Below are 57,386 nucleotides of genomic sequence, written 5' to 3'. Positions count from 1 at the left end.
CGCAAATACGGCCTTGAAGGACAAATAAAACTGAATCTGGAACAGGGTCATGCGATTCTGGCCGGGCATTCGTTTGAACACGAAATTGCGGTTGCAACCTCCGAGGGGATGCTGGGATCTATCGATATGAACCGCAACGACTATCAATCAGGCTGGGATACGGACCAATTCCCGAACAATTTGCCAGAAGTGGCGCTGGCCTATTATTACATCCTGAAAGCCGGCGGTCTAACGACAGGTGGAACCAATTTTGACGCGAAACTTAGACGTCAGTCGCTCGATCCCGTGGACCTCATCGCCGCTCATATTGGAGGTATGGATGTTTGCGCCCGAGGTTTAAAGGCCGCTGCTGCAATGATTGAAGATGGTAGTTTGGACACGAATTTGGCCGCGCGTTATCAGGGCTGGAATACGCCGTCCTCACAAGCGATGTTGGAAAGCGATCTTGAGTCCATCACCGCGCGGGTCGTTTCTGAAGATATCAATCCCATGCCGCGTTCCGGCCGACAGGAGGTTTTGGAAAACATTGTCAATCGATTCGTCTGATGGGGCGTTCGGATTGTCGCTCAGATCACAAAGAGTATGAGCGACCATTGTCTTCTCGGTGGCCCAGATCAGATGGTGATAGTAGACTAAACACTGGTGCCCCAGCTTGTTCTTTGCGAACAAGCTTTCATGAAAGCGCCTTGCGTCCAAAGCGAAATGCGTTTGCATTGGGCGCTTGGGCTTCTATCATATTGTTTCTGGGTTCCCGAATACACCGCCGAACACCGTTGAAACACTTTTCACTGTTTCGCGTGCTCACGGGTCTGTAGGTTGAGATTTCTCGTTCCCCGTCCGACTTGTTTCACATTCATTTGGCAACCGGAGAAGAATTCAATGTCAGAAACCACAGCACATACCATCCGCACTGGCATCATGCCGACAATCTCAGTCGATACCTTGATGCTGGTTTTGATCGGCGGTGCCGCTGGAACCATCGCGTTCGATCTTTTCGGTCGTGCGATATCGCCTATTCTAGGATTTGCCTCTTTAAATCCCATCGGTCTTGCGCGTGGTTTTCTGGGAACGCTTGGTCTACCCAATAGCGGGGCCTACGGCCATTTGATGCATCTGCTATTTGTGGGGCTTCTGGCATATCCGATTGGCTGGCTTTTTGTCGCGCGTCCCGTTTTTTCACGTGTGTTGGTGGGACTGCACTGGGCGTTCGCTTCGGCTGCCTACGGGGTTGGATTGTGGGTCTTTGCCATTGGCGGAATCGCATGGTTTGCTGGCAACCCCGCATTTTTAGGTTTTGCACCCATCGCCTGGGTTGCTCTGGTTGCACATGTTCTTTATTCGGTCGTTACTGCTGCGACGATTAATTACATCGAGCGTTTGCAGCACGCGCGCTGAGTGTTGGTATTTACCCTCGAGGTCAATTCGATCGCCCGACCCAAAAAAGGAGCCGGGCGTTTTCGATCCTCGTGCCTTTTACGATGTGCGGAAAGGCGGCGAAGTCGTTTACACCCACCATTATCCGCGCTTGAATGGAGCGATGGCTTTGGGACTTGCGCTTTATTCCTTTTGTAATTCCGACCTGGATCGGTCGAAAACACTAAGGGCCATCACCAACCCTCTTCTAGCAAGGTGTGACCTCAGCGGAAGCTTGTTGATCACTTATGCGAACCGGACGCCAAGTGCGCAGTTCCTCAGGTTTTGTGTTTCACCTCTGTTAAACGAGGTCGATTACGATAAATTTCCCTTTCCTACTTACTTGGCCCGCCTTAGATGTTGTTTTCGAACTAGCCTTTGCTGCGATCAGAAAGCCGAGTAGTCGGACCGATCAACGCCCGTTCAAATATATCGTTCCGACCAACTGGAAATGAGCTGACCTGCATACTCGGCATCAGCTTTTTTGGACAGGAGATGGTCGGCATCATCCAGCGAAACATAGCTCTTGGGATGTTTCGCCCAACCGAAAATCTTTTGTGCGTTTTCAATTCCTACTGTGGCGTCAAGAGGAGCGTGCATCACCATCAAGGCTTTGCCCAGAGATTCCACGGAGGATTGAATACAAGCCCCTTCAATGTCCTCAATAAACTGCTTTCGAATTTTGAACGGTCGCCCCACCAAGCAGACCTCAGCTTCACCAGTGTCGATGATTTCTTCCCGGCTGCTGTCAAAATGATGCGCGACGTGGGCCACATCTGCTGGAGATCCAAGGGTCACGACGGCCTTTGCGGCTGGAATTCGAGCTGCGGCGGCAAGGATGGCCGACCCGCCCAAAGAATGGCCAATTATTAGGGCAGGGGCTTGCAGGTTGTCGCGCATGTAGTCTGCCGCTGAAACAAGATCATCGGTGTTGGAAGTGAAGTTTGTGTTTGCAAAGTCCCCTTCACTTTCGCCAAGACCTGTGAAGTCAAAACGTAGGACTGATATGCCGTGTTCCTGAAGCACTTTGGCGATCCGTGAAGCGGCAAAAATATCTTTGGTGCAAGTGAAACAATGGGCAAACAGGGCATAGGCGCGAGGGTCTCCCTCGGCTTCGTCGAGGCGAGCACTGAGGCTTTCGCCTTTGGCATTCGGGAACGTCAATTTGGGCATGAGGTCTCACCTTGTTTGGGGACTAAGCAGAATTGCTGTGTTGCTGATCTTCCACGAGTAATTCTGGTTGGGGATACAACTCGTCCATCGGTATCGATTTACCATCGCTTTGAACGATGCGAACATGTTTGCGCCCCATCAGTCTTGGACGTGCGACACCGCAGGAATGAGAGATTACCTCTACTTCATGGATCATATTCTGGCAGAAACTAGCGACTTTGAGGGCTTTATCTGCGGGATCCAGCCCTCTCTGAAGACGTTTGTTGTGGGTGGTGATGCCGGTTGGGCAGGTGTTCTTGTTGCACTTCATTGCCTGAATGCAGCCAAGTGAGAACATGAACCCCCGTGCGGACACGACAAAGTCGGCGCCGGAGGCGATGGCCCAACCGACCTCGGACGGGGTGACCAGCTTGCCCGAGGCAATCAGTCGAATCCGATCGCGCAGCCCATACTTGTGCAGTATGTCCGCCACAAGAGGTAGCGATTCACGGAGCGGTAGGCCAACATTGTCCATCAACGGCATAGGCGCGGCCCCGGTACCGCCATCACCACCGTCGATCGTTATGAAATCGGGGGCGCGATCCAGCCCGCTTTTTCGCACTTCTTCACACATCTCTTCAAGCCAACCATAGGCACCCACCACGGCTTTGAACCCGACAGGTTTACCAGTCACCTCGCGGATATGATGTATCATATCCAGCATCTCGGTTGTGCTGTTGATTTCAGGGTGTCGGTTGGGAGATATGGAATCCTTACCTTCTGGTATGCCGCGAATCTTTGCGATTTGTGAGGTGACTTTGACGCCAGGCAGAATACCACCCTTGCCGGGCTTGGCGCCCTGGCTCATTTTCAGTTCAAACATGCGTACTTGTTTGTGGGCGGCAACTTCCCGCAGTTTGTCGTCGCACAGGTTGCCTTCCAGATCACGTACGCCGTATTTCGCGGTCCCGATCTGGAACACGATGTCCGCGCCCCCCTCCAAGTGATAGGGTGAAAGGCCTCCTTCGCCCGTGTTCATCCAGCATTTGGCCATCCGGGCCCCGTTCGACAGTGCCATAACCGCCGGTGTCGAGAGAGCGCCATAACTCATACCGGAGATGTTAAAAAAAGAGGGTGCGTCATAGGGCAAGCGACAATGTGGGCCGATCACCAGCGATTGGACGGCGGCGCTATCTTCGTCCAGGGTCGGAAACGGGCAATTCACAAAGATTACGCTGCCCGTTGGTGTCAGGTTCTTACTGGACCCAAACGCGACAGTATTATCTTCTCCTCTTGCTGCACGGTCGACCCACTCGCGCTCGGCCCGGTTGAAGGGCATTTCCTCACGGTCCATGGCAAAGAAGTACTGACGAAAAAACTCACCCAATGTACTAAAAAGATAGCGAAATCGCCCAAGAACCGGGTAGTTGCGACGTACCGCGTCTTTAGTCTGCGTTATGTCGATGACGAACAAGACGACAATGGCCAGAAGAAAAAAGCCAACGAAGAGGATGAATAAGACGGCAAGAAAGCCCAGTCCGGTCATGGGGTTTTCCAATACAGTGGTTCCTTTTGTTCTGGTTTTGCGTTGCGCGCCGACTCGTTCCTTGAGGTCTTTTGCAAGACCGTATGGTTCAATTCAGAATAAAACGACATGATTTTGGAAAGAACACGAAGATGTTTGATCCTGTTACCTTTGACAGAAAGAGTTGGTGCGGGCTTGTTCGGATGAAGAGGTAGAACCAGCCACTCCAATTGCAGTATGAAAAAGGCAATGCACAAAAAAAATGCCACCCAGGTGTTCGGGTGGCAGAGTCGGGGAGAGAGTGCGGGTTAACTTGCTGCTTTCAGGTGCGCGTAGCTGTTTGAGAACCGCCCAAACTTATGCGCACCACATGTCACCGGGTGATATCGCTGTGGATTGCTGGCACTGACACACGAGGGCAGTGGCGCGAATTCAGCACTATAATCGGCGTCGATAAAGAACGGGATCGAGTATCTTTCACGCCCTGACGTGTTGATGACCCGGTGCATGTTGGCCAGATACACATCGTTGGTCAGGCGCTGGATCAGGTCACCGATATTGATTACGAAGGTGCCGGGGATGGGCGAACCTTCGACCCACGCGCCTTCGCGGTTCATCACCTGCAAACCACCTACGTCATCTTGCGCCAGAATAGTCAGGTTGCCGTAATCGGTATGAGCACCAATACCGATGATCGTTTCATCGATCTGACCGTTTTGCGGTGGATAGTGCAATAGGCGCTGAATGCTGATTGGATTCTGCATGAAGCATTCGAAATGCGTTTCAGGCAGGTCGAGGCTGATGGCAATGCCTTGCAGCAACTGCCTGGACAGCGTGACCATTTTTTGATGGTAGTCATAGACCAGGTCCTGAAATTCGGGCAGAGCGCCGGGCCACTGGTTGGGGCCGAAGAACGGGCCTTCCAGCGCCGCGCGTTCCGGACCTATGTCAAAACACTCTTTCAAATCTTTGGTCTTGGTCGGGTCGGTGTTTTCGCCAAATGGCTCGATGTAACCGCGCAGGGCGACGTCTGAGTTGCTGACATGCAGTTTCATCTTGTCTTCCATCGGAAGATCGAAGAAGCGGCGGGTAACATCAAAAACCTTTTCTACAAAGTCCTGCGCGACATTGTGGTTTTTGACATACATGAACCCGGCATTGGACAGGGCCCAGCGGATTTTTTTTGCGACCTTTTGCTTGTCCGAACCATCCAGCAATGGCGCAATGTCAATCACCGGGATCTTGTCGAAGGATTCACGCTTGGCGCGGAGTTTGTCGTCGAGTTGAGCTATGAGGTTTTGTGTCATGGCGTGTTCGCTTGCGTTTAGGAGAGGCGGAATAACGACACCAGTTTCCCTACAAACTAGCTGCTGACAATAGTACTAATATTCGTTTATGAGTGACTTGTATTCATGTTAAATACAATCGCTCTCGTGAAACACGTATAAATTATGATAGTTACCTTTCCCGGGATCATTGTCTACGTTAGTATACATAAACGCAAAATTGAAAAACCGGTCCCTCGGGACCGGTTTATGCTATTTTCAGCCACCCACCTTGGCTTATCCGCGCAGGATCTTGCCCGGAGCGTCAAAGGGCGGTTCTTGCAAAATAATCGCTTTGTGAGGACGTCCCAACACCATCACTTGGACCTCATCGCCGGGCTGAGCATTCCTGACGTATCCCAGCGCCAGCGACATGCCGACGGTGTAGCCATAGGTCCCCGAGGTGACGCGCCCGATACCTTCGCCATTCTTGAAGATCGGCTCGCCGCCGGTTGCGTCGGCGTTCGAGGCGGTGACGTCGGACTCGTCCAGATGCAGTAGCACCAATTGTTCGCGCGCAGGAGTGTCCAGCACCTTCAGCGCGGCCTCTTTGTTCAGGAAGTCTTTCTCGAATTTGCACAGTCGGTCCAGACCCACCTCATGCGGCCAGTATTCGGGGCTGTATTCGCGGCTCCACGAACCATAGCCTTTTTCCATCCGCATCGACATCAACGCGCGGCTTCCAACCGGGCCTGCGTCGAATTCTTTGCCTGCTTCCAGCAACGCTTCAAACAGACGCGCCTGATCTTCGGTCTTGCAGTACAGTTCCCAGCCCAGATCACCTGTGAAGGACACGCGCAGGGCCAGAACCTCGACCCCCGCCAGTTCGATCTTCGCAGAACGCATGAAGGGGAAGTCTTCGGTTGCCAGCGAGGTGTTGGTCAGGCGCTGCAGGATCTCGCGCGATTTGGGACCCGCGACGTTGAAGCCGCACATCGCCTCGGTATGGCTTTCGAACGTGGTGCCGTCGGGCAGCGGAACCTGTTTGAAGAACCGCTTGTGATAGCGCTCGGCCATGCCCGAACCGATAATCCAAAACTCATCCTCGGCCACGCGGGTGACGGTGAAGTCCCCGGCAATACCGCCGCGTTTCGAGATCAGCGGCGTCAGGCAGGACCGGCCAACCGCCTTGGGCATGTTGTTGGCAAAGACCGCGTTCAGCCAATCGGCGGCCCCTGGGCCGTTGCAGATGTATTTGGCAAAGTTCGAGATATCGATGATGCCCGCACGGTCGCGCAGCATCTTGCATTCCTCGCCCACAGGGCCCCACCAGTTCTGGCGGGTGAAACCGTTGGTATCCACGGTGCCCGGTTCATCCGCGAACCACAGCGGGTGTTCCCAGCCGACGTTCAGGCCAAAGACTGCGCCCATGGCTTTCTGTGTCTCATAGATCGGACGCACACGGGCCGGGCGGCCTGCGCTGCGTTCCTCGTTCGGGAAGTGGATCGCAAAGCGGTGGGCATATTGGTCCTGCACTTTTGCTTTGGTGAACTCTTTCGTGGCCCAAGTGTCGAACCGCGCCATGTCCCAGGCAAACATGTCGTATTCGGTTTCCCCTTCGATGATCCACTGCGCCGCCATCAGCCCCATGCCGCCCGATTGTGAAAAGCCAGGGATAATACCGTTGCAGCAGAAATAGCCGTCAACCTCAGGCACCGGCCCCATTAGGACGTTCGAATCCGGTGACCAGATCATCGGCCCGTTGATAACCCGCTTGATCCCGGCCTCACCCACGGCGGGCAGACGTTCGATGGCGTTCATCATGTTCTCTTCGATCCGCTCCAGATCGTCGGGGAACAGGTCATGGGCAAAATCCAGCGGCGTATCTTCTTCGGCCCAGAACTTCATGTCTTTTTCATAAGCGCCGACCAACAGGCCGTTGCCTTCCTGACGCAGGTAATATTCGCCATCCCGGTCCGAGACTGAGGGCAGGCGGGTGCCGTGGGCCTGCACATCCGACATGGCTTCAGTCACGAAATACTGGTGTTCGGTCGGCTGCAGCGGCAGCTCGATCCCGGCCAGCTTGGCGACTTCTCGCCCCCACAATCCGGCAGCGTTCACTACCCAAGGGGTGCGGATGTCACCCTTGGGCGTTCGGACGGTCCAGGTGCCGTCCTCTTGCTGCTCGGTCGCCGTCACGGGGGTAAAGCGGTGAATCTCGGCCCCGCGCTGCCGCGCGCCAACCGCGTAAGCGTTTGTTACGCCGGACGGGTCCACATTGCCGCCATCGGGTTCGAACATCACGCAGCGGATGCCGTCATAATTGACCAGCGGGTTCAGCTTTTGCGCCTCTTCAACGCTGATTTCGTAGAAGTTCATGCCATAGAGCTTGGCTTTGGCGGCCTGCAGCTTGAGCTGATGCTCGCGCTCTTCGGTCTGTGCCAGATACAGCGAGCCGGGCTGGAACACGCCACAGCTTTGGCCGGTTTCCTCTTCCAGCGAGTTATACAGGTTCATCGTATAGTGCTGGATGCGGCTGATATTGGTGCTGTCATGCAGCCCGTGGATGTTCGCGGCGGCGTGCCATGTCGAGCCTGAGGTCAGCTCATCCCGTTCCAGCAGCACCACATCGGACCACCCCAGTTTTGTCAGATGATAAAGGATCGAGCACCCGATCACCCCACCACCGATCACTACCGCCTGTGCTTCTGTACGCATTTCATCTCCCTGATTTGCTGTGTCGCGTCAGACCTTGCCTGCTTTTCGTCATATGTCGAATAAGGTCCGTAACTGTTTCGAACACGTCAACAGAGCCCCGTTCCGACCAGAGGTTCAGCCTGGCGTTCATATCTTCGGGATCGGAAACCGCAGGGCACCGCGCATGTTGTTAGGTCTGCCGGGCCTCCATCACCTCGCGCCAGTTGCCCGGCTGGACGGCATAGAAAATCCGGGCTTTCCTGCCTCCATATTCAAGCCTCGTCCCTTTCGGAACCCAGACCACATCACCCGACTTGGCATCGATCACCCCATCATCGGTGGTCAGCGTAAACTCGCCTTCGATGACATAAACGATTTCGTCATAGTGGACGGTCCACGCGATCGCACATTCATCAAACTCGGCAAATCCCGCCGCCATGGTTGGGCTCAGGTCAGACGAAACTGCGCGGCCCACCCGGCCAATCCCCGGGGGGCCGCCGCGATGGGTCATCTCAATCTGGTCGCCCTTGATAAGCTGCGCTGGCATCGCTCAGAACTCCAGCCTGTGCGCCCGGCCACGCTCAGCCAGACGCTGGTTCAGATTGTCGGCTTCCGGTGCGCCGGCTTCCAGCGCAAAGACAAAAGCGTGGGTCAAATAAAAACAAGCGGCATCAATGTCTTGCGCCAGTTCCCGCTCGTCCGCGGCAATCGTGTAGAGGCGCACCAGCGCCTCCTGATCATATCTTTCATGCGCATCCAGCAAGTCGCGGTCCAGTACATCGCGGTCCATGGCTATCCCTTCAGAGAAATGGCTATGTTTTTGGTACGGACATAATTGTAGAGCGCCTCAAGCCCCTTTTCGCGGCCAAAGCCGGATTTGCCCACACCTCCAAATGGGGTGGAAATCCCGCCTGCAAACCACTCGTTTACAAAGACCTGACCGGCCCGCAGTTTGCGTGCGACGCGATGCGCGCGCGCTAGATCGCGTGTAAAGATACCGGCAACCAGACCGAACTCGGTCCCGTTTGCCATGGCGATGGCTTCAGCCTCGGTTTCGAATGGCGAAAAGCAGGTGACTGGGCCAAAGATTTCCTGCTGCGCGACGCGGCTTGCCGGGTCGACATCGGCCAGAATAGTAGGGGCCATGAAATACCCCTTGCGCTCCAGCCGGGCACCGCCTGCGGCGATCCGTGCGCCATCCTGGCGCGCGGTCGAGGTGATCTCCTCGATGCGCGACAGTTGTAGCGCTGAGATGACCGGCGTGTGCTCGGGGTTGTTCAAACCGTGATCAACGCTCAACCCATTGGACAGCTCAGCCGCACGTTCCACGGCCTGATCATAGATTGACCGGTGCACCAGCACGCGTGCCATAGCCGAGCAGACCTGACCGGCATTGTAGAAGATGCCGCTTTGCAGGCTGGTTAGGAACGTTTTCAGATCGGCGTCGTCAAACACAACGGCAGCCGACTTGCCGCCCAACTCCATCAGCGACGGTGTCACGGTATCTGCAGCAGAGCGCAATATAGCCTGACCGGTCGGCACCGAGCCCGTGAACACAATCTGATCCACTTCGGAACTGGCGACCAGTCTTGCCCCAAGATCGGAACCGACACCGTTCAGGATAGAAACCGCTCCGGCGGGCACATCAGCGCGTTGCAGTGCCGTACCCAGCAGGGCCAGCCCGATCGGATCCAGTTCCGGGGATTTGATGATGATCGAGTTGCCTGCCGCCATTGATGGGGCCAGCGACCGTGCCGCGATGGAAACAGGAAAGTTCCACGGGACAATCTGCGCGGACACGCCGAAAGGTTCTAAAACCGTGTAATCGGCATAGTCCGGACCCAGTGGGATGGACTTGCCTTCGATCTTGTCGGCCACACCGCCGTAATATTCGAAGTACTGCGCGGCCTCTTCAAATTCGTCATGGGCTGCTTCCAGCGTTTTGCCGCTTTCCCGGCACAGCAACTGTGCGCCTTCGCCAGCAATTCCGCGAATTTCAGCCGCGATGCCGATCATCAACCGCCCGCGCGCCGAGGGCTGCATATCCGCCAGATCGCCCCGCTCGAACGAGGCGCGCGCGGCCTCAAGCGCCTGAGTGAGCGATGCTTCGCCCGCTTGTGCGCAATCGGCAACATGCTCTTCATTTCCAGGGTCTTCGATTGCGATCACGGCACCCGCATCGCCTTCGACCCATTGACCGGCCAGGAAATTCCTGGCCAGCCCGTCTTTGATAAAATCGCTCACGCCGCCCGACCTTTTTCGATCTGCGTGGCGACCCAGTGATGGAAGTTGTGTGTCGGTCCGTCCATGGCGGGCGAGAAACGACCACCGTCGAACAGCTCGCCGTGGCGGCCTTTCTGCATGCCTTCAACCACAAAGACGTCTTCTTCGAACACGGTTTTCCACAGTTGCGCGTTCGAGGCGCGCAGGCCGTCATGCTCGGGCGTCTCACGCTCACTCTTGGCGTAATACAGCTCGATATGCTCGACGGTGTTTTCCTGATCCACCGCTTCCAGAACGATGGCAAAACCGTGATCGCGCTGAACACCCAGCAGAACATTGGGGTAAACGGCGATGTATTCCGCGCCTTCGTCCCACTTATCGCTGAGGTCATCGAAGTCGGGCAGCTTGTTGCCGTCCTGATCGGTCAGCTGGCGATAGACCAGCGTGCCCTGACCGGAATAGTGGCCCCGCTTTTCGATATTGTAGTGATCTTCCAGACGGGAATAGCTGTTCAGGCCCGGATGCACCCACGGAAGGTGATAGCTTTCGCAGTAGTTCTCGACCGCCAGCTTCCAATTGGTTTTGACTTCCAGCTTAAACGAAGAGCTTTCGCCGCCGTGGAAAATCGGTTTGTCGAATTCGGTCCAACGCTCCATCAACTCGCCATGAACTTCTTCGAACTCGGGCGCGTTGCCGTCAACGTTAACGAAGATCACGTCACGCCAGACGTAGGAGCGGATACGGATCAGGCCCAGTTCGCTCAGCTTGACGTCTTCGTGGGTGTTCTGTCCGGGGCCACCGACATGAGGGGTCGTGCGCAGCTCGCCGTTCAGGCCGTAGCACCAGCTATGGTAGGGGCAACGGATCGCACCGCGTATTTTCTGCGGCTTGTCGACAAGGATCATGCCGCGATGGCGGCAGGTGTTTTGGAATACCCCGATCGAGCCGTCACGATCGCGAACGATCAGCAACGGTTGGCCCAGAAAATCCACCGGCTTAGCGTCACCGGCTTCCGGGACGTCCTTGCCAAAGCCAATACCCGACCAGTTCGCATACAGCACCGAACGCTTTTCTTCGGCAAAGATGGCTGGATCGATATAATGTGCGTTCGGCAGGCCGTTTGCGGTGTTCACGTCTACAAGGACGGACGACAGCGGGCTATGCTTGTTCATCGAGCTCTCCTGAATTTGAGTTGAGTAGGAATCATGCGCGTTTGACCTGACTTGGCGGAAAAAAGGGCATTATCTCAATATCAGAAAAGCTCATCCAGAGTTGATTTGACCTAAACCGTAGTTGCGCGAACCTCTTCTATGATCCACTTTTTCAATGCGCGCGCACTGTCGGACAGCTCCTCATCAGGCCGACCGACCAAATAGAACTGATTGGGTGCATTTAGTTGATGTGGGCCGACAGGTACGAGTTTTCTCGAAGCGAGCATAGGTTGGATTAGCCGCTGCCATCCAAGTGCCAGGCCGGCACTCTTTCGGGCAAGGTGCAACGCGACGGAATAGCTATTCACGCGGCTTTCAACCGGAACTGATCCACTATAACCCAATTGCTGGAACCAGTCGGCCCAACTGGTCCACGTGCGGTCCTCTGTGTCCAGGTGTATCAGCCGCTGTTTCGCCAGAACGTCTAAACTGGCACCGGTCAGCTTTTGAGCCAATTCCGGACTTGCGACGGGAACCAGATGATCCCGGTATAGTGGGGTATGATGCAGTGAACGGTCACCGTCGCGCCCGTAGCGAATGAAAAAATCGATGTCCGGACGGTTTCGAAACGGTCGGTCCTGGGACACCTGATTGACGTTCAGATCCGGTGTGTCGCGCCAGAACCGAATTATCGATGGCGACAACCAAAGCGCCGCCACGGCCGTCGTCGATCCAACGGTTACCTTGTCGCTGGTGACCCCCTCCCGGATCGTTTCAAGGGACTTCGAGATTCTGCTAAAAGACGTGGAAAGCGTCTCTAGCAGCACGTTGCCCTCATCCGTCAGATCCACACCCCTGTGTTTACGCTGAAACAACGGAGTTCCCAATTCACCTTCCAGAGCTTTGATCTGGTGGCTCACGGCGCCCGGAGTGACCGATAGTTCCACAGCAGCATCCTTGAAACTGAGATGGCGCGCGGCGGCCTCGAACGCCGAAAGGGTGGTCAGCGGCGGCAAGTTGTAGTGGCGTCTCGACATGAAATTTGGCTTTTCGAATGTGGCTACAGGTTAGGTTGCTTCATGCGAGTATGAGTTTTTTTACCGTTGAAGACCAGCCACCTTTGCTATGTTGTGCAACGCCAAATTGGGAGGGTGGAAATGCCTCATAGTTTTGGAGCGGTAGATCGGCTTCCGCCGAATGACACCCCGTCAGGTTGGGTTGAGCCCGCCGAACTGAGCGTCATCGGAAGCGCACGGCATTATGATCGGCTGAACTGGTTCGACTGGACGGTCGTTGGGGCTGGTTTCACCGGCCTTGCTGCCGCGCGCCGATTGGCAGAGATGAACCCCGCCGCCAAAATCGCGCTGATCGATGCCAAACCTGTGGGGTGGGGCGCTTCGGGCCGCAATTCGGGCTTTATCATCGATCTGCCGCATAAGTTTGATCTGGACAGCGCCGATCCCGTGCGGCTGGCATCAATACTCAGACTGAACACTCAAGCCATCAAAGACCTGAAAAACCATGTCGAACGGTTCGATATCGCGTGTGACTGGTCTCAAGTAGGCAAGCTGCAGGGGGCAGTGCAGAAACGAGGCACCGGCAAAATGCGCGCCTTTGCCCAGGCGCTGGACAAGATTGGCGAACCATACACTGTGATGGACCGGGCTGAGGTGGCTACCATTGTCGGAACGGATTATTATGCCGGGGCAATCCACACGCCAGGATGCGTGCTGATGAATCCCGTTCGCCTGACACGCGGCCTTGCCAGATCCCTTCCAGAAAACGTGACTCTGATGGATGGCTGCCCGGTAGTCCGCTTTGCCCGTGAAGGGCGTGGTTTTGGCATCACGCTGCGCTGTCAGGGCACGTTGATCGAGATTGCCTCGGCTTCGACCCTGATGTGCACCAACGCGTTCACGCCCGAATTCGGTCTGCTGAAAAACCGTATCGTTCCGGTCATCACCTTCGCCTCGATGACACGCCCGCTCAGCGATACCGAGATCGAGGCTTATGGCGGTCAGCTTGACTGGGGCCTGACCCCTGCCGATCCCGGCGGCACCACTCTGCGCATGACGCGCGACCGGCGTCTGCTGGTGCGCAACCAATACGACTATGCCGGGCACTATGGTGTCGCTGATACCGAGCTTGACCGCATGCGCGAAAAGCACCGCGAGGCGTTCAACAAGCGCTATCCCATGCTGAACAAAGTGCCCTTCGCCAGCAGTTGGGGCGGGGTCTGCGGCCTGTCCCGGAATCACGTTAGCTATTTTGGCGAAGTATCCGAGAATGTCTGGAACTCGTCCTGCCACAATGGTGTCGGCGTTGCGCGTGGCACCATTTCAGGCCGGCTTTTGGCTGAGGCGGCCTCGGGCCACAAAAGTGACCTGCTGAAGCAGATGTATGCTGTATCGAACACACCGTCGCTCAACCCGCCGGACCCCTTTCTTGGGCTTGGAGTGAGGGCGCGGTTGAAGCTGGCGGCCTGGGAAAGCAAAGAGGAAATCTGATGGACACCAAATCCGCACGTCTTGTTCGCAAAACGGCGCTTAGCCCCGATACCAGCGATTTCTGCTTCGAGGTCGCGGACGGGCGCTTTACCGGGCTTGAGCCAGGCGCACATATCGATGTGCATCTGAGCGATGATATGGTGCGCCAGTATTCGATCTGGGACTGGAGCCAGGACGGGCGCAGGCTCAACGTTGCCGTCAAACGCGAGGATGCCGGGCGGGGCGGTTCCGCGGCCATGCATACGATGGACGAGGGGACCGTTGTCGAACTCGGCGGCCCCCGCAATCATTTCCGTCTCGAAAGCCATGATCGTCATGTCACCCTGATCGCCGGAGGCATCGGCGCGACGCCGCTGGTGGCGATGGCGCGCGAATTGCTGAACAGCGGTCAGGATTTCCGCGTCTACTATCTGGTTCGCTCGCGCGACTATGCCGCCATGGATACTCAGTTCCGCAATCTAGGGCTGGATGAGTGGTACCATCTACATTGCGACGACACCGACGGTCAGTTCGATTTAAGCGCCGTCATGCAGTCGATGCCGATGGGCAGCGATGTCTACACCTGCGGGCCCGAACCGCTGCTGAACGCGATCCTTGAGGCGGGCAGTGCCCTGCGCGGCGGCGCGATCCATTTCGAACGCTTCGCCGCCGCATCCGATATCGAGCACGCGCCGAATGACAGTTTTGAGGTAGAAGTGCAGTCCAGCGGCGCGGTTTATACGGTCTCGACCGATGACACCATTCTGGAGGTGCTCAAGGCGAATGGTGTGCACGTGGATTTCGGGTGCTCCGAAGGCCTGTGCGGATCCTGCATCGTTGATGTCGTCGAAGGCGAGGTCGATCATCGAGATGGCATCCTCACCCCGGAGGAACAGGCCTCGAACAGTTTCATGTGCACCTGCGTTTCGCGGGCAAAATCAGATCGTCTGGTCCTGGCGCTGTAGTCGTCGGCGCGGCCAAGAATCCCAATGCCACAAGGTTGAACCAGAGAGTTTTGGGGCGCGACATTTACCAACACGGGAGGAAACTGATGTCGATAAAGGAACCGTTTACGGATTTGGAGATAAAGACGGCGGATAGCGGTTTTTATGAGAATAACAGCGTTCCGATTGCGTTGATCAGCAAGGGCATCATGGTTGCGCTGGTGCTGTGGGCTTTGGTGTTTCCGGCCAATGCCAACAGCACCCTTGGCAGTTGGAACTTCAAGCTGCTTGAGGTGTTCAACAGCTTTTACGTGGTGATTGTGGGGCTGTTTTTCTTCTTTCTTGCGGTGGTTGCGATCCTGCCGGGCACGGGCAAGCGGATCATGGGCACGCAGGGCGAGAAACCCGAGTTCTCGAACTTCTCGTGGTTCTCGATGATGTTCGGCGCCGGTCTGGGTGTAGGGCTGATGGTGTTTGCCACGGCTGAACCGCTGGGCCTGTGGGGGTCGAACCCTGTGGTGGTTGCGGGCGACGTTGCGGGCAATGAGCCCGAGGCGGTGCAGTCGGCCTATCGCTACACCTATCTGCATTACGGCTTTCACGCCTGGGCGATCTATGTGGTGACCGGCCTGTCGCTGGCTTACTACGCCTATACCCGCAACATGCCGCTGACCATCAGGGCGGCGCTGACGCCGCTGTTTGGCAAGCTGATGAACGGCGTCCTGGGCCATGTAGTTGACGTTCTGGGCGTTGTGGCAACGATCCTGGGCGTGTCGGTGACCATCGGCTTTGGTGTCAGCCAGTTCATTGACGGGGTCTATGCGATCACCGGGATGGAGTGGATCATGGATTTGGGCGGCGAGGTTCCGGCCCCGTCTAAAGTGGGTCTGATTGCCGGTCTGATTGTGATCATGGGCCTGTCGATCATCTCGGCTGTGTCGGGTGTTGGCCGGGGCGTGAAGTATCTGTCGAACTTGAACCTGGTTCTATCGATCATTCTGCTGGTCACGTTCGTTGTGTTTGGTTCGTTCGTCTTTGCGATGACCACCTATGGCACGGCGCTGGTGGATTACATTCTGCACTTCATCTCGCTGAGCTTTAGCGCCTATGGCCCGCTGTCTGCGGAAGCCTTTGCGGCGGCCCTGCCTGCCGAAGCGCAGGCCCATGCGGATGCCCTGATGGGTGGTGCAACCAATGCCTGGGGCAGCTTTGACGGCTTCAAGAGTGGCCTTGAAGGCGCTGCCGCAGAGCTGGACGAAGCAACGCTGGCTGCGGCCTATGCCGCCGGTGAGCAGGGCCGCCAGTTTGGCTGGCAGTCGGGCTGGACCACGTTCTATTGGGCCTGGTGGATCGCGTTCTCGCCGTTTGTGGGGCTATTTCTAGCCCGCATCTCCAAGGGCCGCACCGTGCGCGAGTTCATCCTGGGCTGCGTCTTTGCACCGGCGCTGGTGTGCTTTGCCTGGATGACGGTTCTGGGAGGCACCGCGATCGATCTGGAGCTGGCTGGTGAAGCCGGAGGCGCGATCATCGGCGCGTCGAACACCAACAAGCTGTTCGTGACGCTGTCCTACATGATTGATGGTGGTTTGCTGTCGATGCTGAATGTGATGTGCGTGATCCTGATCATGACCTTCCTGGTGACCTCGGCAGACTCGGGCATCCTGGTGATGAACACGATCATGTCGGGCGGCAGCCAGGAGACGGGCATCAAGCACCGCATCATCTGGGGTCTGATCCTGACGGCAGTGATCGGTACGCTGTTCCTGGCGGCGGGCGACAACAACCCGCTGGATGCACTGCGCAACGCGATGATCATCGGCGCGCTGCCGTTCACCCTGGTGATGGGCTTGATGTGTGTCTCATTGGCCAAGGCGCTGTTCCGTGACGGCCTGCGTGACAAGCATGACGACACAGAGATACAGGCCGCCGAATAGGCCAATCTGCGCAACCAAAACAGCAAACGCCGCCCCAAACAGGGGCGGCGTTCCAAGTCTCAGATTTCATCGGCTTCAAGATACAAAGTCATCGTTTCAAGAAAGGTCGAATTCGCCCGATGCTCGGCTTCAATTCCTTTGCCTAGGCCACGGCAATGCTTGCTCGGATCGAATTGTTGCAGGTGATCTGCAAAGGCCAATTCACGTCCGGTATCGGTCGATTCAAACAGTTCGAAGTGTTGGTTAACTAGAGCGTTTTGCGTTAAATTCGATCAGTATCCCGCGGCTTTGAAGAAATTGTAGCTTTCGTCGTCTGTGAAGAGACCACAAACGTGGCCGACCACCTGCCACAGGTCGTCGTATGTCCGCGCGGTGGTCCTTCGGATCAGAGATTTGAGCTTTGAGAACGCCATCTCAATCGGGTTTCGTCAGGCGCATAAGGTGGCAGGAACAAGAATCAAGCACCGCGTTCACGGAGGATTTCGTGTCCCACCGACTTTTTTGGCCGAGCAGGTGGTCGAGAATGATCAAGTCACCCCCGCCCAAGCGATGGTGCTAACGAGCAGTGGATTTGAGACGATAACACGACCCACAAGCGAGAACGGCAGCCGCACTTTATCCTATGTGTTGTCCGTCGCTTCCAGAACGACCTCGTCCTCCAAATTTAGCCGCTCTGCAAGCTTCAGGATGTGTTCTCGTTCAAGCTCGAGGCGACCGGCATCTCGGACTTTCCATTCTCCAGAATCGCCACCTGAGCAAAGGTGCAAAGCACATCAAGCGCAATGATTTTCATAACGGGCTCCTCTTTCCAAGGTAAGTAACGAAGGGAGCTGGCGGGCCACACAAAAACTACGGATCTGCGCTCGCAGCGGTCGCTACCGAAGTGCGCCACCGGTTCAAGCACCGGTAGCGGCGGGCAAGTTGAAGGCGCAGCCAGATAACGACTCGAACTCGCCACAGTTGTTTTGATGCTAGAGACCCGGGGCAGCGTGCACACCCGCATTGCGGAACTCACTCGGCGCCGGGCTGCCATGGCGTGCCAATGCCAAGTCGAGCGGGGCCTCATGTGGCCCTCCCTTTTTGCACATGCAAGCATGCGCTGCCAGGCAGCGGGCTTCGGCGCCACCACAGCGACCTCCTACGTTACGACAATTGAAGTGCCGAGTAACTTTCGATAGTCACGCTCGGTCGGTGCTTGGTTTAGGGTAACTCCCACGCGTAACTAAGCCGGAGAAGTCGATCATGAATGTCACGTATCCCGACGCGGCAGTCGTCATTTGCGAGGACTCTTATAAAGGCTGCTAAAGCTATCCTGACCCACATTTCAGCCGATTGCGTCGTGCGGATGTGAATCTCGAACCCGAGCAAAGAAAGAACGACCTCAAACGCGCGGCTGTTGCTAGTTGGCACAAAAATCATCGTGTTCTTTCGACGTGCTAAAGCGTTGCAATGACAGCAGACAGCCTTAAGAGCGTCTATGTTGCTCGTTGGCTCGGTAAAACACCAAAGCGTCTTTTGTAGTCTCGCGAGAACCGACCTAAATGCGAGAAACCGTTTCCAAAGGCTGCCTGAGTGACGCTGGGTTCGTTCTGCCGAACGATCAGCTGGTAGTGTGCCGCGTCCAGACGCGCATTCCTGAGATATTGCATTGGCGTCAGGTCATAGCGCTGACGAAATCCCTTTTGCAGGGTGCGCACGTTCACACCGGCCACCGTCGCGATGTCGTTCAGTGTGATCGGCTCGGCTAAATTTGCGTGGATATACTCTACTGCAAGCCGTAATGCGCGCGGGGTCGGCCCGGTGTCGGCTTTGTCAAGAATATGTGAGATGTTGCTACGTTGCAGGGTCAGCAGAGCTTGGGCGAGGTCCATCTCGACCTTAAGGTCTGTGCCGTTTCCATCGCCCAGACTCAGATCACCGCGGTCCGTTGCAGCGGCGCAGGCCTGCACTATCCGTTTCAGACGAATGCCGTTCGCAGACCTCAGATCGACGCGCGTGTCAAAACGCACGGGTCCGGGCAGCGGAGCGCCACTCAGGCTTTCGGCGACCGCCTGAAGGTGGGATTTGCTGATCTGCAGTATCAGCTTTCGGCACTCACCCTGCCAAGTCATCTGCGTTTCGCGGTCGGGATTGAGCAGGGTGGCGATCGAGGCATCCGACAGAACCTCTTCGCCGCGATGGATCACGTTTGAATGGCCCGACAACGGTATTTGCAGCAGATAGAAAGATCGGAGCAGGCCCGGATCTATCTGCACATCCGCACCGTAGTGCAGATAGTTCAGCGAAACCTCGCGCCCCGCCACATGATTATGCGTCACCGCCAGCGTCCGGCAGCGGCCAAGCTGTTCCAGCCGGTGATCGCAGAATTTCTGAGCGACACAGCTGCGCGCCTCATCAAGATCACCCGTTTGAAACAACGGGAATCGGTTCAGGAGACCAGAAGTTTTCTGATGAGATGTGCGCGCCAAATTTAAGAACTCCTGCGATCAGGCTAACAGGCAGCCGGTTTATTTCAAGCCTGAACTAATTGGACGCAGAATGGTTCGTTTTTTGGATAAACGGATATGCAAACCTCCTGCACACTCGGCCAAACGCAGCACATGCAGGGAGAATGTTTATGTCGGCAGGCGCAGCAAGACGGAAATCGGTTGCGGTGATCGGGGGCGGGGTGAGCGGGTTAGCCGCCGCCAAAGCATTTGCCGAGAGGGGCCACGATGTAACCGGGTTCGAGCGAAGTCATGATTTCGGCGGCGTCTGGGAATTGTCGCGTTCCTATCCAGATGTGCAGACGCAATCACCCAAGGATCTCTATTGTTATACTGACCACCCGATGCCGCAGGACTATCCCGAATGGCCTAAGGGTCCGCAGGTGCACGACTACTTGCTGTCCTACGCGGAAAAACATGATCTGGCACGTTTGTTTCGGCTGAACAGAAACATCAAGTCGATGGAACGTCGCAAAGACGGACAACCGGGCTGGACGCTGACGATTGAAACGGACGGGGCTGAACAGCGTGAGGACTTCGATTTCGTCGCCGTCTGCACTGGTCAGTTCTCGGAAAAGAACATCATAACACATCCAGGTCAGGACAGGTTTGCAAAGCGCGGCGGGCTGGTGATGCACTCATCCGAATATACTGACCCGGGTATTGTACGGGGCAAGGACGTGGTGGTGCTGGGCGGGTCGAAATCGGCAACAGATATCGCGGTGAATGCGACGAAGAATGGCGCAAAATCTGTGCGGCTGGTCTATCGCGAGAATGTTTGGCGCATCCCTTATTTCGTCGCTGGGATCAACTTCAAACACCTGCTCTATATGCGCGCGCAGGAGCAGCAGTTCAACCAATGGGGCAAATCCGTCGTTCGGCGCGCTGTTGCGGCCTTGTTCAAACCGTTCGTCTGGGCGAATTTCCGAGGGCTTGAGACGCTGCTCAAACTGCAATTGGGTTTGAAAAAGCACAATATGGTGCCGGACATTCCGATCGAAAAAGATGTCTCCTGTTCCGTTCCGATTGTCACGCCCGGATTTTTCGAAGCGTTGAACTCGGGCCAGTTGCAGACCACGATCGGATCGTTCGACAGCTATACCGATGACGGGCTGAAGCTGACGACGGGCGAGTTTGTTCCCTGCGGCGTGGCAGTTCTGGCCGTGGGCTGGAAACTGGGCGTGCCCTACCTGCCGCGGGAGTGTCAGGACAAGCTGATTGAACAGGACGGCCAGTACCGGGTCTATCGTCTATCGGTGAATCCCGATCTGCCGGATATGGGTTTTGTCGGCTTCAACTCCAGCTTCTGCACAATCCTGTCGGCCGAGATGATCGCCAACTGGTTGGTGCGCTATGCCGATGGCCAGCTGGCGAACCAGCCTTCGCGTGCCGAGATGAACGCAAATATCGAGATGATGCTGGACTGGCGGCGCAACGAACGTCCTGCGGCGCAGATTTACGGCGGGCTGTGCTCGGCCCCGTTTCATTTCAAGCATTTCGACGAATTGCTGGCGGATATGGGCGCGGCAAAAACGAAACGCAGCAATCCGCTGGCGGAACAGTTTCGATATCCGGACGCAGCGGCCTATGGCGAATTTCTCGCATCCGCGCCGCAATACAAGGCGAATTGATCGTATCAAGACATGAACTGAGGAGGACAAGATGAAAGATCTGGAAAAAGGCATCACCAAGAACGGTGTTGGATATAAAGAAACGACCTGGAACATTCTGGGGCAGGTTTATTACCCAAAGGCCGTCTGCGAGACCACGTTTGCGTTCGAGACAAACTCGAACCCCGGCGATTTTGTTCCTGTCCACATCCACCCGACGCAGGACGAGTTCATCCTCGTGCAGGAAGGTGAGCTGGACCTGAAACTGGATGGAGTCTGGACCAAGGCCTATGCCGGTGATCTGGTTCGAATGCCACGCGGTATTCCGCATGGCTATTTCAACAAGTCCGACAAACCGGCGCGCGCGTTGTTCTGGGTCTCGCCCATGGGCAAGCTGAAGGATCTGTTCGAAGAACTTCACGAATTAACCGATGTCGAGCAGGTCGTGAAGATCTCAGCCGAGCATGACGTCGATTTTCTGCCGCCCGAAGCAAACGAATAACGCCGGTATCCGCCGGGTATGACCGGCGGAGCCTTTTCCGACCCCGCCGCCCAAATGACAGGTTACTGATCCTGCTCTTGCATCAGACAACTTGGCGACACCAGCGTTCTATGAACATTACAAGCTAAAAAGCTTTAAGGTTGAAGTAAATTCACATAAGATGGATGTAGAAAGCCAACGTAGTTGCCCACCAGGCAACCGGAGATGAGAATGTACGAATGACCGATGACTGCGAGGACCTGAAACGGAGACGCCTGAGGGCGTGGATCAGGCTTCTCCGTTTCACCCGTGGAACCGAGAACCATCTGAGAGAATTTCTGCGAACTCAGTACAATACAACTCTGCCCCGTTTTGATGTTGCGGCAGCATTGCACCGACATCAAAAGCCCATGAAAATGAGCGAACTTGGCAAGGTGCTGCTGGTCTCGAATGGCAATGTGACGGCGGTTGTCGAACGCATGGAAAAAGACGGGCTGACAGTGCGATCGCAAAGCCCTGATGACCGTCGCAGCGTGTTGGTTTCGCTGACGGATCTCGGCCAATCCAAGTTTGAAGAGATGGCCCGCGCCCACGAGGACGAAGTCGATACCCTGTTCAAAAACATCGATGGCAGCGACCTTGATATGATGCGAGAACTGCTGCGAAAGTTCGAAAGCAGCCGTCAGCCCAATACTGTCGAGGATACCGGGGCAGAGGGATCGGGCCTGCACCGAGATTAGAAGGTTGACGGCTGCGATCCGAGACTACACTACTTCTGTCCGCAATCGCTGGTTTCGGCAAGGTACATCGGGCCTCCTTTCCAGCGCGGGAAGCCAAACGCATTCACCATCACAACATCCACGTCCTGCGCGTTCTGCGCAATTCCTTCGTCGAGGATGGATTGCGCTTCGGATTGCATGCGGCGCAAAATGCGCTCCGTGATCTCGTCAGAGCTCATCACCCTGCGGGAAATTCCCTTGCGCTTTGACTCCGACAGGATCAGCGCTTCGACATCGGGGTTGGGGGCACGGGTCTTGCCATCATAGATGTACCAGCCGCGCCCGGCTTTTTGTCCGAACCATCCCTGCTCGCACATCCGATCGGCGATCTCGACATATCGTTGGGCGGGATCGCGGGTCGCGGCCTGACGTTTGCGCATGGCCCAGGCGATATCCAGACCCGCAAGATCCTGCATCTGGAAGATGCCCATCGGCAGGCCAAAACCGACCATTACACAGTCGATCTGCCAAGGTAGTGCGCCATCTTCGAGCATGTACTCGCATTCACGGCGATAGGCGGACATGATCCGATTGGCGATAAACCCGTCGCAAACCCCGGCAAGGACGCAGGTTTTGCCCATTTTTTTTCCAAACCCGACAGCTCTGGCCAGAACCTCATCGGCCACGGCATCCGGGACGACGATTTCCAGCAGCTTCATGATATGCGCAGGCGAAAAGAAATGCAGCCCGATCACCCGGCCCGGGTCGCGGACGGATTGCGCGATTTCATTGACATCCAGATACGAGGTATTGGACGCAAGAATGGCATCTGGGCGGGTGGCGGTATCGAGTTGGGCAAAGACCTGCTTCTTGACAGTCATGTCCTCAAACACGGCTTCGATGACCAAATCGGCGTCCCGAAAATCGTTGTAGTCGGTAGTCGCAGCAAGATTCTGCGACATTTTCTCAAACTGAGCCTGCGAAATCAGACCGCGACTAAGGCTGCCGGCCAATGTGTCGGTCACACGCGTCGCGCCCGCATTGGCCGCGGCCTGATCCCTTTCGACCAAAACGACGTTCAGGCCGGATAGAATACAGGCGGCAGCGATGCCAGCGCCCATCGTTCCACCACCAACAACCCCGACCGTTTCAATCTTGCCGCGCGCACGGGCCTTCACCCGGTCGGGACGAATGGTCCCGCGTTCGGCAAAAAAGATGTATCGAAGGGCGGCGGATTGGGGATCATCCTTGAGGGCCAGAAATGACTTGCGTTCTTCGACAAGCGCGTCATCGGGGGCAAGGGTCAGAGCGTTCTTCACAGCCTGAACCGCAACAACGGGGGAATTCTGCCCACGGGCCCGGTTTATGATCGCCTGGGCCTTCGCTTCAAACGCAGTCATGTCACTGGGCGCTTTGACGGGCCGCTGCAGAGGCGGCAGGTCCAGCTTGCCAGTTTCCAGTTTCTGAGCCAACTCAACGGCTGCCTGCAACAGATCGCCCGACGTACGAGCGTCGATCAATCCAGCAGCGAGGGCTTTGTCGGCGGTGATCGGTTTGCCGCCCGCAATCATCTCCAGTGCCATATCGGCGGGTATGAGGCGCGGCAATTGAACGGTGCCGCCTGCACCGGGGATCAGACCCAGATTGACCTCGGGCAAACCCATTTTTGTTCCCTCAGCAGCGATGCGATAGCGACATGCCATCGCCAGTTCCAGCCCGCCCCCCAGAACAGAGCCGTGTAGGGCGGCGATCCATGGCTTTCCGGTGGCCTCAATGGCGCGGAGAACATCAGGCAGGTGCGGCTCGAGTGGCGGTTTGCCGAATTCCCGAACATCCGCCCCTGCAACGAATGTCCGCCCGGTACAGATCAGGATGACGGCCTGAACAGACGCGTCTTCGCCGGTTTGGCGCAAGGCATCCAAAAGGCCTTGCCGCACGGCCTGATTGATCGCGTTTACCGGTGGATTGTCAATTGTGACGACCGCGATGGCGCCTTGTGATGAGACAGAAACAGTCATGATCGGGTTCCGACAAAAGCTTCCACAAGTGCGCTCTCGGGATCACACAGATCCTCGATCACGTTGAAATGGTGTCGCCCGGGCTCTGAGTGCAGCCGTGTTGTTGCGCCGGCACGGCGCCATGTTTCCGCCAATAGAGCAGATTGGCGCAGGAACTCGGGGCGTTCATCATTGCCGACCCAGCACACCAGATCAGTCCCCGGGACCGGCGTGTGAAGCACAGGGCTTTCCGCAGCCGCGCTGTCTGTGTTCAGGCAAAGCTTTTCATTCAATTGCGCGAATTGCAGCGGGCGCAGATCATGCAGTCCGCTGATGGACACGACACGCGCGATACGGTCCGCGACCTGAGGAGGCAAAGGCGTGTTCTCGCAAACCATACGGGTCACCAGATGGCCACCCGCCGAATGACCGGCCAGGCAAACCGGACCGTCGCACCTTGCCGCCGCTTCGGCGATCGCCTGCGCAATCTGTTGCGTGATATCTGCAATCGCAGCTTCTGGCGCCAAAACATAGCTGGGGAGCGCAACAGCCCAGCCCCGCTTTAGCGCACCATTCGCCAGATGGGACCAGTATGATTTGTCGAAATTCAGCCAATATCCCCCGTGAACGATCACGGCGAGCCCGTTTGGCTTTCCCTCGGGCAGGAACAGATCCAGACGCTCGCGCGGGTGATTGCCGTAGGCGATGTCAATTTGGGCGCGGCTGGCTGATTTCCGGAACGCAGCCGCCTGTTGTTCCCAGCGGGCCGGAAACTCCATCCCTCCGGGAATGTAACTGGCGTTGGCAAACGCCTCGGTCCAGTCGATACCTGTATCTGTTGTCATTTGAACGCCTGCATCCCGGTTTGTCCGCGGCCAAGGATAAGGGCATGCACGTCATGTGTGCCTTCGTAGGTATTGACCGCCTCGAGGTTCATGACGTGGCGGATCACGCCATATTCGTCGGATACTCCGTTGCCGCCATGCATGTCCCGCGCCTCGCGTGCGATGGCAAGCGTTTTGCCGCAATTGTTACGCTTTACCAGCGAGATCAGCTCGGCAGAATTCGTGTGATCATCCATCATTCTGCCCAAGCGGAGAGACGCCAGAAGTCCAAGAGAAATCTCTGTCTGCATATCGGCCAGTTTCTTCTGAATGAGTTGCGTCGCCGCCAGAGGTTTGCCGAATTGCTTGCGACCCATGGTATAGTCGCGCGCCGAGTGCCAGCAAGCCTCGGCTGCGCCCATTGCGCCCCAACTGATGCCATAGCGCGCGCGGTTCAGACAGCCAAACGGCCCGGCCAGACCCGAGACTTCGGGCAACAGATTTTCGTCGGGAACGAATACGTCGTCCATCTGGATCATACCGGTTACCGAGGCACGCAATGAAAACTTGCCTTCGATCTTGGGCGCCTCCAATCCCTTCATTCCTTTTTCCAGAATGAAGCCCTTGATTTTGTTGCCATGTGCGTCGCTTTTGGCCCAAACGATGAACACGTCAGCAATCGGAGAATTGGTTATCCAGTTCTTCGCCCCGCTCAGCAAATAGCCTTCGTCAGTTTTTCTTGCGCGCGTGATCATCGACCCAGGGTCCGAGCCATGGTCCGGCTCGGTCAGTCCGAAACATCCAACCCACTCGCCGCTGGCGAGTTTCGGCAGGTATTTCCGGCGCTGATCTTCGGTTCCGAAGGCAAAGATCGGATGCATTACCAATGACGACTGAACCGACATGGCCGAGCGATAGCCGCTGTCGACGCGCTCCACTTCGCGCGCGACAAGCCCATAAGAGACGTAATTCGCGCCGACCCCGCCGTATTCTTCGGGAATGGTTGACCCCAACAGACCCAGCTCACCCATCTCTTCCATGATTGTCCGGTCGAAAATTTCGTTGCGGTTTGCGTCAATCGCACGTGGGGCGAGCTGTTGCTGGCAGTATAAATGCGCTGCATCGCGGATCATCCGCTCGTCTTCCTCAAGAAGCGAATCCATCAGGAACGGGTCTTCCCAGGTCAGGTTGGCGGGTTTGGCACGGGCAATTTCTGGTGTCATGGATCCGAGTTCTCTCTGGTGCAGATTCGTCAGGCAAGCAATAATGCTTCAAACTTAAAAATTCAAGCTTGAAGCATTGTGCAAACTCAGCTACCGTCTGTGCACCACTTCTACGATATGCAACGCCAACGTCACACGGAGGGGCAAATGCGGATTGCCTGTTTAGGGGGAGGGCCGGCGGGCCTCTATTTTGCCATTTCGATGAAACTTCGCGATTCGGCGCATGACGTTGTGGTGATTGAGAGGAATCGTGCCAACGATACCTTCGGCTGGGGAGTGGTCCTGTCAGACGACGCGTTGGAGAACCTGCAGGAAAACGATCCTTCAAGCGCGCAGGCGATCCGCGACCACTTTGCCTATTGGGACGATATCGCTGTTGTGCATGACGGTGTGCGCACTGTCTCGGGTGGTCACGGATTTGCCGGGATTGGCCGCAAACAGATGCTGCTGCTACTGCAACAGCGTGCACAGGAACTGGGTGTCGAGTTGCGATATGAGACCGAATTCGGCACCGCAGCCGATTTCAAGGATGACTACGACCTTGTCGTGGCTTGCGACGGGATCAACTCCCAGACCCGAGCGGCTTATGCGGAACATTTCAAGCCGGACGTAGATGTGCGCGCCTGCAAGTTCATCTGGCTTGGCACGCATCAGAAGTTTGATGATGCCTTCACCTTCATCTTCGAGAAAACCCGCCACGGCTGGATCTGGGCGCATGTTTACCAGTTCGATGATGACACTGCGACCTTCATCGTGGAATGCGCGCAGGAGACCTGGGACAGCTTCGGCTTTGAAGGAATGTCGAAGGAAGACATTGTCAAATCCTGTGAAGATATCTTTGCCGACCATTTGGGCGGCCATGCCCTGATGTCGAATGCCGATCACCTGCGCGGTTCGGCTGTCTGGATGAACTTTCCGCGCGTCCTGTGCGAAAAATGGTATCACGAGAACATCGTGCTGCTGGGCGATGCGTCGGCGACGGCCCATTTCTCGATCGGCTCCGGTTCGCGCCTGGCGTTTGACAGTGCGATTGCCCTGGCCGACTATCTGCATTCGGAACCGGATATGGAAGCCGCATTCCAACGATATCAGGACGAACGTCGGCTGGAGGTTCTGCGCCTGCAATCGGCTGCGCGCAACTCACTGGAATGGTTCGAGGATGTGGAGCGTTATCTGGACCTCGATCCGGTGCAATTCAACTACTCACTTCTGACACGCTCGCAACGGATCAGCCACGAAAACCTGCGCCTGCGGGATGCACAATGGTTGGAAACCGCCGAGCGCTGGTTCCAGACCCAGGCCGGTGTGGCCGCTGATGCGCCCGTCCGCACGCCGATGTTCGCGCCGTTCAGGCTGCGGGATATGGAACTCAGCAATCGCATCGTCGTTTCTCCGATGGCGCAGTACAAGGCTGTCGACGGCTCTCCCACGGATTGGCACCTTGTACATCTGGGAGAGCGCGCCAAGGGCGGGGCAGGGCTGGTCTATACGGAAATGACCTGCGTGTCGGATACCGGCCGTATCACACCGGGCTGCCCGGGCCTGTACCTGCCGGAACATGAAACAGCCTGGAAACGGATCACCGATTTCATCCACACCGAGACCGACGCCAAGATCTGTTGCCAAATCGGCCATTCAGGCCGCAAGGGGTCAACCAAACTCGGGTGGGAAGGTATGGATAAACCGCTTGCAAGCGGCAACTGGGACCTGATTTCGGCGTCCGACATTCCCTGGTCCCCGGACAATGCGACACCACGTGCGATGACGCGGGCTGATATGGACAACGTCGCCTCGCAGTTTGTGGCCTCTGTACAGATGGCGGAACGGGCCGGGTTTGACATGATCGAGTTGCACGCGGCGCACGGATATCTGATCTCGTCCTTCATCTCTCCGGTTTCGAACGCGCGCAAAGATGACTATGGGGGCAGTCTGGAAAACCGCCTGCGGTACCCGCTCGAGGTTTTCGCCGCGATGCGCGCGGTCTGGCCGGAGAACAAGCCGATGGCTGTGCGAATCTCTGCAAATGACTGGGTTGGTGAAGACGGCGTAACGCCCGAAGAGGCCGTGAGGATTGCGCAGGCGTTCGAAGCCGCAGGCGCGGATGTCGTCGATGTTTCTGCAGGCCAGACAACCACCGACGCCAAACCCGTCTATGGGCGGATGTTCCAGACACCGTTTTCCGACCGCATCCGAAACGAGGCCGGGATCAGGACCATGGCGGTCGGCAATATCTACGAGGCCGATCACGTGAACTCGATCCTGATGGCAGGGCGCGCCGATCTGGTCTGCCTCGCACGCCCGCATCTTTCGGACCCGTACTGGACGCTGCACGCAGGGGCATCCATCGGCGACCGCCACGCCGACTGGCCTTTGCCCTATCTGGCAGGCCGCGATCAGAGCTGGCGGCTGGCGGACCGCGAGGCCGAGATGGTGGGCAAGGTATGACACTGGCAGGCAAACATGTAATTGTGACCGGTGGCGGGTCCGGAGTTGGGGCGCAAACAGCGCATCAGTTTGCAGCAAACGGTGCTAACGTGACGATCATGGGCCGCAAGCAAAAGGCGTTGGAGGAACAGGGCCTCTCGTGGCAGGTCTGCGATGTGACCGATCCGGTCTCGGTCGCAACTGCGTTCGAGGCTGCCCGCGCGAAACACGGACCAATCGCCATCGTCGTCGCCAATGCCGGCGCAGCAACATCGGTACCCTTCGCGAAAATGTCGCCACAGGATCTGGACGACATGATCGGTGTTAACTTGACGGGTGTTTTCAATGTCTGGAAGCAGGCACTGCCGGATATGAAACAAGGCGGATGGGGGCGGATTATCGCCATCGCCTCGACTGCGGGTCTCAAGGGGTATCCTTATGTTTCGGGCTATTGTGCGGCCAAGCACGGTGTCGTTGGCTTGACCCGCGCGCTTTCGCTGGAACTCGCCTCGACCGGTATCACGGTCAACGCGATCTGCCCCGGCTTCATCGAAACGCCGATGCTGGACCGCTCAATCGCGAATATCATGGAGAAAACCGGGATGAGCGCCGAGGATGCAGCAAGATCATTGTGGCGGAACAATCCGCAGAAACGGTTCATCCAAACGGATGAAGTTGCCGGGACGGCGCTGTGGCTGTGCTCGGATGCGGCCAGATCAGTGAATGGACACGCGCTCAGCCTCTCGGGCGGCGAAATTTGATGGAGGGCGGGGAATGCGCAGCGACGTAACTCATTTTATCTGCACGATCGAGAACGGGATTGCCACAGTTGCGCTGAACCGGCCCGAGCGTAAAAATCCGCTGTCCTTTGACAGCTATGCGGAACTGCGCGACTGGTTCCGCGACCTTCATTACAGCGATGATGTAAAGGCCGTCGTTTTTGCCCCGAATGAGGGTAATTTCAGCTCGGGCGGGGACGTGCACGAAATCATCGGGCCGCTCACCGAGATGAATATGAAAGAGTTGTTGGCGTTTACGCGCATGACCGGCGATCTGGTCAAGGCCATGGTGAACTGCGGCAAACCGATCATTGCGGCGGTGGATGGCATCAGTGCCGGAGCGGGCGCAATTATCGCAATGGCGTCCGATCTCAGGATTGCCACGCCCGAGGCCAAAACCGCCTTCCTGTTCAATCGCGTGGGTCTCGCCGGCTGCGATATGGGGGCGTGCGCGATCCTGCCGCGGATCATCGGGCAGGGCAGGGCGGCCGAGCTGCTGTACCTTGGCCGTTCGATGAGCGCCGAAGAAGGCGCGGCATGGGGGTATTTCAACCGCGTCGTGCCGCAGGATCAACTGCTGGAAGTCGCCAATGATCTGGCCCGCCGGATCGCCGAAGGGCCTGGTTTCGCCAACATGATGACCAAGACCATGCTGGCGCAGGAGTGGTCGATGTCGATCGAACAGGCGATCGAGGCCGAGGCACAGGCACAGGCGATCTGTATGCAGGGTCAGGATTTTCACCGAGCCTACAATGCGTTTGTCGCAAAAGAAAAGCCGGTATTCGAGGGTGACTGATGGCAGATAAGAGTTTTCTCAACTGGCCGTTCTTTGAAGGCCGCCATCGGGACCTGGTCGCACGGCTGGACAGCTGGGCGGTATCCGAACTGGCCGGACTTGATCACAGCGACACCGACGCGGCCTGTCGCAATCTGGTCAGCGCCCTTGGGCGCGACGGCTGGTTGACCCATTCCGCCGTCAACCCCGGCGCGGCCGAGCCGCTGGATGTGCGCAGCCTGTGTCTGATCCGCGAAACTCTGGCGCGTCACGATGGGTTGGCCGATTTCTCATTCGCGATGCAGGGCCTGGGCACGGGCGCGCTGTCCCTGTTCGGGACGGATGCGCAAAAGGCCGAATGGTTGACACAGACCCGCGCAGGCAAGGCGATTTCGGCCTTTGCCCTGACCGAGCCGCAATCGGGATCGGATGTGGCCAATTCGACCATGACTGCCGTACAGGACGGCGATCATTTCGTACTCAATGGCGAAAAAACCTGGATCTCCAATGGCGGGATTGCGGATGTCTATACGGTCTTTGCCCGCACCGGAGAAGCGCCGGGGGCAAAAGGATTGTCGGCGTTTGTCGTCCCGGCAGGTCTGCCCGGATTCGAAGTGGTCGAGCGATTGCACACCATCGCGCCGCATCCGCTTGCGCGACTGCGGTTCACGGATTGCCGCATTCCTGCCTCGGCCCTGATCGGAGAACGCGGTGCCGGGTTCAAAATCGCAATGTCCGTTCTGGATGTTTTCCGGTCGACGGTGGCGGCGGCGGCACTGGGCTTTGCCCGACGCGCACTGGATGAAGCCCTGAGCCGGGCAACCACGCGCGAGGTTCAGGGGGCTCCGCTTTTTGATCTGCAGATGGTGCAGGGGCACATCGCCGACATGGCCCTGGATGTCGATGCCTCGGCCTTGCTGGTCTATCGTGCTGCCTGGACCAAGGACAGCGGCGCACCGAGGGTCACGCGCGAGGCCGCCATGGCCAAGCTGTTTGCGACAGATCAGGCACAGCGCGTCATCGACATAGCAGTGCAGCTTCATGGCGGCGACGGCGTCAGATCCGATGAGATTGTCGAAAGGCTGTACCGGGAAATCAGGGCGCTGCGCATCTACGAGGGTGCCTCGGACGTGCAGCGTGTCGTCATAGCACGGCAGGCGCTTGGCACCATGCAGAGGGGGTAATCATGCTCAGACCGTCAGCTCATACCGACACGTTCGCGCGGGACAATCTGCCAGCGCAAGAGAAATGGCCCGATCTTCTGCTGGACGGGTTCGACTATCCGGACCGGTTGAATGCGGCGGTGGAACTGACCGATGCGATGGTCGAAAAGGGGTTCGGTGATCACACCGCTCTGATCGGAAACGGACGGCGGCGCACCTATAAGGAGCTCAGCGACTGGACGAACCGGTTGGCCAATGCGCTGGTCGATAACCTCGGGCTGAAACCGGGCAACCGGGTGATGATCCGCTCTGCCAACAACCCGGCGATGGTCGCCTGCTGGTTGGCGGCGACAAAGGCCGGTGCGGTGGTCGTCAACACCATGCCGATGTTGCGCGCGGCCGAACTGGCGAAATATGTGGATACCGCTGAGATTACGCATGCATTGTGCGACACCCGGCTGATGGACGAAATGACGGCCTGCGCCAAGGGCAGCAATTTTCTGACGACGGTGGTCGGGTTTGACGGAACAGCCAATCACGATGCCGAACTGGATCGTCTTGCGCTGGAAAAACCCGTCACCTTCGAGGCGATCGAAACGGCTCAGGATGATGTCGCCCTGATCGGATTCACGTCGGGATCGACAGGCGAGCCAAAAGGCACCATGCATTTTCACCGCGATCTTCTGGCCATCGCGGATGGTTACGCGAAAGAGGTGCTGGACGTTACGCCCGATGATGTTTTCATCGGATCTCCTCCGCTGGCCTTCACATTTGGGCTGGGTGGGTTGGCGATCTTTCCCATGCGGTTTGGCGCCGCGGCAACCCTGCTTGAGAACGCCACGCCTCCGAACATGATCGACGTGATCGAGAAGTACCGCGCGACTGTTTGTTTTACGGCTCCGACGGCTTATCGGGTGATGATGCAGGCAATGGATGAAGGCGCCGATCTGTCATCCTTACGCGCAGCTGTGTCCGCAGGCGAAACGCTACCCGGACCGGTCTATGACGAGTGGATGCGCAAGACCGGCAAACCGATGCTTGACGGAATCGGTGCCACTGAAATGTTGCACATTTTCATCACCAACCGGTTTTCGGACCATCGCCCTGCCTGTACCGGCAAACCGGTGAAAGGGTACGAAGCCAAGATTATTGGCCCCGACGGAGCCGAACTTCCTGCAGGAGAGGTGGGCCGTCTTGCCATTCGCGGGCCCACAGGGTGCCGTTATCTGCGCGGTGCACGCCAGGACGAATATGTTCAGAACGGCTGGAATATCTCTGGCGACGCCTTTCACAAGGATGAAGACGGGTACTTTCATTTTGCTGCCCGAAACGACGACATCATCGTTTCGTCCGGTTACAACATCGCCGGCCCCGAGGTTGAAGCGGCCCTGCTTGCTCATGAGGCGGTAGCGGAATGCGCCGTAATCGGAATCTCGGACGAAGCGCGTGGCGCGATAGTTCAGGCGCATATCGTTCTTTCGTCAGGGCACGCACCCAGCGACAGCCTGGCCCAGCAATTGCAGGATCACGTCAAAGCGACGATTGCTCCGTTCAAATATCCACGTTCGCTGGTTTTCACCGAGACCCTGCCCAAGACAGAAACCGGCAAAATCCAGCGCTTCAGGCTGAAGGCAAGGCAATGAGCAAAACACCTTACGATCCGGGTTCGGAAGGCGCCAAAATGGGTTTCAGGGATGCCATGTCTTACGGCGATTATCTGAAACTTGAAAACCTTCTGGCGCAGCAAGCCCCGCTTTCGGATGCGCATGACGAAATGCTGTTCGTCATCCAGCATCAGACCAGTGAATTATGGATGAAACTTGCGTTGCACGAATTGTCTGCGGCGCGCGAGGCCCTGAATGCGGGCAATATGCCCCGGATGTTCAAAATGCTGGCCCGCGTTTCCCGCATCTTCGAACAGCTCAACAGTGCATGGGACGTGCTGCGCACGATGACGCCCGCAGACTATACCAAATTCCGCGAAGCGCTGGGATCGTCCTCGGGTTTTCAATCCTATCAGTACCGGATGATTGAATACGTCCTTGGTAACCGCAATCCCAACATGCTCAAACCGCATGAGCATCTGCCGGACGTGCACCGGATGCTCAGCGATGAACTGGCCCGGCCCAGCTTTTATGATGACGTGATCCGGCTATTGTTCACGACGCTTGACGGACCGGGTGCTGAAATACCGGAGCCGCAGCTGAATTCCCCGCACGCCGCAGTTCCCGAGGTGCAGGCCAGGTGGCGACAGGTATACGAGGACGTCGATACCTATTGGACCCTGTATGAGCTTGGCGAGAAACTGGTTGATCTTGAGGATTACTTCCGCCGCTGGCGGTTCAATCACGTCACGACCGTTGAACGTGTGATTGGCTTCAAGCGCGGCACCGGCGGGACATCGGGCACCGATTACCTGCGCAAGATGCTCAGCGTCGAGCTTTTCCCGGAACTCTGGCACCTGCGTGGAGAACTCTGATGTCTGTTGACGCAGTCTATCGAAAGCACCTCTTCAATATCCCGGATGATGAGATTTACCTGGACGGAAACTCATTAGGTGCGCTGCCCCGCGATGCGGCCAGGCGTGCCCAGGAGGTCATCGAATCCGAATGGGGCAATGAGCTGATCAGGGCCTGGAACACGGCCGACTGGATATCGCTGCCGCAAAAAGTAGGCGATCAGATTGCGCGGTTGATCGGCGTGCCCGAAGGGTCTGTCGCCACTGGCGACACACTTTCGATAAAGGTGTTTCAGGCGCTGGCCGCCGCATTGAAAATGCGCCCGGATCGTCGTGTTATCCTGTCGGACAACGGCAATTTCCCAACCGATCTCTACATGGCGCAAGGCCTGATCGACACGATCGGCAAAGACCATGAGCTGCGCATCCCCGCACCTGAAGACGTGGCCGATGCGATTACCGAAGAGGTGGCCGTTGTCCTGTTGACCGAGGTCGACTATCGCACCGGGCGCAAGCATGACATGGTCGAAATCACGGCCCGCGCGCACAAGGCCGGTGCCGTGATGATCTGGGATCTGGCCCATAGTGCCGGTGCAATGCCCGTGGATCTGGTCGGGTGCAATGCCGAATTAGCTGTTGGCTGCACCTACAAATACCTCAATGGCGGACCGGGTGCGCCGGCCTTCATTTACGTGCGCCCTGACATCGTGGAACAGGTCCGGCCTGCCTTGGCGGGATGGATGGGTCACGCGGCACCTTTTGCGATGGAATTGGCCTATCGTCCGATGATGTCCACCGAACGCATGCGTGTCGGAACACCTCCGATCGTGCAATTGGCGCTCCTTGAAAAGGCGCTGCATGTCTGGGACGGTGTTGACATCAAAGATGTTCGCGCAGCATCCATCACTCTGTCAGAGCTGTTCATATCCGAGGTAGAGGCGCGGTGCCCGCAATTGCAGCTGGCCTCGCCCCGAAACGCCGAAGACCGCGGCTCGCAGGTGTCTTTCGCTTTTGACAATGGCTATGCCGCGATGCAGGCCCTGATCGACCGCGGCGTGATCGGAGATTTCCGCGCGCCGGATATCATGCGGTTTGGCTTCACACCCCTCTACCTCAATGAGGATGACGTGATTGAAGCCGCGAAGACAATCGAAACGGTTATGTCAAACAGGCTGTGGAGCGATCCGAAATATCAAGCCCGTTCGAAAGTGACCTGAGGAGATCGCCGATGACGTGCCTCTTCATACAAATCAGATGTAAGCCGGGTACCACTTATGAGGTTGCCGATAACATTGCGCTCAGGGAAATCCACTCGGAACTCTATTCGACTTCCGGTGCGTACGATCTTTTGTTGAAGCTCTATGTGCCGGACGGCGAAGACGTGGGCAAATATGTCAACGACAATCTGCTTACCATTCCCAATATCGAACGGACATTCACCACTCAGACCTACAGGGCGTTCTGATGCGGTTTCGTTGGCGACAGAAAGTGCTGTTCAAGCATTGCGACCCGGCAGGGATCGTCTTTTACCCCCGCTATTTCGAGATGCTGAACGATTGCGTTGAGGCATTCTTTGATGAAGCCCTCGATTGGCAATTTGAAACGCTGCACAAAGAGGCCGCGGTCCCCACAGCCAGTATCTCTGTGGATTTCACCGCGCCCAGCCGACACGGTGATCTGCTTGAGTTCTCACTGACGGTTGCAAAGCTGGGGGGCGCCAGCATGCGGCTTGAATTTCAGGCGGCATGTGATGGGGAGATCCGGCTGAAAGGGACTTCAGCGCTTGTTTATGTCGCAGCCAACGGGCGTCCACAGCCATGGCCACAAGACATCAGAAAAAGAATTGCAGACAAGAAACTGGAAACGTGATGACACTGAAAGAAATTCACCCCGACGGTTGGGCGCCCGCCCTTGGATATGCCAACGGAATGCTTGCCCCAGATGGTACCTTGTATGTCGGCGGCCAGATCGGCTGGAACGAGAACAAGGAATTCGTTGCCCGGGACTTCATCGCGCAGATGGAACAGGCCCTGCGCAATATCGTATCAATTGTCGAAGCTGCGGGCGGCCAGGCAACGGATGTCGCGCGTCTGACCTGGTTCGTAAAGGACAAGCAGGAATACCTGGCGCATCAGCGCGAGGTCGGGCAGGCATATCGCCGTGTCTTTGGTAAACACTTCCCGGCAATGTCGATGTTGATTGTCAAAGACCTGGTCGAAGACGACGCTCTGATCGAAATTGAAGCCACCGCGCACATCGCATAAGCACCGCTGGTACGTCGACAGCAGTGCATTCCGGGCTGTTTCCGGGCCGATGCAATGGCATCGGCCGTCGCATCTTTTCAAACCGCCCGGATGGCAACCGAGACACCTTGGCCGACACCCACGCAAAGTGTGCACAATGCCAGGGCGCCTGCCTGCCCTTTCAATTGCGTTGCCGCCGTGCCTATCAGTCTTGCTCCCGTCATTCCCAACGGGTGCCCCAGCGCAATCGCACCTCCGTTGGGGTTCATGTGCTCACTCAATGGGTCGAGATCCAGTTCGCGACAAACTGCTATGGATTGCGATGCGAACGCTTCGTTGAGTTCGATGAGGTCAAAGTCGGAGATTTTCAGGTTCAGGCGCGCGCAGAGTTTTCGGGTGGCGGGAACCGGCCCGATTCCCATCAGGCGGGGTTCAACGCCTGCCGATGCGGCCCCCAGAATTTCAGCAATCGGGTTGAGTTCATGCCTTTGGACTGCGGTTTCCGAAGCCAAAATCAATGCAGCCGCCCCGTCATTGACGCCTGACGCGTTGCCCGCGGTCACGGTACCTTTTTCGCGGAACGGTGCTGGTAGCGACGAAAGCTTGTCCAACGTCGTTTCACGGGGATGCTCGTCAGCTTCGACCCGGTGCGTGTCCTTGCGGCGTTGTATGTCGACCGGAACGATTTCTGCGGCGAACCGGCCAGATGCCACGGCTTCGGCTGCGCGGCTCTGACTGGACAGCGCGAGCCTGTCCTGATCCTTACGCGAGATCCCAAACGCCTCGGCCACGTTTTCAGCGGTCTCAGGCATGCTGTCGACACCATATTGCTGTTCGATCGCCCTGTTGATGAAACGCCAGCCGATAGTGGTGTCATAGACGGCCGATTGCCGGGCGAAGGCAGACTGCGCCTTTGGCATGACAAAAGGCGCACGGGACATGCTTTCGACACCACCTGCGATAGCGACATCCGTTTCATCACAGCGGATGGCGCGCGCGGCGGCAATGACCGCATCCATGCCCGATGCGCAGAGCCGGTTGACGGTCACGCCTGGAACTGTCTCGGGAAGACCGGCCAACAGTGACGCCATTCGCGCTACGTTTCGGCTGTCTTCCCCCGCCTGATTGGCGCAACCCAGGAATACCTCGTCAATTTCGGCGGGATCGAGATTCCGGTTCTTGCGAACAAGCTCCCGGATCGGAATCGCTGCAAGATCATCGGCGCGCACCGAGGACAATGCTCCGCCGTACCGCCCGATTGGCGTGCGGACATAGTCACAGATAAGTACTCGGTTCATTTGCCGCTCTCCAACTGGTTCGGGTGATCTTCGTTGGCGATGCGGTCCGCATCACACGCCCAGATACTTGTCGGTGATCTCATGCGTGAGCGATGCAAAATCGCCCACCCAGACCGATTTGCCCTTTTCAAGAATGACCGCTTTGTCCGCGACCGAATGTAATTCCTTGAGGGACTTGTCCACGACGACAATCGCCATACCGGTTTCGGCTTTCAGCTTCGAAATCGCGGCCCAGATTTCCTGCCGGACCACCGGCGCAAGCCCTTCGGTTGCCTCATCCAGCACCAGCAGGCGGGGGTTGGTCATCAGCGCGCGGCCAATCGCCAGCATCTGCTGTTCGCCACCTGACAAAGTGCCTGCGGTTTGGTCCTTCCGCTCCTGCAATCGAGGAAACAGTTTCGATACCGCCGCAAAATCCCATTCGCCGCGACGTGCGGCCGCAATCAGGTTTTCATGTACCGTCAGATCGGTAAAACAACGGCGTCCTTCGGGAACCAGCCCGACACCCATTCGGGCAACTTTATATGCCGGAAGGCGAGCGATGTCTTCGCCGCCGAACGAAACCGTTCCGCCCCGGTTTTTCAGCAAGCGGCAGATCACCTTGATCGTTGTTGACTTGCCCATGCCGTTGCGGCCCATCAACGCGACGACTTCACCGTCAGCAACCGTGAGATGAACATCGAACAGTGCCTGGGAATGGCCATAAAACGCTGAAACATGGGCGAGTTTCAAAAGGCTCATTCCACACTCTCCTCTCCAAGATAGGCGCTGCGTACGTCCGGATTTGCCCGGATCTCATCGACCGAGCCGGAGGCGATGATTTCCCCGTACACAAGGACGCTGATCCGGTCGGCGAGGGTGAAAACGGCATCCATGTCATGTTCGATCAGCAAGATCGGGGCCTTTTGCCGGAGAGCGTCGAGGAAACCTATCAAACGATGCGACCCTTCGGCGCCAAGACCAGCCATGGGTTCATCCATCAGGAAGGCTTTGGGTTCCAGCGTGAGCGCGACCGCAACTTCAAGCTGCCGGCGCTGACCATGTGACAGGTCGGAGGTCCGAAACGTCCGGAACTCCTGCAGCCCGACCTGTTCCAGCGCATTTTCCGCCGTGGCCAGCAACTCGGTGTCTTTCATGACCCGGTTGAAAAAGCGGAACGTATTGCCGCGATGGCCAAGCGCGCCCAGAACGGTATTTTGCAGAACCGTGTATTCCATTGCGACGGACGAGATCTGGAATGTCCGGCCCATTCCCAGCCGCGCGCGGCTGGCCGTGGACAGGGGGCTGACGTCCTGACCGTCAAAAAACACGCTGCCCTCGTCCGGTCGAAGCCCACCCGCGATCTGCTTGATCAATGTCGACTTTCCGGCCCCGTTTGGCCCGATCAGGGCGTGGATTTCGCCCGGGCGCAGGTCGAGGCTGATGTTCTTGCTTGCAACCAGCCCGCCAAAGCTTTTGGTCAGGCCCCGAACATCGAGGATGGGGTCAATCATGCGCCACCTCCAGACCGGCGAGAAGGCCAAACAGTCCACCTCTTGCAAACAGTACGACCCCCAGAAGGATCGCGCCGAGATAGACGTGCCAGTACTCGCTCAGGCCCCCGAGGCTGTGTTCCAGCAAAATGAAAAGGGCTGCACCGGCAACGGGCCCGAAGACGCGTCCGACACCGCCGAGGATTACAAAGATCATGATCTCGCCCGAGGTGTGCCAGCTTAGCATGGTCGGGCTTACGAACCGGTTCAGATCGGCAAAAAGGGCGCCTGCCAATCCGGTTATGGCGCCGGAAACCATAAAGGCGATCAGATAGAGGCGATAGGGAATCTGACCGACGGCCTGCACCCTGTCCTCGTTTTGCCGTGCGGCACGCAGCATCAGACCAAACGAAGAATGCGCCGCCCGATGGACTGCAAAAAGGACCAGCGCGAGCAGAACGTAGCAGATCACAAAAAACTGGAATGGGTCCATAGTATTGAGGCCCGGAAACCCGTTTCTGACATAGATCGAAAGCCCATCCTCACCGCCATAGGCCGACCAGGAAATCATGAAGTAGAAGAACATCTGGCCGAATGCGAGCGTGATCATGATGAAGTAGACACCCGTGGTCCTCAGGCTGAGCGCTCCGATCGCGAGGGCTGCCAGTGCGCTGATCACGATAGCCACGGGCCAGATCACAAGCATGGAGTTTGAACCATCAATGACAAACGGCCACTCCATTAGGGGGGTATAAGTCTGCGCATGATGCGCCAGAATGCCCATTGCGTACCCGCCAAGGCCAAAGAAGACCGCGTGGCCGAAGCTGACCAGCCCGCCGAAACCAAGCGCAAAGTTCAGCCCGACGCCAGCGATCGCAAAAACAACGGCCCGTGTTGTCAGCGTGACCAGGAAAGGCTCGTCCATGAACCAGGCGGCAACTGGTATTGCCAGAAGCAGAAGCATCAGACCGGCGTTTAGAGTGGTTTCCTTTTTCATCTCATGCGCCTCCGAACAAACCTTTGGGCCGCACAAGCAGAACACCAGCCATCAGGACATAAATAGACATCGAAGCCAGCGATGAACCGACCGAAGTGGCGGCGGACGGTGCCAGGATCAAAGAGAAGAGTTTGGGCAACAGGAAACTGCCCAATGTATCGGTCAGGCCAACCAGGATTGCCCCGATCAGGGCCCCTTTGATGGAGCCAATTCCACCGATCACAACAACAACGAATGCAAGGATCAGAACCGGTTCTCCCATCCCGACCTGAACCGATTGAATTGCACCGATCAAAGCGCCTGCAAATCCGGCCAACGCGGCACCCAGTGCAAAAACCAGCGTGTAAAGCAGCGTGATATCCACACCTAGCGCCCCGATCATTTCGCGATCATTCTCACCCGCCCGAATGCGAATGCCGATCCGCGTCTTGGCGATCATCCAGAACAATCCGGCTGCAACAGCAAGTCCGATCACGATCAGGCTGAGACGATAACGTGAGTATTCGATCCCGAAGGGCAGGAACACTGTTCCCGACAGGTAATCAGGCGGGTCCAGAAAGAGAGGGAAGGACCCGAACACCCAGCGGGTTCCTTCGGAAAAAATCAGGATCAGCGCAAAGGTCGCAAGCACCTGATCCAGATGATCCCGGTCATAGAGTTTTCGGATCACCGTAACTTCGACCAGAATCCCGGCAACCGCAGCCGCCGCAAGGCTTGCGGCCAGGGCAAGCAGAAACGAACCCGACGCCGCCGCCACAACCGCTGCGGCAAAAGCGCCGATCATGTAAAGCGATCCGTGAACGAGGTTGATCAACCCCATGACACCAAAGATCAGCGTCAGGCCGGCGGCCATCAGAAACAGCATTACGCCAAACTGTAGCCCATTTAACGTCTGCTCAATAAGAAGGACCCAGGACATTGCCACCCCTGCAATATTCTTGTTCCGCGCCGTCCCAAAGACGGCGCGGGTTATTGGTAGTTACATTTTGCATTCGGCCGCATAAGCGTCGCTGTGGTCTTCCAGGCCCAGCGAAATGATCCGGTTCGTGTAAACGTCGCCTTCCTTGATGACTTCACGAACATAGATATCCTGAATCGGATGATGGTTCGGACCAAACGCGAAATCTCCTCGTGTTGACTCGAAGTTGGCCGCTTTCAGCGCCGCGCGGAAGGCATCCTGGTCACTGACGTCCGCAGCTTCCATGGCGGAAATCAGCAGATTGGCGGTATCGAAGCCTTGGCTGGCATAAAGCGAGGGAAGCCGGTCGTACTTGGCCTGAAAACTCTCGACAAATGCAGCATTCGTCGCGTTGTCGAGGTCTTTCGACCATTGTGAGGTATTGTGTACGCCTAGTGCAGCATCGCCGACAGCCTGAAGAATACCTTGGTCAAAGCTGAAAGCGGGGCCGACAATCGGAAGATCCACGCCACTGTCCGCGTATTGTTTCAGGAAGGATATTCCCATTCCTCCGGGAAGGAAAAAATACACGCTGTCCGCGCCCGAGGCACGGATCTGCGCTATCTCGCTGGCATAGTCTGTCTGGCCGAGTTTCGTGTAGATTTCACCCGCTAGATCACCTTTGTAAAACCGCTTGAAACCTGACAGCGCGTCTTTGCCCGCAGGGTAGTTGGGAGCCAGAATAAAGGCGTTGGAGTAGTTTGATGAATTGGCGTGGGCCCCTGCAGCCTCATGCAAATTGTCGTTCTGCCAGGCAACGTTGAAATAATTCTGGTGACACCCTTTGCCAGCCAGAGGCGAGGGTCCTGCGTTGGGAGAAAGGTAGAATTTACCTTGTGCAACCGCACCCGGAATCACTGCCATCGCAAGGTTGGACCAGATGATGCCGGTGAGTACGTCAACCTTTTCGGACTGGATCATTTTGTCTGTCAGTTGGACTGCAACGTCCGGTTTTCGCTGATCATCCTCAATTACGACCTCAATGTCATTGCGGCCAGATTGCTCCACCGCCAGCATAAAGCCATCACGGACATCAATGCCAAGCCCGGCTCCACCACCCGAAAGCGTTGTGATCATCCCAACTTTGAGGTTTTTGGCGTATGTCGAAGTGGCCAATGCAGCAGCTGCGGCCGCAACAAGTAACGGTTTCAGATTCATAGAGTCCTCCTCTTCTTCTCTATTTCTTCTCTATTTCGAGCTTTTCAGTTTGATCAGTTGGCCGACGCTTTTCTTGCGGAACACAGACAATCGTAGGTACTTCGTAGCTGCACTTTTCTTAGGCCATTCGATCAGATGTTCCCAAGATCCATAGTCGCCTAAATTTCCAACTCGATTGACCACATTCGTAACTCAGATATGAATAATCTTCAAGCTTAAACTTTTAAATTTGAAGTGTGTGCTAAGGCCTCAATGCAAGTAGTTGCATCCCCGATTTGTGGGTTCCCTATGAAGCAGTCGAAGAGATCTGTCGCAATGCTCTGAACACAACGCGAGAATTCCCAGAACGAACAAAAGCCTTCTATCTTGGATTGTTCGAAAAATAGCATCGACATTTTGGCAATTTTTTAAAGTTGGAGAACTCAGAACTATTTGTTCTTCAATTGCGAACTGAACCGAAGACACAGCTGAAAATATGGCTAATTTCAGAATAAAACTTAAAAGAAGACTGAATCACAGCCACTCCAACGTGGCCTTGAATGTTTGATCCAATTGGAGAACGATATGCGCGAACCAACCCACTACTCCGATGGTGAACATGTAAATGGCACCTCGAGTCGATTAGCAGACGTCTTCAACCCAGCGACTTGAGAAGTTCAAGCACAAATACCATTGGCCAGCGTAGATGAGTGGTGCGTTGGTCGCAGCGGTAGCAGCGACGCCTGTCTGAGCGGCTGTAAATTCGCTGCGCCAAGCTTGGGTTCTGATGAGGTTTGTCGAGTTGTGAACTGCGATGCGGAGAAGCTAGCAACCACTCTTTCCCGCGAACATGGCCGGACTGAGACCGCCCAAAACCACGGACTGGTACTAATCTGCCCTGCTAGACCCCTGGAAATACGGAGTGCAACGTTGCCTGTTTCACATCTGCTGCTCTGCTGCTCATTAGGCGCCTCATACTGGCTCCGGTCCCGGCCAGCTAATTCTTCTTGATTGACCCATAATCGCCAATCCCACTTAAAAAGCTGAATTAGCTACTTACCCATCGAACAATCCAGGGTTGTTCAACGGAATACGCCGAAGCAGATCATGCCGAGGAATATCTTGGTACATTTGTAAACTTGCTAATTTACACCCAAGTACCGACTACATTTGGCGTCTTTAATTTGATCCGCGCTTCCCAAGATGGTCAATGAGAGTTTCCTGCGGTGTCGAACATACAACCAACACCGTCACCTGCTCACCCGCACCGCAGGTATACAGATGTCCATTGGAACTGTCGAAATAAGCGCTATCACCTGCGCACAGCCGCAAGGGCGGCCGGTTTTCAAAGAGAAGTTCCAGCACCCCCTCTATCACATAGGCAAATTCCTGGCCCGGGTGGCGCATCCAGCTATCGAGGTTCATCGAACGATCAGCTCGGTGCACAGCGATAACAGGCGTCATGGTCTTGCCCCAGACCTCGGAAAACAGGAAGCCGAGATCGTAGTTCTCGGTTGAATGCGGTGTGACCTCGCCTTGCCGTGCGGCGGCGACTGCGCCCGGAGCGATCGTTGCGCCTTCGGCAAAAAGAGCTGCCAAATCCACGTCCATACCCTGCGCCAGACGTTCGAACCGGTCATATCCAAGCGATGCAAGCCCGCGTTCAACCTTAGAGAGCGTACCGATTGATATACCCGTCCGATCAGCGACTTGCTGCAGTGTCATACCGCGTTCCCGCCGGAGCGCACGCAATCTATCCCCCATGCGAGAACGGCCGTCAACCGGATCTGGAGAGTCAGATTTTACAGGTTCCATTCCGTTAGCCTAGCGCACATTGAAAGCGGGTGCCAGAGTTTTTCGTATTCGAAAATTGTCTTTTCCAATACGAAAAAATCCGCTAGCCTCCGGAAAAGAATCAGTGCGCTGGAGTGCGAAATGGGTGAGGAAGCGAAAGTCGATTTTGCGATCGTGGGGGCCGGCATTGCAGGAGCATCCGTCGCTGCGGAACTCGCCCATCATGGTTCTGTTGCACTGCTCGAGATGGAGGCTCAGCCCGGCTATCACACAACGGGGCGGTCGGCTGCCTTGTTCTCGACGACATACGGCCCACCTCCAATCCGGGCGCTGTCATGTGCCTCTAAACAGTTCTTTGCAAACCCACCGCAAGGATTTTCTAAGCATCCGTTGCTCAGCCCTCGGGGCGTCATATTCGCAGCTGCACCCGGTCAGGAAGCCACAGCCGACGCTTTGGAAGCCGAGCTCGGCACAATGACAACACGCATATCGTCGGATGAGGCCATCCGGTTGTGCCCGCTGTTGCGGCGTGAGGCACTAGTCACTGCTCTGTGGGATGACCAAAGCCACGCGATCGATGTGGATGCGCTGCATCGCGGCCTACTTAGGCAAGCGACATCAATCGGCGCAACCCAGCGCTGCCGTGCGGAGGTTATAGGAGCGGTGCGCGACGGCGACGGCTGGCGACTGGAAACCCACAGCGGCGAGGTCCGTGCTCAGGTGGTTGTCAACGCGGCCGGTGCCTGGGCCGACACATTCGCCGGGATATGCGGCGTGGCTCCGGCGAACATCACCCCCAAACGGCGGACAGCGATGATTGTGGCAGCGCCGGACGATATAGACCTGACCACATCACGTATGGCTGTGGGTGTCGAAGAAGACTGGTATGTCAAACCCGAAGGTGGCAAGCTGTTGATTTCACCTGCGGATGAAACACCTTCACCGCCCTGCGATGCCGCACCCGAAGACATCGATGTGGCGATCTGTGTGGACCGAATCGAGCGTGTTACGACCTTGAAGATCGAGCGGATCGAACACAAATGGGCGGGGCTGCGCAGCTTTGCGCCGGACAAGAATCCAGTGATTGGTTTTGACCCGGTTGTTCCCGGATTCTTCTGGCTAGCCGGACAGGGCGGATACGGGATTCAATCTGCTCCAGCAGCCGGGCGCGCCGCGGCCGCGCTGGCCTTGGGGCGAGACATACCTGGAGACATCCTTGATGCCGGGTTGGAGCCAAGCGCAATTGCACCCGCCCGATTTAGAACTGCCGTATGATTTGGTTTGTACCAATTGCAGCACTAGCGCTCCTGTTATCTGGGGCGGCCCTTGCCTGGGTGATCGGTGGGGCCGCGGTTCTTGCGTTTTTTGCCACCGACAATGTCCGATACCTCGCGATCCTCCCGCAAAAGATCTTCAGCCAGATCGACGTCTTTTCACTGATGGCGATGCCGCTCTTCATCTTGGCTGGCGAGTTGATGAACAGAGGCGGCGTCACACGCGTGCTCATAGATCTGTCAATGGCTCTGGTTGGACGACTGCGCGGCGGGCTAGGACATGTCAACATCATGACCAGCGTGTTTTTCGCGGGCATCTCTGGGTCGGCCATCGCAGATGCTGCTGCCCTTTCGAACACACTGGTTCCGGCGATGAAGGAACGCGGCTACTCCGCCACCTATGCCGGCGCGATAACAGCGGCGTCGGCTGTGATTGGTCCCATCGTGCCGCCGTCGATCATCCTCATCTTTTATGGGGCAATCATGCAGACTTCGGTGGCGGCATTGTTCATTGCCGGAATCCTGCCTGGGTTGTTGCTTGCTGCCGCTTTGTTTGCGACCAATGTCATCGCGGCCCGCATCGGCGATCACCCCCGCCTTACCGCTGATGAGACCCCGCCGGTTGCCGTGACGGCCATTCGGGCTTTGCCTGCACTGTCGCTGCCAGTGATCATCGTGGGTGGCATCGTGCTGGGATGGATGACACCAACCGAAGCTGCCGCTGTTGCAGTTGTCGCAGCCTACGCAGCCGGGCGATGCTACGAAGGCATTTCACTTGGTGATGTCTCAGAGGCGCTGACCCGCACCGCCATCCTGACCGGTTCAATCTTCATGATCCTCGTGGCGGTCGCGGCGTTCGGCCACCTCGCGGCATTGGAAAGGGTTCCTCAGGCAATTGCCTCGGGCGTGACCAGTCTGGGCTTAGGGCCGCTTGAGTTCATGTTGGTGATGAACGTCATCTTCATACTGGGCGGTATGGTGCTGGACATTCCTGTGGCTCTCGCACTCCTCGTTCCACTACTCGCTCCGGTCGCTTTGGCTCAGGGTGCGGATCCGACGCATCTGGGCATCGTCATTTGCTTCAATCTCTGCATCGGACTGGTCTCTCCGCCATTGGGCGGGTGTTTGCTGGTTGTTTCGACCGTGACCAAGGTAAACTACTGGCGGCTGGCCGCCGCCGTGTTGCCCTTTGTGATTGTCGAGATTCTCGTTTTGGGCGTTCTGATTGCCTTCCCTGAAATTTCACTAATGCTGCCACGGGCATTGGGCCTTGGTGGTTAAACTACTACAAAAAGGGAGAAAAGACATGAAATCATTCCAAACGCTGGCCGCTATCGGCTTTGCAATCGCCTGTTCCGGGCAGGTGGCCGCCGAGGTGAAAATCGCGCTCGACAGCCCCGCAGACCTTGAAGGGTCCGGGACATATGTTTGGGCGCACACATTTGCCGAACACCTCAATGCCAACGGCATGCAGGCCGTCGAGTATGAGCGCGGTGCTTTGGGTGAGGAAGCAGAAAAGCTCGACCAGGTGTCGCAGGGCTTGCTAGAAGTCTCGATGTCAGACCTCAAATCGGCGGGTCAACTGGCCAATATCACCTATGGCGTCTACCTGCCTTACCTGTTCGCAAACGCAGCTGAACTGGACGCAGCGCTGATCGAAGGCGGGATGCTTGAAAAAATCAACGAAGACACGACCCAGCAGGGTGTTCGCGTACTTGCTTTCCCCGCGCTTGGGCTGGCATCGGGCATCTTTAACACCAAACAGGCCGTAGTCTCTCTCGACGACATGTCGTCGCTGCGTATGAGGGCGCTCGATGAGGTGCAAATCAAGCTGTATGAAGCATGGAATTCGACCGGAACTATGGTCAGTTGGTCCGAGGTGCCAAATGCGCTTCAGACTGGCGTGGCCGATGGCTATCTGAACCCGCCGTTTGTACCACTGATGTTCGGGCATACCGACTTTATCAGACACTTCACTGATGCATCGGTCAATCCATCCGTGCGCACCGCGATTGTTTCCGAGGACTGGTATCAAGGCCTTTCTGATACAGAGCGTGCAACGGTAGATGAGGCGGCAGCCAAAGCAACCGCAGCAAACCGAGCATGGCTGGCATCCCGCGTCAACATTCTTGAGGAACTCAAGGCTGCCGGGATCACCGTTACCCAACTCAGCCCCGAGGCACGTGACGAATTCGTTGAAGCTTCGAAGAAAACCTACACCGATGGGGTGCTGAACGCGGAAGAAGTCGCCGCCTGGCTTGCAGCAACCGGTCGTTGATCATGCAGCGGGTTGCCAGTTCTTTGGTGGTGGCCTCGGCCACGCTTAACCGGATCGCGATCGTCGCTGCTGCAATCGCCTTGCTGGTGATGGTCGCATCCGCAGGATGGCAGGTTATTGCACGCTATGTGTTTGACCAGCCTCCGATCTGGACCGAAGAACTGGCACGGCGTGCAATGATCTGGGCTGGACTGCTGGGCGCGACTGCGGCGTTTCACAGCAAAACGGAACCCACTCTCTTTCCTGGTGCAGTCGCAACCGGAGGCAGCATCGGAGTCGCAATGGCGGCGATACGCGCAGCCGGTGTCTTGCTGCTGGCTCTACCGGTCCTTTGGTTTTGCTTTGTCGGTCCTGGGGGGGGATTCGCAAGATCGTTCCTTGATCGAACTGCGAACCGCCCCGCAGAGATGCTCGACATCCCCCTTGTCTGGTTCACGGCGGCCATTCCGGTTGCCTTCACCCTGATCCTTATCCACCTCGCGGCTGACCTCGCGCAGCGGCTTGTAGCCAATGAAACGGAAACACGAACATGAAACTATTTATGGCCATGCTGGCAACAGAGACAAACACGTTCTCTCCGATTCCGACGGCGCGTGCGGGGTTTGCGGACACCTTTCTGAACCTGGACAAGGACGCTTCCAAGAAGGCACCGAACCTCTTTACCGAGGCACTACATGTCTGGCGGCGCAGGGCCGAAGAGAAAGGCTGGGATGTTGTCGAAAGTATCGCGGCTTTTGCCCAGCCCGCCGGATTGACGGTTCAGTCGGTCTGGGAGGACTATCGCGACATGATCGTGAATGATCTCAAGGCGGCGGGTCCTGTCGATGTGATCCTGATCCAATGCCACGGCGCGATGGCAAGCCAGGAATGTCTCGACTGTGAAGGAGAGCTGATGGCAAAGTTGCGAGAGCTTGCCCCTGACGCGGTGGTCGGACTGGAGCTGGACCCGCACAATCACATGACCGATCGCATGATGACGGCCTGCGACTTGATTGTGAACTTCAAGGAATACTCGCATATCGACGCAACGCCGCGGGCTGAGGAATTATTTTCCATGGCCGCTGACATGGTCGAAGGACGCACCAAACCCGTGATGGCCATGTTTGATTGCCGAATGATTGGTTTCTACCCAACCAATCCCGGAGGCGAGGGCCCAATGCGTGACTTTGTAGATGAGATGATTGCGGCGCCAGACAAGGAGCCGGGCCTTTTGCACCTGACGCTAACGCATGGCTTCCCTTGGGGCGACGTGCCCGAGGTTGGCACACGGATGATTGCTATTGTGGACGGCGATGCAGAACAGGCCACCGAAACCGCCGCACGTTGGGGTCGCAAGTTCTGGGATCTGCGGCACGAGACCCGGCTGATTACCCCCAACTTGTCAGACGGGCTGACCAAAGCCATCGAACACAATGGGGCGCCCGTTGTTCTGGCGGATATGGCTGACAACGCAGGCGGTGGCGCGCCTTCGGATTCGACGTTCGTTCTGCGCGAGGTGCTGGCTCGCGGGTTGAGCAGTGTTGCTATGGCCATCTTTTATGACCCCAATGTCGTGCGTCTTTGTGCCGACGCTGGCGTTGGAGCCACGCTGCCTGTGCGATTGGGAGGCAAACATGGCCCAGCCTCGGGTGATCCCATTGATCTTGATGTAACAGTGCGTGGTCACGGGACGGATCTCTCCCAGCCCTTTGGCGGTGGCGAGATGGAATTCGGCGAAGCGGTTTGGCTGGAAACCAACGGGATCGACATCATCGTCAACGATACACGCACCCAGTGCTTTAGCCCGCAGGTTTTCGAACGTTTGGGATGCAAGTTGGCAGATCGCAAGATCGTGGTCGTGAAATCCTCAAACCACTTTTATGCAGGCTTCGTGCCCGTCGCCGAAGAGATCATCCACTGCGCAACCCCCGGCACGCTGACACCGGATGCGACAACCGTTCCATACACGAGGCGCACTGGCGCGTGGTGGCCCAAGGACGAGGATCCTTGGGCAGCGTCTTAGGTCCGGCAGTGATGGCGTATGAAGTAAACCATATCAACCCAACGCATCGAACGCGCTTGCTGTATCCCATTTCTGTACGTGGCGCCGATCAAAGCGGCGCTATCCCCAAGATCCTATGCTCGCCTGACCCTGTAATCCCTTTGAGGTGCTAGAAATGACCCAAATCACCCATCTCGGACAAGCCGCGCGGGCGGCTGCCGCGCAATTCGGAGAGAAACAGGCTCTGGTTTTTGACGGCGAGGCTTTCACCTTCAACCAGCTGGACCATCTGGTCGAAAAGGTTGCAGCAGGTTTGGTAGCGGCGGGAGTCGATCAGGGCGACGTCGTAACGCTCTATGCAGGGAATTCCTGGCAATGGATCGTTTCCTACTATGCCATCGCTCGGGCCGGGGCTGTGATAAACCCGATCAACACCATGCTGACGCCGGATGAGGTTCGGTTTGTTGTATCGGATTGCAGGGCTAGCGCGATCATTGTCTCTGAAGACAAGGCCGAGGCGGCCGCGTCGGTTCTGGAGGACGTGAAACTGGCTGTGGTCATTGGCGAAGGCACCGAAACACTGACCAGTTTTGACAGTCTGATTGGCGGTGATTCCCCAGCGCTGCACGATATTGAGGTGGACGAAGATAGCCTATCGACGATCTGCTATACTTCCGGCACAACCGGGCATCCAAAAGGGGCGATGCAATCACACAAGGCAGTGATCACCAACGGTGCCATGACAGCACAAATGCAGGGACGGGGGCCACACGATACGGTACTTAGCGCCCTACCTTGCCCTCATGTTTATGCCAATGTGGTGATGCAGAGCATGATGTTGTACGGCAGCACCCTGATCCTGCACGACCGCTTTGATCCGACCACCTTTCTGGCCGACATCACCGCGTATGAAGCCACGGTTATCGACGGCGTGCCCACCATGTATATGTTTCTGCTCAACGATTCGGCCCTGTCACAGGCGAATCTCTCCAGTCTGACTCGTTGCTATGTTGGCGGTCAAACCATGCCGGTTGCAACGATGGAACAAGTCGAAGCGACTTTTGGCGTTCCACTTGTCGAGCTATGGGGCATGACAGAGATCGCAGGTCTCGGCACCACGCACCCCCTGAACGGGAAAGCGGTGCCTGGCTCAATCGGTGTCGCTCTGCCTTATTGCCAGGTACGGGTGGCCTCGCCCGATGCACCGGACGTGGCTCTGCCCGAGGGTGAAGATGGCGAACTGCAACTGCGCGGACCAATCACCATGATGGGTTACTTTGGAAATGAGGAACAAACAAAAGCCACGCTTTTACCGAACGGCTGGCTGCGCACCGGCGATATAGCACGGATTGAAGAAGACGGGAAGGTTTTCATCGTTGACCGCCTGAAGGACATGATCATCTCCGGCGGTTTCAATATTTATCCGGCTGAAATCGAGCGGGTGCTTGCAATGCACCCCGATGTTGCACTCGCCGCTGTCGGTAAGCAGGATGACGAGGTGAAAGGTGAGATTGCCATCGCCTTTGTTGTGCCCAAACAGAACGCCGGGCCCGATAAAGACGCGATTACCGCGCACTGCCGGGATCACCTTGCGGCCTATAAATGCCCGCGCGATGTCGTCTTTGTTGTCGACGTTCCAAAAACGTCTACCGGCAAGATCATGCGACGTGCGTTAGGGGCTAGGTACCAGCCTGAGACCTGAAATCTACCGGATTTGAAACGCCCAGGCTTTGGTTCCCCGAACCCAACCAAGATGGTGAGTCGGAAATTCTCAAATAACGTCTTGAGCATTACCACCAATTTATCTAACGCCGAATCCAACCATTGTTTGGTTTCAACGCGTTTGTTTCCGCCTCTGCTAGGCATGGTGGAATCAAAGTGGCTCAGATGATCCGAAAGGTGCAGGTCAGGTTCGGAAATTGTCCCTTCACATAGACTGCGGTATTATGTTGTGCTCCCTTTAGCTATAGAAGAGGCAAAAACGGGCACGCTATTCGTAGGCGTTGAGTTTGAAGACTTATATGAACAACTCAGCATTATGTTAGTAGGGTCAACTCGGGCAGAAAACTAAAACTAGACGCGACCAAATGCCTACTGGCCCAAACTAAACGCCAAGAAGCGTAGCTGCAATCCTAGTCGATTTTGGTTACATGTTTTTTTGGTTGGTAGGCAGATTCCCCCGTTATTAATCGGACACCACGTTGCCAAGTCACATATGCCCATAACCAATTTAACATTAGAATCAAGCGGTTCCGGAACCCAACGAGGAAGTAAATGTGAACGATACCCCACAAGAGCCATCCCACTAGCCCTCGAAAACTCAGAGCTCCCAATTCTGCGATTGCCCGATTTCGGCCGATTGTCGCCATTGATCCGAAGTTCTTGTACTCAAAGTTACTAACAGTGCTCTTACCTTGAACATACTTGCTAATTCGCGTCCCAACATACGCCCCCATTTGCTTGGCCACCGGTGCCACGCCGGGCAAAGGTTGGTCTGCGCCATCTGGAATATGGGCGGCTGTATCTCCTATAGCATAAACATCATCAAATCCCTCTACTCGAAGGTCCTTGCCAACCTGGACGTGACCAGATCGACCGGTATCCACCCCAAGCCAGGTCGCGGCGGGTGAAGCCTGAACGCCAGCTGCCCAGATAACAGTACCTGCGCGAACATCTTTGTCAGCTATTGTGACACGGCAGTCACCGATATCGGTGACCCGGGCGTCTGTTCGAACGTCCACACCCAATGAAACGAGTGCTTTTCGCGCACTTTCAGAGAGTTTTCTGCGGAATGTCGGCAATACCCTATCACCCCCCTCAATCAGGATTATTCTTGCGGAGGTTGAGTCAATTCTTCGGAAATCGCGGGCCATGGAATGCGAAAGCTCCGCTATTGCACCGGCCATTTCAACGCCGGTCGGCCCGCCCCCTACAACAATGAAGGTGAGCAGAGCTTGGCGCATTTCTGTTGTCTCGGCCGCTTCAGCCTTTTCGAAAGCCGACAAGATTCGCATACGTAGTTCGAATGCGTCATCAATTGTTTTCAATCCAGGCGCATGCTGTTCCCAGGCGCTATTTCCAAAATACCCATGCCTTGCTCCGGTCGCCAGAACCAGCGTATCATAGGAAAACTCGCGACCGCTCGAAGTTGTTACTGACTTGTCAGTCGGAGATACTCCGCAGACTTCATCCATGAATATCGTGACATTCTTCTGGTTACGAAGAATTTTCCGGATTGGCGCCGCGATTTCGGCAGGCGTCAATGCTGCTGTTGCCACCTGATAAAGTAAAGGCTGGAACAGATGGTAGTTGTGCCGATCAATCAGTATTACTTCCACTGGTGCGTTAGCCAGTGCTTGCACTGCACTTAGCCCTGCGAACCCAGCACCAACAACTACGACGCGATGGCTTTGCTTACCTTTAGGCATTGTTAAGTCCCTGGCGCCCGTAAACACCGCCAAGTACGGCCCCATAGGCAATGTGTGCAACTAAAGATGCGATCATTATCTTACCGCCACCGAAAAAAAGCGGCATGCCTGCCATCGGTGACATTACTACCCCAGCGCCAATCCAGAGAATAACGCCCCAAATGAAACCAGAAACAACCGGTGAACCGAGATTGGTGATCGACCGAAACACCACGTAGCCGATCGGGAAGAATACAATTCCCAATGCATAATGTAGTATTTCTCCCAGCCAAAGATAGCTAGCGTCCAGACCTAGCGCCTGGCAGATCAGCATGGCTGGTTTCATTGGTCCGCCCAAAACAATCCTTGCGATTCCTTCCATGAATACCGCCAAGACTATGGTCGAAGAGACACCCGCAAAAAGAAGCCGCTTAGGGTTAGATGTGAGTGCAGAAACAACTCGTTTCATTTCATTGATCCTTAGATTGTATGTTTTATCCGGCCGTTGAAAGAACTTTTACCCGTTTGGCCGGAGCAGGGTGGCAATTTGGGACTGCGCGTAAATTGCTGTGTTAGTTTGGTGTTGTTGGCAAAGCCGCGCGGCCCTGGTTAATGTCTCCGAAATCAGAGAAAATGCGCTGTTTATGTTGATATACGCGCATATGCTGAAGCACGCGCAGATAGTCCGGGTCACCATTTCGTTGCAGGCTCAGTGCTTTCCTTTCGAGAAAGCGACCCGTTGCGCGTCTTAGAACGCCAAGCAGAGCGTCCGGCCAGCGACCAACTTTGGCGCCGCTGCGTTTTAGCGTTTCGATTGCTTCGCCCTGTCGATCGAGAGCGGCCGTCCAGCTTCGCAGGGTCGAGCTTTCCGCAGCAATACGGATGGCCCACTGTTCAGCCGGTGAGAGCGTCGCCCAAAACTCCTTGTTGATCAGTAATTCAATGTAAGTGACTGGCTGGTGCCAGGTTTGTCCATAATAATAGGGAGCGGCCTCAATGATGGATCTCAGATCGGCGTCGTTATTACCCAGATCTGTTTGCTCCGTTGCCAGACGGATCATCAAAACCTCGGTGGACGGGAGGTTTAACTCATAAGCGTCCACATTTCCGGTTTCGACAAACACATGTGGTGGAACACCTGGGACGAACCCCCCGAAGGTAAGTCTATTAACGTCCGAAACAACGGGGTTTTCGGACGACGGGCAAATCGTGCCCGGCCGCTTACATCTGGCGCTCGCGCCAATCTCATCCGCTTCCAGGCCAATGCTTTCACATGCGTATCTCCAGATCCCGGCGCCTGGTTCCGGCCATCGGACTATCCAAGGCTTCATGCAGAGTTCTGCCATTGCGGCATTTGGCGTTAAAGTCGGATCGACGGCTGGATCGGGCAGGGCTTCCGGGAACCAACCACCACCTTGGGTCGGGGTAATTGCAATGGGCATGACAAGCACTCTGTCGTCGAAATGCTTGTCATAGAGCTCTTGCTGAAGTTCAAGCCCGCCTCCGTCGAAGAGGTATGATACATATTCATCTGGTTCGAGACCAAAAGGTAAACCCGCTACAAAAAGTTCGCCAAAACTGAGGCCGTTTTGGTTGGCGATGCCAACACCAAGGTCTAAACCACCTCTTTTAGCACCTGCGGCGACCGCACCATGGATGTTTCCAAATTCAGATATATCGGCGACCGGTCCTTCGACGTATTTGGTGTCTGTTTTGGGAACTTCGCCGCTTACATGATACTGAAGGCGACGATCTGTGTGAGCCAGCGCCCCGTTGGCCGTCATAATGAAGCGCAACGTGGGGCCACCCAATGGGTGCGCACCCTCTTGCGGCGCATCTTGCATGAGGATTGGCGGGAAATTCGATTGAATTGCCGATTCCTCAGCTTTCGAACTGATAGCAGTCGCCGCAGTAACAACGGTGACCATCAGGAATAAATTGCGCTTCATTCTATCACCTTTTTCTTAGATGAGTTGATTGCGTTAGTGGTCGCTTGGTTGGTTGTTGTTGATGACATCGGCGACCAGCATCACGACTTCCTCGTCGGATTTGTTTGCCCACCATTGTGATATACCGCCGACATCCATCGTTGCGTCACCAGCCTCACGAATGATTGGGTGTTCTTCATCGGACCGATACTCGGTTGCATATCCACTCAAGATGTAGGTGATGGCCGGACGGCTTTTGTGGCTGTGAATGAGGACCACACCGCCGGGTTTGAGCGTAACGTAGCGCATCCGAAATTTGAGGTCAGCCGAGTCTGGTAGACCCGCAAATTCGTTCGACAGTGAAATACTGTTAAGCGTCTTTATCGAAAGTCCGACCGGTTTAGCCGGTCCAGTCAATCCATCAATCGTTTCCAGTTCAACATTGTCTTTTGCGTACGCTACGCTTGCGATAGTTATTGTGGCGATCAGGATGGCCGTCGAAAAGCTGTGCTTTTTGAACATGGGAGAGCGCTCCTTGAATTGGTTGTTTCAATTGCTTGTGAACATGTCAAAAGCGATGAGGTGGACCTCGATGTCGCCAGTGTTTTCCCACCAGTGAACAACGCCACCATCTTCTGTTGAGAGATCACCTGCCTGATACACGTGCGGCTCTTCACTATCAGAGCGGTGTTCGGTCACTTCGCCTTGAACAACGTAGACAAAAGCCGGGCGGTCAACATGGCTGTGAACAGGGACAATTCCTCCGGGTTCCATCGTCCAAAACCGAGCCCTCAAGTTTTTGTTTTCCAAACCTGGCAGCTCATCAGTCAGGCTGGCTTTGCCAAGCGCTTTGGAAGTTATGCCTTTGGGCTTTGTCGGGCCGCTAAACTCTTCAGCGTAAGCAGGTGATGGCAAAAAATTTCTGAGCAGCTCTTGCAGTGTGCCTGTCCGGGTGCCTTGGAGGTGATGATCCGCAGGATGCGCGGATAGTTCCGATCCGGAAAGGACTGCAATCACCTCGGCGAATACAAGGCATGCCGCGCTAAAACTATTGTGCCCCATAGTTGTTCTCCTCGAAGCTGAGCGTGTTAAGAATTTTTGACGCTTGTTAACGCTTAGATGGAGGAACCGACCGAAAGGTTACACATTTGTTTCACACAAATCCAAATGTGTGGGGCTATCAGAAACTTGAACTGAAGTTAGGTGATCAATCGCAAGGGTCGATGCTGCGGTCCACTCAATGGGATGCAAGGATAGCTTAGCTGGCAAATACGTGACAGCTGCGCTATGGTAAAGCTCATGCGCAAGATGTCGCTTCATAGGCCGCTTCCAGAACCAACATTACAAAACTCGTGCGTTTTCTATTAACTTACACCTAATCGGTATCCAGAGAAGTAGTAATCGAAGGTTCAACGATAAATGACGGATTTGCATTCGGCTTCCGAGTACCAGGAGACGTCAGAAGACAGTGCGCATTTAGCCCACCATTTGTCGTTCGAGGACATAGTGCGCCAGAATGTAGTTTGGATGCTCGGCGTTGCTCAGCGTATCCTGAACGACAAATCCCTTGCAGAGGATGCCGTGCAGACGACATTCGCAAAGATACATAAAAAACTGCACACCTTTGAAGAACGGTCGAGCCTCAAAACCTGGATGTACAAATGCGTAGTCAACGATGCGTTGATGATCTTGCGCAAACGAGACAGTCGGAAAGAGGGGTCTATTGAAACTCTGCTGCCCGAGTTCGACGAAAACGGATGTCGGATTGAAGATCCCTACAGGGTAGTCCAGACGGCAGAGGGTGCCGTCTATTCTCGGCAGGTTAGCGAACTTGTGAATGCAAAAATCAATGAATTACCTCTAGACTACCGGGTCGTCCTCGTCTTGCGCGACATCGAAGACTTGAACACAGCGGAAGTCGCAAAAACTCTTGAAATTAGTCAGGCTAACGTAAAAGTTAGGCTTCATCGTGCCCGCTCAGCACTAAAAAAGCTGTTGGAGCCGATGATGCGGCGAGGTGAGTTATGAGCATTAAACTTGAGGCTGCGAAACGCAGGATACGTGGAGTGATGTTTAAGCTCCCGGGCATGATCACATGTGCCGAATTTGAAGAGTTTCTGCAGGCCTATTTCGACGGCGAACTCTCCTCCAAACAGCGCATCCTGTTTAATGTTCATATTGCCGCCTGCGGATCGTGCAAAACATACATGGCAGCCTATCGGCGAGCCCTGGAAGCAAGTCGAGCGTTGCAAGTCGACAAAGAAACTCTCGATGCGCCGGTGCCAGAAGACTTGGTCAAAGCAATTTTGACTGCGAACCGTGAGAGTGATGCCCAAACTTGAGAAATTCAACATCGGCTGACTGCCGGTGTACGGAGTTCTTCATTTCTGTGTTAGGTTTAGACAAGCATCGGAATTCAAATTGTTTCACGTGCTGCAAGATTCCCGATGGGATTCCCATCTGCTTGCTTTCAGATTGTTCGCCTAATCGAAACCTAGTTAACGCATTAATTGAGTGCTTTACAAGCAACCACTCCCCCTAGGATCTGCGGTACTAAAGCAACATCAAAGTCCTTGAGCAGATCTGTTTCGATTGACTGAACAGTGTACAATGGACAGCAATCAGCAAGGTAGTGAAAGTTGCACGTCGTTGGCGTTTGGGTCTGCAGTGAACGAAATCGGTTGATTCCCAAATCGGAATGAGAAGGATCGGTTCTGGGACAATAAGCAGACTTCTGTTGTATGTATCAATGCATTTCTAGGAACTTCCTGTAGTTCACCGTTTAGCACTCCCGGTTTCGGATCCTAAAGTGTCTGCTGTAGCTGTGATTTACGACTCAGGCGTGGATAATTGTACCTGCCGCTGTAACCTGTCAGCGCTCGGCTGCATC

General features: G+C 56.1%; 51 protein-coding genes (1 of these 51 running past the window's edge). 26 read left to right on the top strand and 25 right to left on the bottom strand.

All coding sequences use genetic code 11. The features are described from left to right. A protein-coding gene (xylA, locus tag ABLN87_RS18240; protein WP_353013194.1) for a xylose isomerase crosses the window boundary here: on the top strand, positions 1-546 show its 3' end. The gene continues 762 nt to the left of window position 1, outside the view; the window shows 546 of its 1,308 coding nt (coding positions 763-1,308); its start codon lies off the left edge, out of view; its stop codon occupies positions 544-546. Positions 547-945: 399 nt separating this feature from the next. Continuing rightward, positions 946-1,395: a hypothetical protein gene (locus tag ABLN87_RS18235; protein WP_353013003.1), complete on the top strand. Its 450-nt coding sequence runs from the start codon at positions 946-948 to the stop codon at positions 1,393-1,395. Between the two features lie 441 nt (positions 1,396-1,836). Here the strand turns inward: ABLN87_RS18235 and ABLN87_RS18230 are convergent, their stop codons facing one another. The 9 genes from ABLN87_RS18230 to ABLN87_RS18190 form a co-directional block, all read right to left on the bottom strand. Continuing rightward, positions 1,837-2,577, bottom strand: a complete 741-nt coding sequence (locus ABLN87_RS18230) for an alpha/beta hydrolase family protein (RefSeq protein ID WP_353013000.1) — start codon at positions 2,575-2,577, stop codon at positions 1,837-1,839. A gap of 31 nt (positions 2,578-2,608) precedes the next feature. Next, the gene (locus tag ABLN87_RS18225; RefSeq protein ID WP_353012997.1) at positions 2,609-4,111 is read right to left on the bottom strand and encodes an FMN-binding glutamate synthase family protein; all 1,503 of its coding nucleotides are present in this window, start codon (positions 4,109-4,111) and stop codon (positions 2,609-2,611) included. 287 nt (positions 4,112-4,398) lie between these two features. Further along, the gene (locus tag ABLN87_RS18220) at positions 4,399-5,397 is read right to left on the bottom strand and encodes an isopenicillin N synthase family dioxygenase (RefSeq protein WP_353012994.1); all 999 of its coding nucleotides are present in this window, start codon (positions 5,395-5,397) and stop codon (positions 4,399-4,401) included. Positions 5,398-5,652: 255 nt separating this feature from the next. Beyond that, on the bottom strand, positions 5,653-8,073 hold the full coding sequence (locus ABLN87_RS18215) for a GcvT family protein (protein ID WP_353012992.1): 2,421 nt from the start codon (positions 8,071-8,073) through the stop codon (positions 5,653-5,655). Positions 8,074-8,242: 169 nt separating this feature from the next. Beyond that, a complete protein-coding gene (locus tag ABLN87_RS18210; RefSeq protein WP_353012989.1) occupies positions 8,243-8,599 on the bottom strand; it encodes a cupin domain-containing protein in 357 nt (118 codons plus the stop codon). A gap of 3 nt (positions 8,600-8,602) precedes the next feature. Continuing rightward, entirely contained in the window at positions 8,603-8,842 is a 240-nt protein-coding gene (locus tag ABLN87_RS18205; RefSeq protein WP_353012986.1) for a hypothetical protein, read from the bottom strand. Between the two features lie 2 nt (positions 8,843-8,844). Further along, positions 8,845-10,296, bottom strand: coding sequence for an aldehyde dehydrogenase family protein (locus ABLN87_RS18200; RefSeq protein ID WP_353012984.1), 1,452 nt, complete (start codon positions 10,294-10,296; stop codon positions 8,845-8,847). Further along, on the bottom strand, positions 10,293-11,447 hold the full coding sequence (locus ABLN87_RS18195; RefSeq protein WP_353012981.1) for an aromatic ring-hydroxylating oxygenase subunit alpha: 1,155 nt from the start codon (positions 11,445-11,447) through the stop codon (positions 10,293-10,295). Before ABLN87_RS18195 ends, ABLN87_RS18200 begins: the two co-directional genes overlap by 4 nt. Positions 11,448-11,557: 110 nt before the next feature. Then, positions 11,558-12,463, bottom strand: a complete 906-nt coding sequence (locus ABLN87_RS18190; protein WP_353012978.1) for a LysR substrate-binding domain-containing protein — start codon at positions 12,461-12,463, stop codon at positions 11,558-11,560. Positions 12,464-12,583: 120 nt separating this feature from the next. Between ABLN87_RS18190 and ABLN87_RS18185 the strand changes: the two genes are divergently transcribed. From ABLN87_RS18185 to ABLN87_RS18175, 3 genes are all read left to right on the top strand, one after another. Next, positions 12,584-13,933, top strand: coding sequence for an NAD(P)/FAD-dependent oxidoreductase (locus ABLN87_RS18185; RefSeq protein WP_353012976.1), 1,350 nt, complete (start codon positions 12,584-12,586; stop codon positions 13,931-13,933). After that, positions 13,933-14,877 (top strand): PDR/VanB family oxidoreductase, encoded by a 945-nt coding sequence (locus tag ABLN87_RS18180; protein WP_353012973.1) that lies wholly within the window; start codon positions 13,933-13,935, stop codon positions 14,875-14,877. Before ABLN87_RS18185 ends, ABLN87_RS18180 begins: the two co-directional genes overlap by 1 nt. Before the next feature lie 86 nt (positions 14,878-14,963). Then, positions 14,964-16,790, top strand: coding sequence for a BCCT family transporter (locus tag ABLN87_RS18175; RefSeq protein WP_353012970.1), 1,827 nt, complete (start codon positions 14,964-14,966; stop codon positions 16,788-16,790). Positions 16,791-18,265: 1,475 nt separating this feature from the next. Here the strand turns inward: ABLN87_RS18175 and ABLN87_RS18165 are convergent. After that, a complete protein-coding gene (locus tag ABLN87_RS18165; protein WP_353012967.1) occupies positions 18,266-19,258 on the bottom strand; it encodes an AraC family transcriptional regulator in 993 nt (330 codons plus the stop codon). A gap of 149 nt (positions 19,259-19,407) precedes the next feature. Here ABLN87_RS18165 and ABLN87_RS18160 point away from each other — a divergent pair, with 149 nt between their 5' ends. The 3 genes from ABLN87_RS18160 to ABLN87_RS18150 all read left to right on the top strand — a co-directional run bounded on the left by ABLN87_RS18160 (position 19,408) and on the right by ABLN87_RS18150 (position 22,107). After that, entirely contained in the window at positions 19,408-20,907 is a 1,500-nt protein-coding gene (locus ABLN87_RS18160) for a flavin-containing monooxygenase (RefSeq protein WP_353012965.1), read from the top strand. 31 nt (positions 20,908-20,938) lie between these two features. Further along, entirely contained in the window at positions 20,939-21,388 is a 450-nt protein-coding gene (locus ABLN87_RS18155; RefSeq protein WP_353012962.1) for a cupin domain-containing protein, read from the top strand. Positions 21,389-21,606: 218 nt separating this feature from the next. After that, positions 21,607-22,107, top strand: a complete 501-nt coding sequence (locus ABLN87_RS18150) for a MarR family winged helix-turn-helix transcriptional regulator (RefSeq protein WP_353012960.1) — start codon at positions 21,607-21,609, stop codon at positions 22,105-22,107. 29 nt (positions 22,108-22,136) lie between these two features. Here the strand turns inward: ABLN87_RS18150 and ABLN87_RS18145 are convergent, their stop codons facing one another. Genes ABLN87_RS18145 through ABLN87_RS18135 form a run of 3 tightly spaced genes read right to left on the bottom strand, consistent with a single transcriptional unit; the run spans position 22,137 to position 26,130 of the window. After that, positions 22,137-24,104, bottom strand: a complete 1,968-nt coding sequence (locus tag ABLN87_RS18145; RefSeq protein WP_353012957.1) for a 3-hydroxyacyl-CoA dehydrogenase NAD-binding domain-containing protein — start codon at positions 24,102-24,104, stop codon at positions 22,137-22,139. Further along, the gene (locus ABLN87_RS18140; protein WP_353012954.1) at positions 24,101-24,928 is read right to left on the bottom strand and encodes an alpha/beta hydrolase; all 828 of its coding nucleotides are present in this window, start codon (positions 24,926-24,928) and stop codon (positions 24,101-24,103) included. Before ABLN87_RS18140 ends, ABLN87_RS18145 begins: the two co-directional genes overlap by 4 nt. Then, the gene (locus tag ABLN87_RS18135; protein ID WP_353012952.1) at positions 24,925-26,130 is read right to left on the bottom strand and encodes an acyl-CoA dehydrogenase; all 1,206 of its coding nucleotides are present in this window, start codon (positions 26,128-26,130) and stop codon (positions 24,925-24,927) included. Before ABLN87_RS18135 ends, ABLN87_RS18140 begins: the two co-directional genes overlap by 4 nt. 147 nt (positions 26,131-26,277) lie before the next feature. Between ABLN87_RS18135 and ABLN87_RS18130 the strand changes: the two genes are divergently transcribed. Genes ABLN87_RS18130 through ABLN87_RS18085 form a run of 10 tightly spaced genes read left to right on the top strand, consistent with a single transcriptional unit; the run spans position 26,278 to position 35,993 of the window. Further along, complete coding sequence (locus ABLN87_RS18130) at positions 26,278-28,575, top strand: bifunctional salicylyl-CoA 5-hydroxylase/oxidoreductase (RefSeq protein ID WP_353012950.1); 2,298 nt, start codon at positions 26,278-26,280, stop codon at positions 28,573-28,575. Next, on the top strand, positions 28,572-29,315 hold the full coding sequence (locus ABLN87_RS18125; protein ID WP_353012947.1) for an SDR family NAD(P)-dependent oxidoreductase: 744 nt from the start codon (positions 28,572-28,574) through the stop codon (positions 29,313-29,315). The genes ABLN87_RS18130 and ABLN87_RS18125 overlap by 4 nt, the downstream gene beginning before the upstream one ends. Positions 29,316-29,328: 13 nt before the next feature. Beyond that, positions 29,329-30,129: an enoyl-CoA hydratase family protein gene (locus ABLN87_RS18120; RefSeq protein ID WP_353012944.1), complete on the top strand. Its 801-nt coding sequence runs from the start codon at positions 29,329-29,331 to the stop codon at positions 30,127-30,129. Then, entirely contained in the window at positions 30,129-31,292 is a 1,164-nt protein-coding gene (locus ABLN87_RS18115) for an acyl-CoA dehydrogenase family protein (protein ID WP_353012941.1), read from the top strand. The genes ABLN87_RS18120 and ABLN87_RS18115 overlap by 1 nt, the downstream gene beginning before the upstream one ends. A gap of 2 nt (positions 31,293-31,294) precedes the next feature. Next, complete coding sequence (locus ABLN87_RS18110; RefSeq protein ID WP_353012938.1) at positions 31,295-32,914, top strand: AMP-binding protein; 1,620 nt, start codon at positions 31,295-31,297, stop codon at positions 32,912-32,914. Beyond that, positions 32,911-33,750, top strand: a complete 840-nt coding sequence (locus ABLN87_RS18105) for a tryptophan 2,3-dioxygenase (RefSeq protein WP_353012936.1) — start codon at positions 32,911-32,913, stop codon at positions 33,748-33,750. Before ABLN87_RS18110 ends, ABLN87_RS18105 begins: the two co-directional genes overlap by 4 nt. Then, positions 33,750-34,946 (top strand): kynureninase, encoded by a 1,197-nt coding sequence (kynU, locus tag ABLN87_RS18100; protein WP_353012933.1) that lies wholly within the window; start codon positions 33,750-33,752, stop codon positions 34,944-34,946. Before ABLN87_RS18105 ends, kynU begins: the two co-directional genes overlap by 1 nt. A gap of 11 nt (positions 34,947-34,957) precedes the next feature. Continuing rightward, on the top strand, positions 34,958-35,194 hold the full coding sequence (locus tag ABLN87_RS18095) for an Lrp/AsnC ligand binding domain-containing protein (RefSeq protein WP_353012930.1): 237 nt from the start codon (positions 34,958-34,960) through the stop codon (positions 35,192-35,194). Next, a complete protein-coding gene (locus ABLN87_RS18090) occupies positions 35,194-35,598 on the top strand; it encodes an acyl-CoA thioesterase (RefSeq protein WP_353012928.1) in 405 nt (134 codons plus the stop codon). The genes ABLN87_RS18095 and ABLN87_RS18090 overlap by 1 nt, the downstream gene beginning before the upstream one ends. Beyond that, complete coding sequence (locus ABLN87_RS18085; RefSeq protein WP_353012925.1) at positions 35,598-35,993, top strand: RidA family protein; 396 nt, start codon at positions 35,598-35,600, stop codon at positions 35,991-35,993. The genes ABLN87_RS18090 and ABLN87_RS18085 overlap by 1 nt, the downstream gene beginning before the upstream one ends. Positions 35,994-36,070: 77 nt before the next feature. On the opposite strand, the gene pcaF is transcribed toward ABLN87_RS18085, so the two are convergent. The 7 genes from pcaF to ABLN87_RS18045 all read right to left on the bottom strand — a co-directional run bounded on the left by pcaF (position 36,071) and on the right by ABLN87_RS18045 (position 43,598). Beyond that, complete coding sequence (pcaF, locus tag ABLN87_RS18080; RefSeq protein ID WP_353012922.1) at positions 36,071-37,270, bottom strand: 3-oxoadipyl-CoA thiolase; 1,200 nt, start codon at positions 37,268-37,270, stop codon at positions 36,071-36,073. Between the two features lie 51 nt (positions 37,271-37,321). Continuing rightward, positions 37,322-38,011 carry an ABC transporter ATP-binding protein gene (locus ABLN87_RS18075; RefSeq protein ID WP_353012919.1) on the bottom strand — a complete coding sequence of 230 codons (690 nt, stop codon included), beginning with the start codon at positions 38,009-38,011 and terminating at the stop codon, positions 37,322-37,324. Then, positions 38,008-38,763 (bottom strand): ABC transporter ATP-binding protein, encoded by a 756-nt coding sequence (locus tag ABLN87_RS18070; RefSeq protein ID WP_353012916.1) that lies wholly within the window; start codon positions 38,761-38,763, stop codon positions 38,008-38,010. The genes ABLN87_RS18075 and ABLN87_RS18070 overlap by 4 nt, the downstream gene beginning before the upstream one ends. After that, positions 38,756-39,739 carry a branched-chain amino acid ABC transporter permease gene (locus tag ABLN87_RS18065; RefSeq protein WP_353012913.1) on the bottom strand — a complete coding sequence of 328 codons (984 nt, stop codon included), beginning with the start codon at positions 39,737-39,739 and terminating at the stop codon, positions 38,756-38,758. The genes ABLN87_RS18070 and ABLN87_RS18065 overlap by 8 nt, the downstream gene beginning before the upstream one ends. 1 nt (position 39,740) lies before the next feature. Next, positions 39,741-40,658, bottom strand: coding sequence for a branched-chain amino acid ABC transporter permease (locus tag ABLN87_RS18060; protein ID WP_353012911.1), 918 nt, complete (start codon positions 40,656-40,658; stop codon positions 39,741-39,743). 60 nt (positions 40,659-40,718) lie between these two features. Continuing rightward, on the bottom strand, positions 40,719-41,855 hold the full coding sequence (locus tag ABLN87_RS18055; RefSeq protein ID WP_353012908.1) for an ABC transporter substrate-binding protein: 1,137 nt from the start codon (positions 41,853-41,855) through the stop codon (positions 40,719-40,721). A 1,158-nt stretch (positions 41,856-43,013) separates the two neighbouring features. Then, a complete protein-coding gene (locus tag ABLN87_RS18045; protein WP_353012906.1) occupies positions 43,014-43,598 on the bottom strand; it encodes a helix-turn-helix domain-containing protein in 585 nt (194 codons plus the stop codon). 171 nt (positions 43,599-43,769) lie between these two features. Between ABLN87_RS18045 and ABLN87_RS18040 the strand changes: the two genes are divergently transcribed. From ABLN87_RS18040 to ABLN87_RS18015, 6 genes are all read left to right on the top strand, one after another. Then, positions 43,770-44,903 (top strand): NAD(P)/FAD-dependent oxidoreductase, encoded by a 1,134-nt coding sequence (locus ABLN87_RS18040; RefSeq protein WP_353012903.1) that lies wholly within the window; start codon positions 43,770-43,772, stop codon positions 44,901-44,903. Then, entirely contained in the window at positions 44,900-46,183 is a 1,284-nt protein-coding gene (locus ABLN87_RS18035) for a TRAP transporter large permease (protein ID WP_353012901.1), read from the top strand. The genes ABLN87_RS18040 and ABLN87_RS18035 overlap by 4 nt, the downstream gene beginning before the upstream one ends. Before the next feature lie 25 nt (positions 46,184-46,208). After that, positions 46,209-47,180, top strand: coding sequence for a TRAP transporter substrate-binding protein (locus tag ABLN87_RS18030; RefSeq protein WP_353012898.1), 972 nt, complete (start codon positions 46,209-46,211; stop codon positions 47,178-47,180). A gap of 2 nt (positions 47,181-47,182) precedes the next feature. Beyond that, on the top strand, positions 47,183-47,713 hold the full coding sequence (locus ABLN87_RS18025; RefSeq protein ID WP_353012896.1) for a TRAP transporter small permease: 531 nt from the start codon (positions 47,183-47,185) through the stop codon (positions 47,711-47,713). Further along, positions 47,710-49,182: a M81 family metallopeptidase gene (locus tag ABLN87_RS18020; protein ID WP_353012893.1), complete on the top strand. Its 1,473-nt coding sequence runs from the start codon at positions 47,710-47,712 to the stop codon at positions 49,180-49,182. The genes ABLN87_RS18025 and ABLN87_RS18020 overlap by 4 nt, the downstream gene beginning before the upstream one ends. Positions 49,183-49,336: 154 nt before the next feature. After that, the gene (locus ABLN87_RS18015; RefSeq protein WP_353012891.1) at positions 49,337-50,863 is read left to right on the top strand and encodes a class I adenylate-forming enzyme family protein; all 1,527 of its coding nucleotides are present in this window, start codon (positions 49,337-49,339) and stop codon (positions 50,861-50,863) included. A 430-nt stretch (positions 50,864-51,293) separates the two neighbouring features. Here ABLN87_RS18015 and ABLN87_RS18010 read toward each other — a convergent pair whose 3' ends face one another. The 5 genes from ABLN87_RS18010 to ABLN87_RS17990 form a co-directional block, all read right to left on the bottom strand. Further along, on the bottom strand, positions 51,294-52,589 hold the full coding sequence (locus ABLN87_RS18010) for an NAD(P)/FAD-dependent oxidoreductase (protein WP_353012888.1): 1,296 nt from the start codon (positions 52,587-52,589) through the stop codon (positions 51,294-51,296). After that, the gene (locus tag ABLN87_RS18005) at positions 52,582-53,037 is read right to left on the bottom strand and encodes a DUF6789 family protein (RefSeq protein WP_353012885.1); all 456 of its coding nucleotides are present in this window, start codon (positions 53,035-53,037) and stop codon (positions 52,582-52,584) included. The genes ABLN87_RS18010 and ABLN87_RS18005 overlap by 8 nt, the downstream gene beginning before the upstream one ends. A 103-nt stretch (positions 53,038-53,140) precedes the next feature. Beyond that, positions 53,141-54,517: a hypothetical protein gene (locus tag ABLN87_RS18000; RefSeq protein WP_353012882.1), complete on the bottom strand. Its 1,377-nt coding sequence runs from the start codon at positions 54,515-54,517 to the stop codon at positions 53,141-53,143. 33 nt (positions 54,518-54,550) lie between these two features. Next, positions 54,551-55,018, bottom strand: a complete 468-nt coding sequence (locus ABLN87_RS17995) for a cupin domain-containing protein (RefSeq protein WP_353012880.1) — start codon at positions 55,016-55,018, stop codon at positions 54,551-54,553. 27 nt (positions 55,019-55,045) lie between these two features. Next, complete coding sequence (locus ABLN87_RS17990) at positions 55,046-55,558, bottom strand: cupin domain-containing protein (RefSeq protein WP_353012878.1); 513 nt, start codon at positions 55,556-55,558, stop codon at positions 55,046-55,048. Between the two features lie 357 nt (positions 55,559-55,915). Between ABLN87_RS17990 and ABLN87_RS17985 the strand changes: the two genes are divergently transcribed. After that, a complete protein-coding gene (locus tag ABLN87_RS17985; protein ID WP_353012875.1) occupies positions 55,916-56,524 on the top strand; it encodes an RNA polymerase sigma factor in 609 nt (202 codons plus the stop codon). Continuing rightward, positions 56,521-56,838 (top strand): anti-sigma factor family protein, encoded by a 318-nt coding sequence (locus ABLN87_RS17980; protein ID WP_353012873.1) that lies wholly within the window; start codon positions 56,521-56,523, stop codon positions 56,836-56,838. Before ABLN87_RS17985 ends, ABLN87_RS17980 begins: the two co-directional genes overlap by 4 nt. The last annotated feature ends 548 nt before the right edge of the window (positions 56,839-57,386 follow it).

This window comes from Ruegeria sp. SCP10 (assembly GCF_040329495.1).
In the GTDB taxonomy this organism is placed as follows: domain Bacteria; phylum Pseudomonadota; class Alphaproteobacteria; order Rhodobacterales; family Rhodobacteraceae; genus Ruegeria.
Note: the sequence above shows the minus strand (reverse complement) of the source record. Positions and strands in the feature narration are given on the sequence as shown.

What these genes read in the sequence shown, in the direction of transcription:
- ABLN87_RS18055 (WP_353012908.1), bottom strand. Translation starts at nt 41,855, where the DNA reads ATGAATCTGAAACCGTTACTTGTTGCGGCCGCAGCTGCTGCATTGGCC.
- ABLN87_RS18195 (WP_353012981.1), bottom strand. Translation starts at nt 11,447, where the DNA reads ATGAACAAGCATAGCCCGCTGTCGTCCGTCCTTGTAGACGTGAACACC.
- ABLN87_RS18040 (WP_353012903.1), top strand. Translation starts at nt 43,770, where the DNA reads ATGGGTGAGGAAGCGAAAGTCGATTTTGCGATCGTGGGGGCCGGCATT.
- ABLN87_RS18000 (WP_353012882.1), bottom strand. Translation starts at nt 54,517, where the DNA reads ATGAAGCGCAATTTATTCCTGATGGTCACCGTTGTTACTGCGGCGACT.
- ABLN87_RS18180 (WP_353012973.1), top strand. Translation starts at nt 13,933, where the DNA reads ATGGACACCAAATCCGCACGTCTTGTTCGCAAAACGGCGCTTAGCCCC.
- ABLN87_RS18175 (WP_353012970.1), top strand. Translation starts at nt 14,964, where the DNA reads ATGTCGATAAAGGAACCGTTTACGGATTTGGAGATAAAGACGGCGGAT.
- ABLN87_RS18070 (WP_353012916.1), bottom strand. Translation starts at nt 38,763, where the DNA reads ATGATTGACCCCATCCTCGATGTTCGGGGCCTGACCAAAAGCTTTGGC.
- ABLN87_RS18185 (WP_353012976.1), top strand. Translation starts at nt 12,584, where the DNA reads ATGCCTCATAGTTTTGGAGCGGTAGATCGGCTTCCGCCGAATGACACC.
- ABLN87_RS18160 (WP_353012965.1), top strand. Translation starts at nt 19,408, where the DNA reads ATGTCGGCAGGCGCAGCAAGACGGAAATCGGTTGCGGTGATCGGGGGC.
- ABLN87_RS18145 (WP_353012957.1), bottom strand. Translation starts at nt 24,104, where the DNA reads ATGACTGTTTCTGTCTCATCACAAGGCGCCATCGCGGTCGTCACAATT.
- ABLN87_RS18095 (WP_353012930.1), top strand. Translation starts at nt 34,958, where the DNA reads ATGACGTGCCTCTTCATACAAATCAGATGTAAGCCGGGTACCACTTAT.
- ABLN87_RS18120 (WP_353012944.1), top strand. Translation starts at nt 29,329, where the DNA reads ATGCGCAGCGACGTAACTCATTTTATCTGCACGATCGAGAACGGGATT.
- kynU (WP_353012933.1), top strand. Translation starts at nt 33,750, where the DNA reads ATGTCTGTTGACGCAGTCTATCGAAAGCACCTCTTCAATATCCCGGAT.
- ABLN87_RS18085 (WP_353012925.1), top strand. Translation starts at nt 35,598, where the DNA reads ATGACACTGAAAGAAATTCACCCCGACGGTTGGGCGCCCGCCCTTGGA.
- ABLN87_RS18130 (WP_353012950.1), top strand. Translation starts at nt 26,278, where the DNA reads ATGCGGATTGCCTGTTTAGGGGGAGGGCCGGCGGGCCTCTATTTTGCC.
- ABLN87_RS18015 (WP_353012891.1), top strand. Translation starts at nt 49,337, where the DNA reads ATGACCCAAATCACCCATCTCGGACAAGCCGCGCGGGCGGCTGCCGCG.
- ABLN87_RS18045 (WP_353012906.1), bottom strand. Translation starts at nt 43,598, where the DNA reads ATGGGGGATAGATTGCGTGCGCTCCGGCGGGAACGCGGTATGACACTG.
- ABLN87_RS18155 (WP_353012962.1), top strand. Translation starts at nt 20,939, where the DNA reads ATGAAAGATCTGGAAAAAGGCATCACCAAGAACGGTGTTGGATATAAA.
- ABLN87_RS17980 (WP_353012873.1), top strand. Translation starts at nt 56,521, where the DNA reads ATGAGCATTAAACTTGAGGCTGCGAAACGCAGGATACGTGGAGTGATG.
- ABLN87_RS18060 (WP_353012911.1), bottom strand. Translation starts at nt 40,658, where the DNA reads ATGTCCTGGGTCCTTCTTATTGAGCAGACGTTAAATGGGCTACAGTTT.
- ABLN87_RS18025 (WP_353012896.1), top strand. Translation starts at nt 47,183, where the DNA reads ATGCAGCGGGTTGCCAGTTCTTTGGTGGTGGCCTCGGCCACGCTTAAC.
- ABLN87_RS18210 (WP_353012989.1), bottom strand. Translation starts at nt 8,599, where the DNA reads ATGCCAGCGCAGCTTATCAAGGGCGACCAGATTGAGATGACCCATCGC.
- ABLN87_RS18005 (WP_353012885.1), bottom strand. Translation starts at nt 53,037, where the DNA reads ATGAAACGAGTTGTTTCTGCACTCACATCTAACCCTAAGCGGCTTCTT.
- ABLN87_RS18105 (WP_353012936.1), top strand. Translation starts at nt 32,911, where the DNA reads ATGAGCAAAACACCTTACGATCCGGGTTCGGAAGGCGCCAAAATGGGT.
- ABLN87_RS18140 (WP_353012954.1), bottom strand. Translation starts at nt 24,928, where the DNA reads ATGACAACAGATACAGGTATCGACTGGACCGAGGCGTTTGCCAACGCC.
- ABLN87_RS18035 (WP_353012901.1), top strand. Translation starts at nt 44,900, where the DNA reads ATGATTTGGTTTGTACCAATTGCAGCACTAGCGCTCCTGTTATCTGGG.
- ABLN87_RS18065 (WP_353012913.1), bottom strand. Translation starts at nt 39,739, where the DNA reads ATGAAAAAGGAAACCACTCTAAACGCCGGTCTGATGCTTCTGCTTCTG.
- ABLN87_RS18220 (WP_353012994.1), bottom strand. Translation starts at nt 5,397, where the DNA reads ATGACACAAAACCTCATAGCTCAACTCGACGACAAACTCCGCGCCAAG.
- ABLN87_RS18190 (WP_353012978.1), bottom strand. Translation starts at nt 12,463, where the DNA reads ATGTCGAGACGCCACTACAACTTGCCGCCGCTGACCACCCTTTCGGCG.
- ABLN87_RS18215 (WP_353012992.1), bottom strand. Translation starts at nt 8,073, where the DNA reads ATGCGTACAGAAGCACAGGCGGTAGTGATCGGTGGTGGGGTGATCGGG.
- ABLN87_RS18110 (WP_353012938.1), top strand. Translation starts at nt 31,295, where the DNA reads ATGCTCAGACCGTCAGCTCATACCGACACGTTCGCGCGGGACAATCTG.
- ABLN87_RS18090 (WP_353012928.1), top strand. Translation starts at nt 35,194, where the DNA reads ATGCGGTTTCGTTGGCGACAGAAAGTGCTGTTCAAGCATTGCGACCCG.
- ABLN87_RS18135 (WP_353012952.1), bottom strand. Translation starts at nt 26,130, where the DNA reads ATGACACCAGAAATTGCCCGTGCCAAACCCGCCAACCTGACCTGGGAA.
- ABLN87_RS18225 (WP_353012997.1), bottom strand. Translation starts at nt 4,111, where the DNA reads ATGACCGGACTGGGCTTTCTTGCCGTCTTATTCATCCTCTTCGTTGGC.
- pcaF (WP_353012922.1), bottom strand. Translation starts at nt 37,270, where the DNA reads ATGAACCGAGTACTTATCTGTGACTATGTCCGCACGCCAATCGGGCGG.
- ABLN87_RS18125 (WP_353012947.1), top strand. Translation starts at nt 28,572, where the DNA reads ATGACACTGGCAGGCAAACATGTAATTGTGACCGGTGGCGGGTCCGGA.
- ABLN87_RS17985 (WP_353012875.1), top strand. Translation starts at nt 55,916, where the DNA reads ATGACGGATTTGCATTCGGCTTCCGAGTACCAGGAGACGTCAGAAGAC.
- ABLN87_RS18010 (WP_353012888.1), bottom strand. Translation starts at nt 52,589, where the DNA reads ATGCCTAAAGGTAAGCAAAGCCATCGCGTCGTAGTTGTTGGTGCTGGG.
- ABLN87_RS18150 (WP_353012960.1), top strand. Translation starts at nt 21,607, where the DNA reads ATGACCGATGACTGCGAGGACCTGAAACGGAGACGCCTGAGGGCGTGG.
- ABLN87_RS18030 (WP_353012898.1), top strand. Translation starts at nt 46,209, where the DNA reads ATGAAATCATTCCAAACGCTGGCCGCTATCGGCTTTGCAATCGCCTGT.
- ABLN87_RS17990 (WP_353012878.1), bottom strand. Translation starts at nt 55,558, where the DNA reads ATGGGGCACAATAGTTTTAGCGCGGCATGCCTTGTATTCGCCGAGGTG.
- ABLN87_RS18115 (WP_353012941.1), top strand. Translation starts at nt 30,129, where the DNA reads ATGGCAGATAAGAGTTTTCTCAACTGGCCGTTCTTTGAAGGCCGCCAT.
- ABLN87_RS17995 (WP_353012880.1), bottom strand. Translation starts at nt 55,018, where the DNA reads ATGTTCAAAAAGCACAGCTTTTCGACGGCCATCCTGATCGCCACAATA.
- ABLN87_RS18235 (WP_353013003.1), top strand. Translation starts at nt 946, where the DNA reads ATGCTGGTTTTGATCGGCGGTGCCGCTGGAACCATCGCGTTCGATCTT.
- ABLN87_RS18020 (WP_353012893.1), top strand. Translation starts at nt 47,710, where the DNA reads ATGAAACTATTTATGGCCATGCTGGCAACAGAGACAAACACGTTCTCT.
- ABLN87_RS18205 (WP_353012986.1), bottom strand. Translation starts at nt 8,842, where the DNA reads ATGGACCGCGATGTACTGGACCGCGACTTGCTGGATGCGCATGAAAGA.
- ABLN87_RS18075 (WP_353012919.1), bottom strand. Translation starts at nt 38,011, where the DNA reads ATGAGCCTTTTGAAACTCGCCCATGTTTCAGCGTTTTATGGCCATTCC.